At 32.4% G+C, this 57,671-nt stretch carries 55 protein-coding genes and 5 pseudogenes (1 of these 60 running past the window's edge); 35 read left to right on the top strand and 25 right to left on the bottom strand.

The features are described from left to right. A protein-coding gene (locus tag HW275_RS10480; protein ID WP_178936505.1) for a M13 family metallopeptidase crosses the window boundary here: on the top strand, positions 1 to 616 show its end. 1,526 nt of this gene lie to the left of the window's left edge; only the last 616 of its 2,142 coding nucleotides appear in the window; its start codon lies beyond the left edge, outside the window; it ends in the stop codon at positions 614 to 616. Positions 617 to 693: 77 nt separating this feature from the next. On the opposite strand, the gene HW275_RS10475 is transcribed toward HW275_RS10480, so the two are convergent. Then, positions 694 to 1,284 (bottom strand): type III toxin-antitoxin system ToxN/AbiQ family toxin, encoded by a 591-nt coding sequence (locus HW275_RS10475; protein ID WP_178936504.1) that lies wholly within the window; start codon positions 1,282 to 1,284, stop codon positions 694 to 696. A 653-nt stretch (positions 1,285 to 1,937) separates the two neighbouring features. On the opposite strand from HW275_RS10475, the gene lpxC reads away from it, so the two are divergent. The 12 genes from lpxC (at position 1,938) to metA (ending at position 12,816) form a co-directional block, all read left to right on the top strand. Beyond that, positions 1,938 to 2,786, top strand: coding sequence for a UDP-3-O-acyl-N-acetylglucosamine deacetylase (lpxC, locus tag HW275_RS10470; protein ID WP_178936503.1), 849 nt, complete (start codon positions 1,938 to 1,940; stop codon positions 2,784 to 2,786). A gap of 109 nt (positions 2,787 to 2,895) precedes the next feature. Beyond that, on the top strand, positions 2,896 to 3,330 hold the full coding sequence (gene fabZ, locus HW275_RS10465; RefSeq protein ID WP_178936502.1) for a 3-hydroxyacyl-ACP dehydratase FabZ: 435 nt from the start codon (positions 2,896 to 2,898) through the stop codon (positions 3,328 to 3,330). A 157-nt stretch (positions 3,331 to 3,487) separates the two neighbouring features. Next, positions 3,488 to 4,264, top strand: coding sequence for an acyl-ACP--UDP-N-acetylglucosamine O-acyltransferase (gene lpxA, locus HW275_RS10460; RefSeq protein WP_178936501.1), 777 nt, complete (start codon positions 3,488 to 3,490; stop codon positions 4,262 to 4,264). Between the two features lie 167 nt (positions 4,265 to 4,431). Further along, complete coding sequence (locus HW275_RS10455; protein WP_178936500.1) at positions 4,432 to 5,235, top strand: LpxI family protein; 804 nt, start codon at positions 4,432 to 4,434, stop codon at positions 5,233 to 5,235. Positions 5,236 to 5,493: 258 nt separating this feature from the next. Continuing rightward, complete coding sequence (lpxB, locus tag HW275_RS10450) at positions 5,494 to 6,642, top strand: lipid-A-disaccharide synthase (protein WP_178936818.1); 1,149 nt, start codon at positions 5,494 to 5,496, stop codon at positions 6,640 to 6,642. Between the two features lie 36 nt (positions 6,643 to 6,678). Beyond that, positions 6,679 to 7,407, top strand: a complete 729-nt coding sequence (locus HW275_RS12475; RefSeq protein ID WP_255460094.1) for an MATE family efflux transporter — start codon at positions 6,679 to 6,681, stop codon at positions 7,405 to 7,407. Beyond that, the gene (locus HW275_RS12470) at positions 7,404 to 8,138 is read left to right on the top strand and encodes an MATE family efflux transporter (RefSeq protein WP_255460093.1); all 735 of its coding nucleotides are present in this window, start codon (positions 7,404 to 7,406) and stop codon (positions 8,136 to 8,138) included. Before HW275_RS12475 ends, HW275_RS12470 begins: the two co-directional genes overlap by 4 nt. 27 nt (positions 8,139 to 8,165) lie before the next feature. Then, on the top strand, positions 8,166 to 8,801 hold the full coding sequence (gene plsY, locus HW275_RS10440) for a glycerol-3-phosphate 1-O-acyltransferase PlsY (RefSeq protein ID WP_178936499.1): 636 nt from the start codon (positions 8,166 to 8,168) through the stop codon (positions 8,799 to 8,801). A 17-nt stretch (positions 8,802 to 8,818) separates the two neighbouring features. Next, positions 8,819 to 9,841, top strand: a complete 1,023-nt coding sequence (locus HW275_RS10435) for an NAD(P)H-dependent glycerol-3-phosphate dehydrogenase (protein ID WP_178936498.1) — start codon at positions 8,819 to 8,821, stop codon at positions 9,839 to 9,841. Between the two features lie 33 nt (positions 9,842 to 9,874). Continuing rightward, positions 9,875 to 10,696, top strand: coding sequence for an RNA polymerase sigma factor RpoD/SigA (locus HW275_RS10430; RefSeq protein WP_178936497.1), 822 nt, complete (start codon positions 9,875 to 9,877; stop codon positions 10,694 to 10,696). Positions 10,697 to 10,711: 15 nt separating this feature from the next. Beyond that, positions 10,712 to 11,839, top strand: coding sequence for a DNA polymerase III subunit beta (gene dnaN, locus HW275_RS10425; RefSeq protein WP_178936496.1), 1,128 nt, complete (start codon positions 10,712 to 10,714; stop codon positions 11,837 to 11,839). A 38-nt stretch (positions 11,840 to 11,877) separates the two neighbouring features. Beyond that, positions 11,878 to 12,816, top strand: coding sequence for a homoserine O-succinyltransferase (gene metA / locus HW275_RS10420; protein ID WP_178936495.1), 939 nt, complete (start codon positions 11,878 to 11,880; stop codon positions 12,814 to 12,816). A 128-nt stretch (positions 12,817 to 12,944) separates the two neighbouring features. Here metA and HW275_RS10415 read toward each other — a convergent pair whose 3' ends face one another. After that, on the bottom strand, positions 12,945 to 13,520 hold the full coding sequence (locus HW275_RS10415) for a YiiX/YebB-like N1pC/P60 family cysteine hydrolase (RefSeq protein WP_178936494.1): 576 nt from the start codon (positions 13,518 to 13,520) through the stop codon (positions 12,945 to 12,947). A gap of 320 nt (positions 13,521 to 13,840) precedes the next feature. On the opposite strand from HW275_RS10415, the gene HW275_RS10410 reads away from it, so the two are divergent. The 4 genes from HW275_RS10410 to HW275_RS10395 all read left to right on the top strand — a co-directional run bounded on the left by HW275_RS10410 (position 13,841) and on the right by HW275_RS10395 (position 16,603). Next, positions 13,841 to 14,656 carry an Mrp/NBP35 family ATP-binding protein gene (locus tag HW275_RS10410; RefSeq protein ID WP_178936493.1) on the top strand — a complete coding sequence of 272 codons (816 nt, stop codon included), beginning with the start codon at positions 13,841 to 13,843 and terminating at the stop codon, positions 14,654 to 14,656. A 64-nt stretch (positions 14,657 to 14,720) separates the two neighbouring features. Next, a complete protein-coding gene (locus HW275_RS10405; protein WP_021769808.1) occupies positions 14,721 to 15,398 on the top strand; it encodes a response regulator transcription factor in 678 nt (225 codons plus the stop codon). A gap of 155 nt (positions 15,399 to 15,553) precedes the next feature. Continuing rightward, positions 15,554 to 16,189 carry a superoxide dismutase gene (locus HW275_RS10400; RefSeq protein WP_178936492.1) on the top strand — a complete coding sequence of 212 codons (636 nt, stop codon included), beginning with the start codon at positions 15,554 to 15,556 and terminating at the stop codon, positions 16,187 to 16,189. Positions 16,190 to 16,393: 204 nt separating this feature from the next. After that, positions 16,394 to 16,603: a DUF1858 domain-containing protein gene (locus HW275_RS10395; protein ID WP_178936491.1), complete on the top strand. Its 210-nt coding sequence runs from the start codon at positions 16,394 to 16,396 to the stop codon at positions 16,601 to 16,603. A gap of 578 nt (positions 16,604 to 17,181) precedes the next feature. Here HW275_RS10395 and htpX read toward each other — a convergent pair. Then, complete coding sequence (htpX, locus tag HW275_RS10390) at positions 17,182 to 18,051, bottom strand: zinc metalloprotease HtpX (RefSeq protein WP_178936490.1); 870 nt, start codon at positions 18,049 to 18,051, stop codon at positions 17,182 to 17,184. A 366-nt stretch (positions 18,052 to 18,417) separates the two neighbouring features. Here htpX and HW275_RS10385 point away from each other — a divergent pair, with 366 nt between their 5' ends. The 3 genes from HW275_RS10385 (at position 18,418) to HW275_RS10375 (ending at position 21,623) form a co-directional block, all read left to right on the top strand. Beyond that, complete coding sequence (locus HW275_RS10385) at positions 18,418 to 19,164, top strand: ThiF family adenylyltransferase (RefSeq protein ID WP_370464358.1); 747 nt, start codon at positions 18,418 to 18,420, stop codon at positions 19,162 to 19,164. A 154-nt stretch (positions 19,165 to 19,318) separates the two neighbouring features. After that, the gene (locus HW275_RS10380; protein ID WP_178936488.1) at positions 19,319 to 20,275 is read left to right on the top strand and encodes a hypothetical protein; all 957 of its coding nucleotides are present in this window, start codon (positions 19,319 to 19,321) and stop codon (positions 20,273 to 20,275) included. 442 nt (positions 20,276 to 20,717) lie between these two features. Then, positions 20,718 to 21,623, top strand: a complete 906-nt coding sequence (locus HW275_RS10375; protein ID WP_255460092.1) for a cell division protein FtsZ — start codon at positions 20,718 to 20,720, stop codon at positions 21,621 to 21,623. Positions 21,624 to 21,740: 117 nt separating this feature from the next. On the opposite strand, the gene HW275_RS10370 is transcribed toward HW275_RS10375, so the two are convergent. Continuing rightward, the gene (locus HW275_RS10370) at positions 21,741 to 22,325 is read right to left on the bottom strand and encodes a DUF5362 domain-containing protein (RefSeq protein WP_255460091.1); all 585 of its coding nucleotides are present in this window, start codon (positions 22,323 to 22,325) and stop codon (positions 21,741 to 21,743) included. 247 nt (positions 22,326 to 22,572) lie between these two features. Here HW275_RS10370 and HW275_RS10365 point away from each other — a divergent pair, with 247 nt between their 5' ends. The 4 genes from HW275_RS10365 (at position 22,573) to HW275_RS10350 (ending at position 28,316) form a co-directional block, all read left to right on the top strand. After that, positions 22,573 to 23,778 carry an acetyl-CoA carboxylase biotin carboxylase subunit family protein gene (locus HW275_RS10365; protein ID WP_178936486.1) on the top strand — a complete coding sequence of 402 codons (1,206 nt, stop codon included), beginning with the start codon at positions 22,573 to 22,575 and terminating at the stop codon, positions 23,776 to 23,778. 24 nt (positions 23,779 to 23,802) lie between these two features. Next, positions 23,803 to 24,540: an esterase family protein gene (locus HW275_RS10360; RefSeq protein ID WP_178936485.1), complete on the top strand. Its 738-nt coding sequence runs from the start codon at positions 23,803 to 23,805 to the stop codon at positions 24,538 to 24,540. A gap of 141 nt (positions 24,541 to 24,681) precedes the next feature. Beyond that, positions 24,682 to 26,421: an ABC transporter ATP-binding protein gene (locus HW275_RS10355; RefSeq protein WP_178936484.1), complete on the top strand. Its 1,740-nt coding sequence runs from the start codon at positions 24,682 to 24,684 to the stop codon at positions 26,419 to 26,421. Next, positions 26,421 to 28,316, top strand: coding sequence for an ABC transporter ATP-binding protein (locus HW275_RS10350; RefSeq protein WP_178936483.1), 1,896 nt, complete (start codon positions 26,421 to 26,423; stop codon positions 28,314 to 28,316). Before HW275_RS10355 ends, HW275_RS10350 begins: the two co-directional genes overlap by 1 nt. 277 nt (positions 28,317 to 28,593) lie before the next feature. Here HW275_RS10350 and HW275_RS10345 read toward each other — a convergent pair. Both HW275_RS10345 and HW275_RS10340 read right to left on the bottom strand, forming a co-directional pair. Next, positions 28,594 to 28,725, bottom strand: a pseudogene (locus tag HW275_RS10345) (type II toxin-antitoxin system YoeB family toxin); the annotation flags it as partial. 6 nt (positions 28,726 to 28,731) lie between these two features. Beyond that, positions 28,732 to 28,986: a type II toxin-antitoxin system Phd/YefM family antitoxin gene (locus tag HW275_RS10340; RefSeq protein ID WP_178936481.1), complete on the bottom strand. Its 255-nt coding sequence runs from the start codon at positions 28,984 to 28,986 to the stop codon at positions 28,732 to 28,734. A 146-nt stretch (positions 28,987 to 29,132) separates the two neighbouring features. Here HW275_RS10340 and HW275_RS10335 point away from each other — a divergent pair, with 146 nt between their 5' ends. From HW275_RS10335 to HW275_RS10295, 9 genes are all read left to right on the top strand, one after another. Next, positions 29,133 to 29,417 (top strand): virulence associated protein VapD, encoded by a 285-nt coding sequence (locus HW275_RS10335; protein WP_178936480.1) that lies wholly within the window; start codon positions 29,133 to 29,135, stop codon positions 29,415 to 29,417. Positions 29,418 to 29,439: 22 nt separating this feature from the next. Further along, positions 29,440 to 30,351, top strand: a complete 912-nt coding sequence (locus HW275_RS10330) for a hypothetical protein (protein ID WP_178936479.1) — start codon at positions 29,440 to 29,442, stop codon at positions 30,349 to 30,351. Continuing rightward, complete coding sequence (locus HW275_RS10325; RefSeq protein WP_178936478.1) at positions 30,351 to 30,641, top strand: hypothetical protein; 291 nt, start codon at positions 30,351 to 30,353, stop codon at positions 30,639 to 30,641. The genes HW275_RS10330 and HW275_RS10325 overlap by 1 nt, the downstream gene beginning before the upstream one ends. Continuing rightward, a complete protein-coding gene (locus HW275_RS10320) occupies positions 30,581 to 30,889 on the top strand; it encodes a hypothetical protein (RefSeq protein WP_178936477.1) in 309 nt (102 codons plus the stop codon). The genes HW275_RS10325 and HW275_RS10320 overlap by 61 nt, the downstream gene beginning before the upstream one ends. Positions 30,890 to 30,905: 16 nt before the next feature. After that, complete coding sequence (locus HW275_RS10315) at positions 30,906 to 31,571, top strand: YdcF family protein (protein ID WP_178936476.1); 666 nt, start codon at positions 30,906 to 30,908, stop codon at positions 31,569 to 31,571. A 342-nt stretch (positions 31,572 to 31,913) separates the two neighbouring features. Continuing rightward, a complete protein-coding gene (gene lepA, locus HW275_RS10310) occupies positions 31,914 to 33,710 on the top strand; it encodes a translation elongation factor 4 (RefSeq protein ID WP_178936475.1) in 1,797 nt (598 codons plus the stop codon). A gap of 42 nt (positions 33,711 to 33,752) precedes the next feature. Next, positions 33,753 to 34,391, top strand: coding sequence for a 3'-5' exonuclease (locus tag HW275_RS10305; protein WP_178936474.1), 639 nt, complete (start codon positions 33,753 to 33,755; stop codon positions 34,389 to 34,391). 47 nt (positions 34,392 to 34,438) lie between these two features. Further along, positions 34,439 to 37,705, top strand: a complete 3,267-nt coding sequence (locus HW275_RS10300) for a DUF3427 domain-containing protein (RefSeq protein ID WP_178936473.1) — start codon at positions 34,439 to 34,441, stop codon at positions 37,703 to 37,705. A gap of 133 nt (positions 37,706 to 37,838) precedes the next feature. Beyond that, positions 37,839 to 38,303: a hypothetical protein gene (locus HW275_RS10295; protein WP_026747360.1), complete on the top strand. Its 465-nt coding sequence runs from the start codon at positions 37,839 to 37,841 to the stop codon at positions 38,301 to 38,303. Positions 38,304 to 38,743: 440 nt separating this feature from the next. Here the strand turns inward: HW275_RS10295 and HW275_RS10290 are convergent, their stop codons facing one another. The 3 genes from HW275_RS10290 to HW275_RS10280 form a co-directional block, all read right to left on the bottom strand. After that, positions 38,744 to 39,685: a hypothetical protein gene (locus HW275_RS10290; protein ID WP_255460090.1), complete on the bottom strand. Its 942-nt coding sequence runs from the start codon at positions 39,683 to 39,685 to the stop codon at positions 38,744 to 38,746. Between the two features lie 294 nt (positions 39,686 to 39,979). Beyond that, positions 39,980 to 41,197 carry a tyrosine-type recombinase/integrase gene (locus HW275_RS10285; protein ID WP_001291561.1) on the bottom strand — a complete coding sequence of 406 codons (1,218 nt, stop codon included), beginning with the start codon at positions 41,195 to 41,197 and terminating at the stop codon, positions 39,980 to 39,982. An 81-nt stretch (positions 41,198 to 41,278) separates the two neighbouring features. After that, positions 41,279 to 41,482, bottom strand: coding sequence for an excisionase (locus HW275_RS10280; RefSeq protein WP_000814511.1), 204 nt, complete (start codon positions 41,480 to 41,482; stop codon positions 41,279 to 41,281). Here HW275_RS10280 and HW275_RS12525 point away from each other — a divergent pair. Continuing rightward, positions 41,466 to 41,717 (top strand): hypothetical protein, encoded by a 252-nt coding sequence (locus HW275_RS12525; protein ID WP_001845478.1) that lies wholly within the window; start codon positions 41,466 to 41,468, stop codon positions 41,715 to 41,717. The two genes, HW275_RS10280 and HW275_RS12525, sit on opposite strands and share 17 nt — an antisense overlap. 225 nt (positions 41,718 to 41,942) lie before the next feature. Here the strand turns inward: HW275_RS12525 and HW275_RS10275 are convergent, their stop codons facing one another. Together HW275_RS10275 and HW275_RS10270 are read right to left on the bottom strand one after the other, a co-directional pair. Then, positions 41,943 to 42,173, bottom strand: coding sequence for a helix-turn-helix domain-containing protein (locus tag HW275_RS10275; protein ID WP_000857133.1), 231 nt, complete (start codon positions 42,171 to 42,173; stop codon positions 41,943 to 41,945). Continuing rightward, positions 42,170 to 42,592: a sigma-70 family RNA polymerase sigma factor gene (locus HW275_RS10270; RefSeq protein ID WP_000804885.1), complete on the bottom strand. Its 423-nt coding sequence runs from the start codon at positions 42,590 to 42,592 to the stop codon at positions 42,170 to 42,172. The genes HW275_RS10275 and HW275_RS10270 overlap by 4 nt, the downstream gene beginning before the upstream one ends. 504 nt (positions 42,593 to 43,096) lie before the next feature. On the opposite strand from HW275_RS10270, the gene HW275_RS10265 reads away from it, so the two are divergent. After that, positions 43,097 to 43,450: a helix-turn-helix transcriptional regulator gene (locus HW275_RS10265; protein WP_001227347.1), complete on the top strand. Its 354-nt coding sequence runs from the start codon at positions 43,097 to 43,099 to the stop codon at positions 43,448 to 43,450. 59 nt (positions 43,451 to 43,509) lie between these two features. On the opposite strand, the gene HW275_RS10260 is transcribed toward HW275_RS10265, so the two are convergent. The 14 genes and pseudogenes from HW275_RS10260 to HW275_RS10190 all read right to left on the bottom strand — a co-directional run bounded on the left by HW275_RS10260 (position 43,510) and on the right by HW275_RS10190 (position 57,340). Next, positions 43,510 to 43,677 carry a cysteine-rich KTR domain-containing protein gene (locus HW275_RS10260; protein WP_000336323.1) on the bottom strand — a complete coding sequence of 56 codons (168 nt, stop codon included), beginning with the start codon at positions 43,675 to 43,677 and terminating at the stop codon, positions 43,510 to 43,512. A 118-nt stretch (positions 43,678 to 43,795) separates the two neighbouring features. Then, positions 43,796 to 45,732 (bottom strand): annotated as a pseudogene (gene tet(M) / locus HW275_RS10255) (tetracycline resistance ribosomal protection protein Tet(M)). A 202-nt stretch (positions 45,733 to 45,934) separates the two neighbouring features. Continuing rightward, positions 45,935 to 46,867 (bottom strand): annotated as a pseudogene (locus HW275_RS10250) (conjugal transfer protein). Next, complete coding sequence (locus HW275_RS10245; protein ID WP_000769868.1) at positions 46,864 to 47,865, bottom strand: lysozyme family protein; 1,002 nt, start codon at positions 47,863 to 47,865, stop codon at positions 46,864 to 46,866. Before HW275_RS10245 ends, HW275_RS10250 begins: the two are co-directional and overlap by 4 nt. Then, positions 47,862 to 50,029: pseudogene (locus HW275_RS10240) on the bottom strand (CD3337/EF1877 family mobilome membrane protein). The gene HW275_RS10245 and the pseudogene HW275_RS10240 overlap by 4 nt, the downstream one beginning before the upstream one ends. 2 nt (positions 50,030 to 50,031) lie before the next feature. Beyond that, positions 50,032 to 52,474 (bottom strand): annotated as a pseudogene (locus HW275_RS10230) (ATP-binding protein). Next, on the bottom strand, positions 52,458 to 52,850 hold the full coding sequence (locus tag HW275_RS10225; RefSeq protein WP_000723888.1) for a conjugal transfer protein: 393 nt from the start codon (positions 52,848 to 52,850) through the stop codon (positions 52,458 to 52,460). The pseudogene HW275_RS10230 and the gene HW275_RS10225 overlap by 17 nt, the downstream one beginning before the upstream one ends. Before the next feature lie 88 nt (positions 52,851 to 52,938). Next, entirely contained in the window at positions 52,939 to 53,436 is a 498-nt protein-coding gene (locus HW275_RS10220; protein WP_000342539.1) for an antirestriction protein ArdA, read from the bottom strand. Between the two features lie 116 nt (positions 53,437 to 53,552). Further along, the gene (locus HW275_RS10215) at positions 53,553 to 53,774 is read right to left on the bottom strand and encodes a hypothetical protein (protein WP_001009056.1); all 222 of its coding nucleotides are present in this window, start codon (positions 53,772 to 53,774) and stop codon (positions 53,553 to 53,555) included. A gap of 42 nt (positions 53,775 to 53,816) precedes the next feature. Further along, the gene (gene mobT, locus HW275_RS10210) at positions 53,817 to 55,022 is read right to left on the bottom strand and encodes a MobT family relaxase (protein ID WP_000398284.1); all 1,206 of its coding nucleotides are present in this window, start codon (positions 55,020 to 55,022) and stop codon (positions 53,817 to 53,819) included. 22 nt (positions 55,023 to 55,044) lie between these two features. Further along, positions 55,045 to 55,197 carry a conjugal transfer protein gene (locus HW275_RS10205; protein ID WP_178936452.1) on the bottom strand — a complete coding sequence of 51 codons (153 nt, stop codon included), beginning with the start codon at positions 55,195 to 55,197 and terminating at the stop codon, positions 55,045 to 55,047. Positions 55,198 to 55,216: 19 nt separating this feature from the next. Next, positions 55,217 to 56,593, bottom strand: a complete 1,377-nt coding sequence (locus tag HW275_RS10200; RefSeq protein WP_178936371.1) for an FtsK/SpoIIIE domain-containing protein — start codon at positions 56,591 to 56,593, stop codon at positions 55,217 to 55,219. 35 nt (positions 56,594 to 56,628) lie between these two features. After that, a complete protein-coding gene (locus HW275_RS10195; RefSeq protein WP_178936372.1) occupies positions 56,629 to 57,009 on the bottom strand; it encodes a YdcP family protein in 381 nt (126 codons plus the stop codon). A gap of 16 nt (positions 57,010 to 57,025) precedes the next feature. Continuing rightward, on the bottom strand, positions 57,026 to 57,340 hold the full coding sequence (locus HW275_RS10190) for a YdcP family protein (RefSeq protein WP_050219866.1): 315 nt from the start codon (positions 57,338 to 57,340) through the stop codon (positions 57,026 to 57,028). Positions 57,341 to 57,671: the final 331 nt, after the last annotated feature.

The raw sequence follows: 57,671 nt of genomic DNA, 5'->3' as shown, positions 1-57,671 counted from the left end.
TTATTCTCCAACAGGAAATGAAATAGTGTTCCCGGCTGGAATTTTACAGTTTCCATTTTATGACTATAATAAACTGGAAATGGCTAGTAACTTTGGGGCAATAGGAAGCATCATTGGACACGAACTTACACATGCATTCGATGTGTCAGGGGCTGAATATGATGGGGATGGAAACGTAAAAAACTGGTGGACAGCAGAAGACAAGTTAAAATTTGATGCAGCAACTAAAAGATTGGAAAATCAATTTTCAGCGTATTCAGTTGGTGATGGAGTAAATGTAAACGGAAAATTTACATTAACAGAAAATATTGCTGACTTAGGCGGACTAAACGTTGCCTATGATGCCTTGCAGCTGTATTTAAAAGATCACCCGACGTCTGCAAAAGTTTATTCTGATACAACAAATAAATTATTCTTTTTGAGCTTTGCAAGAATGTGGCGACAAAAATCGACACCGGAATACCTAAGAAATCTGGCAAAAACTGATTCACATTCACCAAACATCTTCCGTGTAAACGGGACAGTGGTAAATGTAGATGCATTCCATAAGGTATTTGAAATAAAACCAGGAGATAAAATGTATAAAGCTCCTCAAGACAGAATAAAAATCTGGTAAAATAATTTGGTAAAATAATTGAATAAAAAAATAAAAAACTATCTTGACTAATATTGAGATAGTTTTTTTATAAAGTGTTAAAAAGAATTTTTGGTTGTTTTTTTGAACTTGGTAAATTTATTATGTAAATACAGTTTTGCTTTTTCTTCCAGTAATTCAAAATTAACAGTATTTTTTATATAACCCATAGACATATTTGAATTTTTTTGTCTATAAAGTTTATTAGCATTTCTTAAAATCAGTTCTTTATTCTTCAAAATAAAGGTTAGCTGCTTTTGAACCATTTTTTTGTATTTTATATCCGATTCTAATGTCAAATCGTAGTATCTCATAAGTGAATTATTAAAAACAGGAATCATGGATCCGAGTTTTATAGTTCCTAAAAAATCCTGTTTTCCAGTATTTGTTATTCTAACCATTCTTATTAGTGGAATAATTGACTTTCTTAAATTTCCATTTAAATCATAATCAAATTTTTTGCTTGGAGATGATAATGGAGCAAAATAATTACAGTCGTTTATTTTTAGTAAAATACCTAAATATTTTCGTGAAGTTTTATATTTTTTTCCAGAAAAATTTAGAATATGTTTGTCAAATTTCTGCAAATAATTTATATAATTATCATTAATTTCAAATAAGTGTAACTCCTCATAATTTTTATATTTCATTTTTCCCCCTATAAAAAAGCTACCAAAACAAAATGGTAGCTTACTGTATTTTTAGATCCTTCACTTAAAGGTGGCGGAACACCTGTATTTTTAGATCCTTCACTTAAAGGTGGCGGAACACCTGTATTTTTAGATCCTTCACTTAAAGGTGGTGGAACACCTGTATTTTTGATTCTTCAAAAGAAGAAAATCTATCTATCTAATTTAATTATACATTATTTTTTGAAAATGTCAAGTTTTTTGTTTTTAATTATTAATTAAAGAAGAAAATATGAATAAATATGAATAAATATGAATTTTCTTAACATACTAATATATTATCGGACATTATATTTTTTTTATTTTTCATTAACCAACTATCAACATAAATACAATAAACTTGTCGATAATTTAATATTCTTTATTTTTAACAATGGGTCTTGCCCCTTGCGAGTAATATTTATTTTATTGTATTTTTGAACTTATATAGTTATCGAACAGATCTAATATAATAATTCTTTTATTTATGTATTTTATAATTTATTGATAAATTTATAAATAATAAAAGGAAAAATATTTAATTTTATGATATAATATTTATGAGAAAAGAAAAATAATTTATAAACAAAAATTAGATATGAACTGAAATTTTAGAAAATGGAGGAAATTCGGAAGTGAAAAGAAAAACTATTAGAAATACTATTGAAATATCTGGAATTGGGCTTCATAAAGGGGAAGAAATAAAATTAACTTTGAAGCCCAGCGGAAATGATGATGAGCGAGGGATAATCTTTAAAAGAATTGATGTGAGTGGCAAAAATAATGTTATAAAAGTTGATTATAGAAATTTATTTGATTTGGAGAGAGGGACGAATATTAGGAATGAGGATGATGTAAAAGTTCATACGGTTGAGCATTTTTTATCGTCACTTTCGATTACAGGGATAACTGATATTTTAGTTGAGATTTCAGGGAATGAACTGCCTATTTTGGATGGAAGTTCGGCGGGATTTGTTGAAAAATTGCTAGAAGCTGGAATTGTGGAACTGGATGAAAAAATAGAGCCCGTTGTGATTATGGAGCCTGTTATATTTTCGGATGAGAAGGCTGGGAAATATGTGATGGCATTGCCTTATGACGGGTTTAAAATATCTTATACGATTGACTTTAACCATAGCTTTTTAAAATCACAATATTATGAGCTTGAAGTAAATTTGGAAAATTATATGGAAAATATTGCAAAATGTAGAACTTTTGCATTTGATTATGAAATAGATTTTCTTAAAAAGAATAATTTGGCATTGGGAGGAAGTCTGGAAAATGCTGTGGTAATCGGGGCAGATGGACCATTGAATCCAGAAGGGTTAAGATATTCTGATGAATTTGTAAGACATAAAATTCTTGATATAATTGGAGACTTGTATGTTTTGGGAACGCCTGTAAAAGCTCATATTATTGCGATAAAGGCTGGACATTATGTAAATTCGAGATTAACTGAAATGATTGCTAAAAAATATTTGTAAAAAATATAAAAATCGCTTGTAATTTGGATGAAAATCAAATATAATGTAAATATAAAATTTGAAAAAAGTTGAAATAAATAAAAATATAGATTCAGGAGGAATAAAAAATATGGCAGCAAATGAAACAATTATGAACATAGAGGATATTATGAAAATATTGCCGCATAGATATCCATTTTTGCTAGTAGACAGAGTTGTTGAAAAAAATGGAACTGACTCTCTGGTAGCGATAAAAAATATTACAATGAATGAGGAGTTTTTTCAAGGACATTTTCCAGGAAAACCTGTAATGCCTGGAGTTTTGCAAATAGAAGCACTGGCACAGGCTGTAGGATTGCTAATGCTGGAACCAGGGAAAATACCTTTATTTATGTCAATTGACAAATGTAAATTTAGAAGAGCTGTTGTTCCAGGAGATCAGTTAAGACTGGAAGTAGAAAAAATAAAAGTTAAAAGTAATGTAATAGTTGCACGTGGAAGATGTGTTGTCGACGGTACAGTTGTGAGTGAAGCTGACTTGAAATTTTCAGTACAGGATTTATAATTAAATAATACTTAAACTATTTTAGAGTAAAACTTTCTAAAATTGAATAAATTTTTTATTTAAGTAAAATAGAAATTTTAAATTTTAGCAGTTTTATACAGTTTTGAAACAAAAGTTTTAAATAATTCAAAAAATAAAAATAAGAGGTATAATAATTATGAGTTTAAATATACATCCAACGGCAATTGTTGATCCAAATGCTAAACTTGGAGAAAATGTAAAGATAGGTCCTTACTCGATTATAGGGTCAGAAGTGACAATTGGAAATGGAACTATTGTAGAATCGCATGTTGTAATTGAAGGGGAAACGATTATTGGCGAGAATAATTATATTTTTTCTTTTGCCTCAATAGGGAAAGATCCGCAGGATTTAAAGTTTGCTGGAGAAAAAACGAGAGTTGTTATTGGAAATAACAATAAAATTCGTGAATTTGTTACAATTCACCGTGGAACTACTGATAAATATGAAACAAGAATTGGAAACAATACACTTGTAATGGCTTACGTTCACATTGCTCACGATTGTATAATTGGAGACAACTGTGTTTTGGCAAATGCTGCTACTTTTGCTGGGCATGTGGAAGTGGAAGATTATGCGGTGGTAGGCGGACTTACTGCTGTGCATCAGTTTACAAGGGTTGGACGGCACGCAATGATAGGCGGATGTTCAGCTGTAAATCAGGATGTTGTTCCTTACATGCTGTCTGAAGGTAATAAGGCGAGAGCTGTTTATATTAATATTGTAGGGCTTCAACGTAGAGGTTTTTCAGAAGAGCAGATAAAGAGGTTAAGAGAGCTGTATAAAATTATATTTAAGAAAAAATTGAAACTGGAAGAGGCGCTTCAAACTGTGGAGCGTGATTATGGACAATATGAGGAAGCGAAAAATTTAGTTAATTTTATACGGAAAAGTAAAAGAGGTATTACAAGATAAAAAAATTTTAGATAAAGTAATACAAATATAAATTTGAACTAAAAATATTTTAAAAGTTCAAGAAAATAAAAATAAGAAACTTAAAATGTAAAATTTCTCAAAATAATCTATATTTTATTTTGAGTTAATTTTTTATATAGATATTTTTTTAAGAGGAAAAAGTGATAATGGAAAAAGTAGGTCTGATTGCTGGAAATGGGAAATTGCCTGAATTATTTATAAATCAATGTATTTTGAAAGGAATTGAGCCGTTTTCGGTTTATCTGTTTGAAAGTGTGGAGGAAAGTGTAAAGGAGCATAAAAATTCTGTAAAATATAGCGTTGCTCAAGTTGGGAAAATAATCTCTTATTTTAAGAAAAATGGGGTAAGTCAGTTAATAATGCTTGGAAAAGTGGAAAAAAACCTGATTTTTTCAAATTTGAAATTTGATTTGACGGCAACTAAAATATTATTATCTACAAAAAATAAAAAAGATAAAAATATTTTAAAGGCAATAATTAATTACATTGAATCGGAAAACATTAAAGTCCTGCCACAGAATTATCTGTTGGACGAGTATATTGCTGGAAATGAAGTATATACAAAGGCTTCACCAAGCGTGAATGAGGAAAAAACAATAGAAATTGGGGTAGAAGCTGCACGAATGCTTACGGATATTGATGCAGGGCAGACTGTTGTTGTAAAGGATGAATCTGTTATTGCGTTGGAAGGTGTGGAAGGCACAGATAAGGCAATTTTACGTGGTGGGGAACTGGCCGGAAAAAACTGCATTGTGGTAAAAATGGCAAGGCGTAATCAGGATTATCGGATAGACATTCCAACGATTGGGCTGGAAACAATAAAAAAAGTTGTGGAAATCAATGGACGTGGGATTGTGATTGAAGCCGATAAAATGCTCTTTATTGAGAAAGAGGAAGTTATAAAATTTGCAAATAAAAATAAAATTTTTATAAAAGGAATCAAGGTTTAAAAGTTTTTTAGTAAAACTATTTTTTAAAATTAAACTCAAAAAATATTACAAATAAGGACAAATAAGGATATTTTGTTTAATTTTTATTTTTAAAACATCTTCAAATATTTCTGTTTTGCCTACGAAATATAAAAAATAGATATTTGAATAATTTTTAAAGTAGTTTTAAGTAAATAAATTAAAGAATATAAAAAAGGCTAAAAAATGAGAAATAATAATGAAAATAATGTAATAAAAGAAAAAAATAATGATTTGTCAATGGCAAACTCTAAAAAAAAGAAAAAAATCTTCATTTCCTGTGGTGAAATGTCGGGAGATTTACACGCTTCATACATTGTGGAGGAAATGCGGAAAAAAGATGAAAATGCTGAATTTTTTGGTGTAGTTGGGGATAGATCGATAAAGGCTGGGGTTAAGGTTGTAAATCACATTAAAAATAATGATGTTATGGGATTTGTGGAGGCTTTGAAAAAGTACAGCTATTTTACGGAAAAGGCTTGTGAATATTTAAAGTTTATCAAGGAAAATAGGATAGAAACTGTTATTTTTGTTGATTTTGGAGGATTTAATCTGAAATTTTTTGAATTATTGAAAAAGAAGATTTCAGAAAAAAAACTGCAAAATTTGAGAATGGTTTATTATATTCCACCTAAAGTTTGGGCTTGGGGGAAAAAGCGGATTGAAAAATTAAAGAAATTTGACGATGTTATCGTAATTTTTCCATTTGAAAAGGCATATTACGATGATACTTTGAAAAAAGATGAGTCAAAAGGGCTGAAAGTGGAATATTTTGGAAATCCGTTTGTTGACAAATATGAATTTTCTGACAAGTTGGGAGAAAAAATATTGTTACTTCCTGGAAGCAGACGACAGGAAATTGAAAAATTTTTGCCAGTAGTTATGGAACTGGTTAGAAATGAAAAAGTTAAAAATGAGAAATTTTTAATGAAGCTGGCGAGTGAGGACCATAGAAAATATATACGTGATTTTGAGAAAAAATATAAAATTGATGTTCATAAAATTCCAAATTTGGAAATAACTTTTGATGAAATAAAAAACATTCGGAAAGACTGCAAATATGCAATAGCGACTTCAGGAACAGTAACTTTTGAAATATCGCTGATGGGGCTGCCTGTGATTGTAGTTTATAAAACATCTAAAATCAATGCTTTTATTGCAAGAAAGATAGTCAAAATAAAATATATAACGCTTACTAATTTAAATGCGAATAGAGAGATTTTTAAGGAGCTGCTGCAGGAAAATTTTTCGGTGGAAAAATTGCTTGAAGAAATGGAAATTATGGAAAAAAATAAAGAAAATGTTGTTTTAGAATTAAAAAAAGAGAGAGAAAAATTAGGTGATTCTGGAGTTTTGGAAAAAATTGCCGATTATTTGTTAAAAAAATAGAGATTAACTTTAAAAACTTTACAAAAAGGATAAAATATGGAAAAAAAACGTGAGGAACTGTTAAAAGGTTCTATTTTGAAATTATTTGTGAAATATTTCATACCAACGCTTATTGGATCTGCGGCAGTTGTTCTGTACAATATTGTTGACAGGTTCTTTGTTGGGAAAATTAGCGAAAAGGCGCTTGCTGGAGCAGGAATTGCTTTTTATATCGTTATGCTGATTATTGCCTTTTCAATGTTTATCGGAGTTGGAGCCGGAACTATCATTTCGATTAGGCTTGGACAGGGAAAAAAGGGAGAAGCCAAGAAAATATTGGGAAATGCTGTAACATTATTTACTGTTTTAGGACTTACATTGTATGTGCTTTTAATGTTGAATATTAACACGGTTTTACGATATTCAGGTGCTAATAACGAAACATTGCCGTATGCGAGGGCTTATATGGAAATAATATTGCTGGCGATCTTACCGTTGTTTTATTCATTTGGACTGACAAATGTGTTAAATGCGGCTGGAGCACCACGAGTTGCGATGTTTTCAATGCTAATTGGAGCAGTTGTAAATATTGTTCTGGATTATGTGGCTGTAATGATTATGCACACTGGAATTGAGGGAACTGCTTATGCGACATTAATTGGGAATGTGCTGTCTGCAATATTTGTATTGTGGTTTCTAATAGTGGGAAAATTGCCCTTTAAAATAGATATGTTTGGGTTTAAGCTGGAAGAGGAAAGTGTTATCACTATAAGATTTTCAAAATGAAATTGGATTCAAAAATAGTAAGAGATATTTTTTCAATAGGAATGTCACCATTTCTATTACAAGCCGCAAGTTCAGGAGTAGGACTTGTAACAAATAAAATTGTGGATACTTATGGCGGAACTTATGGTGTGGCGGTTATGACAATCATAAATTCATATTTGCCAATTATGACAATGAGTGTTTATGCGGTTTCTCAAGCTGTTCAGCCGATAATTGGGTTTAATTATGGGGCAAAAAATTTCAGGAGAGTGAAAAAATCTCTAATGACTGCTATAAATGCTGGAGTTGCCTTATCTTTTACATTCTGGATAATCGTAATGCTTTTACCAAAAGAACTGATTTTATTTTTTAATGAAAAAAGTACACCTGAGGCTCTGAGAGAAGGAGTAAAGGCAATTAGAGTATATTTTTCGCTTGTTATAATTTCATCTTTTGGAATAATTGTTCCAAATTATTTTCAGGCGACAGGGCGTTCAAAATATTCAGTTACATTGAATTTATTGCGGCAAGTTGTTATATTTCTATTAGTTGTTATAATTTTTTCAAATATTTGGAAACTGGATGGTGTATGGCTTGCACAGCCATTTACTGATTTACTGTTTTTTGTAATACTTTTAGGATTTTTATATAAGGAAAAAAGATTTTTTGATAAAATGATTGAAAATGAAAATAACAGGCTGGAATATAATGGAAAATTAAATGAAGAGGAAAAAGTAAAGAACGATAAATAAAAAATAAAACTTTAAAGAGGAATAAAAATGATTACAATTTTATTAATGGCTATTTCCTATATTCTGGGAAGTATACCAAATGCACTTTGGATAGGAAAAGTATTTAAAGGAATAGATATTCGTGAGCATGGAAGCAGAAATACAGGCTCTACAAATGCTGCACGTGTTTTAGGGGCAAAATTAGGTATTTTAACGTTAATATTGGATATTTCAAAAGGATTGGTTCCGACATTAATGGTAATTTTGCTAAAAGCTGATTTTTTTGAAAATTTGACGAAAATTTCAGATTTGGATTATGTATTGGTTGGGATCTGTGCAATTTTAGGGCATGTGTTTTCCATTTTTATGAATTTTAAAGGTGGAAAGGCTGTTGCGACAACGCTTGGAGTATTTTTAATTCTAGTTCCGAAAGCTATATTGTTTGCTGCAATTGTGTTTTTTGCAGTTTTTGCTGTTTCAAGATATGTTTCGCTGTCTTCAATTTTTGCAGCTATATCGCTTCCGATTTTTATATATTTTTTGTATCAGCAGATAATATATGTTATTTTAGGAATTTTAATAGCAATTTTGATTACAGTAAAACATAAAAGCAATATCGAAAGATTAAAAAATGGAACAGAATCTAAATTTAGCTTAAAAAATAAGAAAGGAAATAAAAAATAAGAAAGGAAGGGATGATGATGAAAAATATATTGGTTATTGGCGGCGGAAGCTGGGGCACTTGTCTTTCGAAGCTATTAATAGAAAATGGGCATAAAGTGTATTTGTGGGAGCATAATGAAGAAGTGAGGAAAGTTATTCGCAACACAAAGGAAAATCCGCAATTTTTGCCAAATATAAAATTGCCTGAAAGCCTTAATGTTGTGGATGATTACGGAGAAGTGCTTGAAAATCCTGAAAAATATGGTAAAATTGATATTCTGCTACTGGCGACTCCAACACAATTTTTAAGAAAAATTTTAAAAAGATTGAAAAATTTCTTAAATTATAATATAATACTGGTAAATGTTGCAAAAGGGCTAGAAATTGCTACGAAAAAAAGAATCTCTGAAATAGTGGCTGAAGAATTTGAAAACAAGCAATATAGCTATGTCCTGCTGGCAGGACCGACACACGCTGAAGAAGTCGCTCAAAAACTGCCATCTGCAATACTTTCTGTATCTGAAGATGAAAAAGCTGCAAAAACTGTACAGACAGCATTCAGTAACCTTTATTTTAGAGTTTATACGGGAACGGATCTGATGGGCGCCGAACTTGCGGGAGCATTGAAGAACTGCCTTGCAATTGCAGCGGGAATTGCCGATGGGATGGGTTATGGAGATAACACGAAGGCTGCTCTTATAACTCGTGGAATTAACGAAATGTTTGAAATTGCAAAATATTACAATGCTAATCCTAAAACATTTATGGGATTATCAGGGCTTGGAGATATTATTGTAACTTGTACAAGTAAGCATAGCAGAAACAGGTTTGTAGGAGAAAAGCTGGGACAAGGTGAAAAAATTGAAGACATAGTTTCACATATGAACATGGTGTCAGAAGGTGCAGAAACAATAAAGGCCCTTTATAAAATCATAAAGGAAAATAATCTAAAAGCACCTATTTTCACAGCGCTTTATGAAGTAATCTACAATGGAAAGCCAGTTTCAGAATTGGAATCTACATTTATGAGCAGGGATTTAAAATCAGAATTTTTAAGTTAAGATATTATAAAAAAATAAAATTGGAGTGAGGTAATGGAAGATAACAACTTAAACTTGATGTCGTTATATTTAAGTGATATTCAAAAATTTGATTTACTCTCAAAGGAAGAAGAATACGAACTGTTAAAACGGATTAGGGAAGATGATGACGAACAGGCAAGGCAATTATTAATTTTATCAAATTTAAGATTGGTAATAAGTACAGCTAAAAAGTCACTTGGAAATGGGCTTCCTCTGATTGATCTGATTAGCGAGGGTAATATTGGATTGATAAAAGCTATAAATAAATTTGATTATGAAAAAGGACATAGGTTTAGTACATATGCAGTATGGTGGATAAAACAGTCGATAAAAAAAGCAATTATTAATATAGGGCGTGATATAAGAATACCATCTTATAAATATGAACAATTATCAAAAGTGAATAAGGTTATAAAGGATTATACTGCCGTTCATGGTGAAGCTCCATCAACAGAATACATTGCAAAGAAAGTTGATCTGAAGGAAAGTAAGGTTATTTTGCTTTTAGGTGAATTTCAAGATATAATGTCGCTGAATGAAACAATTGGAGATAATATTTACTTGGAAGACATCATTGGGAAAAATGATGATGTGGAAGATAAAATAATAAAAGAAGATCAGTTAATTGAAATGAAAGACTTGCTTGAAAGAGTTCTGAATGAACGTGAAAGAGCTATTCTTGAGTATCGTTATGGACTGTATGACAATAAGATTCATACATTAAAGGAAATCGGCGAGCAGATGGGCATTACACGTGAAAGAGTAAGACAGATAGAAAAAAAAGCTATAACCAAATTAAAGGAACACTTGGAAGAATATAAGGATATATTATAAAAGAGAGGTGAACATATGTTACATATAATCGTTGATAGAAAATCATTGTTAAAAGCTATAACTATAGTTGAAAATGCAGTAACTGAAAATAAAATAAGAGAAGTCCTTTCTGGAATCTATATTGAAACAAACGAAGGAAAGGCAATTTTACGAGGAACAGATTTGGAACTGTCTATAAATACAAAAATAGAGGCACAAGTTGAAGAAGATGGAAAAATTGTCATAAAACATAAATTAATTGAAGAATTTTTAAAACAAATTTCTGATGAAAAAATTACACTAATTGAAGAAAATGGTAAACTAATAATTCAGGCAAGTTCTACAAATACTGAATTTTCATTATACGATGCAGAAAATTTCCCAGTTCAGTCAAAACTGGAAAATGGAGTTGAATATGTATTTGAAAAGGAAAAATTATTAAATAATATTGAAAATGTAAAAATTTCAGCTTCGCCAAATCCAGAAAATCTAGCTGTAAACTGTATCAGAGTGGAAATTGAGGAAGACAAATTAAAACTGGTTTCATCTGACACATATAGATTGACATACATTGAAGAAGATTTGGATGACACTCAAAAAGGGAAGGAAAATCTTAGTCTGAGCATTCCGTTAAAGACAATTGACGGATTAATAAAAATTATGAAACTTATTGATGAAGAAAATATTACCGTAAAATCAGATGGCTCAAAAGTGTTTTTCCAATTTTCAAATGTAGAAATATTAACTCGTACAATTGATCTGCAATTTCCAGATTACAAGTCAATTTTAAATAATTCGCAGCATAATAAAAAAATATTGTTAAATACAAAGGATTTTTTATCGGTATTAAGAAGAACAGCTATATTTGTTAGGGATAACAAAGAAGCTAAAAATGGCGGAATATTTAATTTTGCCAATAACAGGCTGCTGCTTACTGGAACGAGTGAAAATGCGCAGATAAAAGAGGAAATTGCAACAATTCAGGAAGGTGATGATTTAAAAATTTCATTGAATGTAAGGTTTTTACTTGACTACATTTCTACAATTAAAGGAAAAGTAACCGTGCTGGAATTGCTAAATAACAAAAGTTCGGTAATTGTAAGAGATGAAGATAATGATAAATCACTATATTTCACAATGCCATTGGCGCTTAGGGAAAGTTAAAAAATTTAAAATAAATTTTTACGAAAGGAGAATACACAATGCCTATAAAAATACCAAATAACTTACCGGCTGTAGATATTTTAGCAAAGGAGAACATCTTTGTAATGGATGAAAATAGGGCATTGTCGCAAGATATTCGTCCTTTAAAATTTATAATAATAAATCTTATGCCTACAAAAATTGAAACGGAAACTCAGCTATTAAGATTGCTTAGTAATACTCCGCTTCAAATGGAAGTTACCTTTTTGAAAATGGCTTCCTACGTATCAAAAAATATTTCAGAAGAGCATATGTCTAATTTTTATAAAACTTTTAACGATATAAGGAATGACTATTTTGATGGTTTAATTATAACAGGAGCTCCGGTGGAGAATTTGCCTTTTGAAGAAGTTGCCTACTGGCAGGAACTGACAAAAGTTATGGAATGGAGCAAAACTCACGTTTATTCGACAATGTGCATTTGCTGGGGGGCGCAGGCGTCACTTTACTATCATTATGGAATAAAGAAATATCCGTTAAAAGAAAAGCTTTTTGGAATTTATCCTTTAAAAATTGATATTTTCCATACGATGCTGCTGCGTGGGTTTGATGAAGTGTTTAATATGCCGCAGTCAAGACATACGGAAGTACGTGTAGAAGATATTGAAAAAGTACCAGAATTGGAAATTATCGCAAATTCTAAGGAAGCGGGAGTCAGCATTGTCCGTACTAAGGATAAAAGAAATATCTTTATTATGGGACATTTGGAATATGATAGAATGACGCTTGCAAAAGAATATGAACGAGATGTGAAATTAGGAAAAGATATAAAAGTTCCGTTTAATTATTATCCAAATGATGATGTAAGCAAAGAACCGCTTTTTATATGGCGGGCTCACGCAAATTTACTATTTTCCAACTGGGTAAATCACCACGTTTATCAGGGTACACCGTATGATTTGACGAAATTGTCAGAAATTTCTAATTTTCAGATTTAGATTTAATTATAGTTTTAATTGTTTTTTATTATTTAAATGGGAAATAATATTAACAACAACTTGGTTTGGGAAAATATTAGAACAAATTGAAAAAGCTCTCATATGGGAGCTTTTTATAGTAAAATTTATTAATTATAAATAGAAATGTTTTCCAGCAATGGAGAATCCATTATATCAAATGGCATAACCCAGCCGCCGCCATTGGAGTCAAGATTTACTTCACGTCCGACTTTTTCTCCCGCCTTTTTAAACACTATATAAATGAACTGTGAACAATAAAGTCTTTTATCAAAGTTTTTGTGAAATGTCAGTCCATATGGCTTTGTTGTTGTTTCATCAATTTCTTTGAATAATGCTGCCTTAAATTTATTATCAATCCCTTTTAGCCTAAAAATAGCTACTTTTCTATTGATATTTTGCCAGGCATATAGCGGGCTTTCGCTGTAACCAGCAGAATATGAGGGAAATTCAACTACTTTTTTATTTTCATTAAGAACGGCGGCGTGTCCCCACATTGAACGTAAAGTTGGCCTTTTTGATAAAATAAGAATATCTCCTGGCTGCAATTTATCCACATTTGCAATAACTTCCCTCGGGGAATACCAGAAATATTTGTCTTCTGTCTTTGTCTTGCATATAAGGGACAATGACAATATTAAAAATAACAGTAATCTTCGCAGACTGGCTTTTAAATAAATATTCATATAAAATTTCCTTTCCTAATTAAACTTATAATAAAACTACTTGAAAATCGAATTTAAAAATCTATTAGTGTAAAAACATATGTATAAAAATTTCTATATTTTAAAAGTAGTTTAAATATATTATATAAAAAAGAGAGCAATTAGTCCAGTTTATTTTTTAATAAAAAAAATTTTTATTTATAATTTATTTATATTAACAAATGAATTAATTTTTTTTCAAAAAATTTTAAAAAATAACTTGTATTTTTTCTAAGTTTATGTTTTAATTAAAGTAGGGAAGTTAAATAAAATTAAAATATTTTTAGAGTAAGGAGGAATGAATGCAGACTAATCCAGCTTTAGCTGAACGAAAACAAAGAATTGATTCCAATATGTCCAATATTAAGCATAAAATTGTAATTATGAGCGGTAAAGGCGGTGTTGGAAAAACAACAGTATCTGTTAATTTAGCTTATGGATTATCATTGCGAGGCTATAAGGTTGGTATTCTTGATGCTGATTTGCATGGACCCAATGTCCCGCTTATGTTTGGAAAAGAAGGCGTAAAACTTTCAAAAATCGCTGAACCGCTGGAAATAACCCAAAATTTGCATATATCATCATTAAGTTTTTTTATTCCAGATAATTCACCAGTTGTGTGGAAAGGCCCGCAAAAAATTACAGCAATAATGGAAATGCTGGAAGGAATTAAATGGGGAGAAATTGACTTTTTAATAGTTGATTTGCCGCCAGGAACAGGTGATGAAACATTAGGTATTACACAAAATATAGGCACAGATTCAAAAGCGATAATTGTTACAACACCACAAAAAGTTTCTTTGCTGGATTCCACAAGAGCAATAAATTTTGCTAGACTGATAAATCTAAATCTGCTTGGTATAATTGAAAATATGAGTGGTTTTATTTGCCCTGACTGTCAAAAGGAAATGAATATTTTTAAAAAAGGCGGTGTTAAAAAGTTGGCCCAAGAGAAAAAAATAGATTTTCTAGGCTCAATACCATTAGATGGGAATATCGTAGAATCTAGTGATAGCGGGTTACCATTTATTTCAAACGATTCTGTGGCATCAAGACGGATGAATGACGTAATTAATAAAGTAATAGAAAATTTAGAAAACAAAAACGAAAGTAAATAAATGCGAAAGGAGAAGTATTTTAAATATATTATAAGCATTAATATATTTATCATACGACAAAAAAATGAAAGTATTAGTATTTAATAAAAATGAAAAAACCAGAATGGTAGTGGGTCAGCTGTTAAAAGAATTAAGTTTTAATGTAATATTGGCAGAAAACGAGGAACAAATGCTGGATGCATTAAAGACAGAATCCCTTGATATCTCTTTTCTAGACATCAGTTCAATTGAAGATTTCCCATTGGCAATTGAAAGAATAATAAGATATAAAAGACAAAGCTATATCTTGATGGCGATTGAACAGGATGACAGATATGCTAAGACAGAGGCGTTATTAAAGGGAATCGATGACTACATATATAATGACTTTAGACTGGAAGAACTTTCTGCTAAATTCAGAGCGATCGTAAGAATTTTAAACAAACGTTTGACAGAAGACGAAATGGGAATTTTGACGGCTTACGATTTAACATTAAATCCTGCAAACAGAGAAGTTAAACGTGATGGAAAAGAAATTGAGCTGACAAATAAAGAATTTTTGCTGCTTGAATATTTTTTAAGAAACAAGAACAGAGTGCTTACAAGAACTATGATTTCTGAAAAAATCTGGGATATAGACTTTGTTTCAGAAAGTAATATTGTAGATGTGTATGTTAATTTCTTAAGATCTAAGATAGATAAGGGATTTGATCAAAAAATTATAAAAACTGTAAGAAGTGTCGGATATATTATAAAGGAGTAGCATAAATTTCTGACAGACAGGTGATAGTGAATATTTTATTTAACTCATTCATAATTGTAATAATAACAAATTCATAAAAAATATAAATTTTTATTGATTTTATAAAATTAATGTGCTAAAATGTATCATGATAATAAATTTGGGAGTGATAAAAAATGTTTAGACAAATAGAATTACCGTATAACTTTGATGCATTGGAGCCAAGCATTGATGCAAAAACTATGGAAATCCATTATGGAAAGCATCATGCAGCTTATACAAACAATTTAAATGAAGCGCTAAAAAATAATGCACCACAATTTTTGGAAAAACCAATAGAAGAAATTTTAGCAAATTTGGATATATTGCCAGAAAATATACGTGGAGCTGTTAGAAACAATGGTGGAGGTTTTTACAACCATAATCTGTATTTTGAAATAATGGGACCTAACGCAGGAGGAGAGCCTACAGGAGAGCTAGCCGAAAAAATAAACGAAGCATTTGGAAGCTTTGACGCATTTAAGGAAGAATTTTCAAAAGCCGCAGCAACTAGATTTGGTTCAGGATGGGCTTGGCTTGTTGTAAATAAAGATGGGAAATTAAAAGTAACTTCGACTGCAAACCAGGATAACCCGTTAATGCCAGGAGCAACACCTTGCGGATGTTCACAAGGGACTCCAATTTTAGGAATAGACGTATGGGAACACGCATATTACCTAAATTATCAAAATAGACGTCCAGATTATATTTCAGCATTTTTCAATGTTATAAATTGGGATGAAGTATCTAAAAAGTATGAAGCTGCAAAATAAGGTAAAATAAATTAAAATAGATTTATAGATTGAGTTGGAAGCATTGATTATAATAATTCCAGTTCAATCTTTTTTTGTTTAAAAATTTTAAATATTATTTGAGATAAAAAATATTTGTTTATAAAAGTTGACTGAGATGATTTAATTTGTTATACTTACTTTAGATAGATGAAAAATAAAAATTTTAAACAGGAGGAAATGATTATGGAAAAAGTGACAAAAGATATGAATATAATGGAAGCAGTTGAAAAATATCCGATTATAGCGCAGGTGCTTATGAGATATGGGCTTGGATGTGTTGGCTGCATTATTTCGAGTGCTGAAACGCTGGGAGAGGGGATTGCAGTTCATGGATTAAATCCAGATATAATTCTTGAAGAGGTAAATATGATTCTTGAAAAACAGGAAGGTTAGATTATTTGAAATAAAAATAAAAAAAGTGTACCATTTAGATAAATTCTATTTAGTGCACTTTTTATTTATTTTAGACTATTAATAAGAATCCATAAATAATATTTGTCAAGAAAATTATCCCAACCAAAAATCTATTTATAAATTTGAAGATTCTTTGGCTTCCGAATGTAAAGCTTAACACCAGATTTAAAAGGGAATAAATTAGACATACTACTGAAAAATTATTAAAAATTAAAAACTTTGAAGTTTTTAATAGCATTAAAACTGGCGGCAGTAAATAACGGAACGAAGCAAAGAAAGAATATAAAAATATAATCAGAACTTCGAATAATAATATTAGCACAGTTATTCTTTCTGCAAACTGTACCTGTTTGCCGCTTAAAAATAAAAGTGAAACAAATGAATAAATTCGTACAAAAAGTAACAATAATGTCAAAAATGTAAAAGTGTTAATCATATCAATTCTCCATATTTCGTAAATTTTATACATTTTATCATATTTAGAGTAAATTCTCAAGAAAAATAAAAAATAATTATTTTATTAAAATATTTTCTTAAAGTAAACGTAAACGTAAAAATTACAATAAATGCTTTTCTCTTGCCATTTTTTCAAGTTCTCTTATTCTGTCATCAGTAGAAGGGTGCGTACTGAATAAATTTTTTACGTTAAAGTTACCGAGGCTTGAAAATGGATTTATAATAAACATATGCGCCGTTGCAGGATCTTGTCTGTTCATTGCAATATGATGGCTGTAACTTTCCAGTTTTTGTAATGCGTTACGCAAATACAAAGGATTTCCTGAATATTCTGCTCCAGCTCTGTCTGCCATATATTCCCGTTTTCTTGAAATGGACATCTGAATTATTGAAGCCGCTATTGGAGCTAGAAATGAAAGCAGTATCGCAGTTCCAATATTAGTTCTTCTATCTTCATCTCTATTATTTCCACTTGATATATAAGGTAAAAATCTTGCTATATTAACAATTGCTCCAGCGAAAGTGGCAGCAACCGTACTTATTAAGATATCGCGATGCTTTATATGCCCCAGCTCGTGAGCCATAACTCCAGCCAGTTCATTATCATCCATTAGTTCAAGCAATCCTGCAGTACAGGCAACCGCTGCATTTTGAGGATTTCTCCCAGTTGCAAATGCGTTTGGCTGACGTTCTGGAATTATGTAAATTTTTGGCATTGGTAAACCAGCATTTCTTGCGAGCCTTTGTATTAACTGATATAATCTTGGATTATTTTGAGGAGTAACTTCCTGCCCATTATACGCTCTTATAACCATCTTATCGCTAAACCAGTAGCTGTAAAAACTCATTCCTCCGGCAATAAGAAGTCCGATTATCGCTCCTTTTTGACTTCCTAATGCGCCACCAATTGCTACAAAGAGAAAAACTAGCCCAAACATTAATAAACCTGTTTTCATAGTATTTATAAACATAGGTATCTTTTTTCCTTGTATAATATAGTTACATTATACAAGCTCCTTTCTTTAAATTTATGTTAATTATATTATAAATTGATGTTTTTTTCAATAACTATATTTATTTGTTATTTTATTCTTTATGGATTTAAATTAGCACCTATTTCTAAAAAATCACGGCGTTTTTGATTTAATGACAGCAATTATAACGATAAAGATAAGAAGCAAAATTTTATAAAAAAATTTATATTCCTGCTATTTACATTTTATATATTTATGATATAATATGAGCGAAATTTTAGATAAGGAATAGTAAAAATCTATATTGAAAGGGGAGATGAGCTAAAATTGGGTGCTAAAAATCAGACGTTTGCCAGATTTTCTATGATGGTGGGAGAAGACGGAATTGAGAAGTTGAGAAACGCAAGGGTAATTGTGTTTGGAGTTGGCGGGGTTGGCTCTTATACTGTGGAGGCTTTGGCAAGATCTGGAGTTGGACATATTGCTATGGTTGATTTCGATGAGATTTCGGAGTCGAATATTAATAGACAGCTGCATTCGCTTAGGAGTACGATTGGAAAGCCTAAGATTGATGTTATGAAAGACAGGATATTAGATATTAACCCGGATTGTAAGGTTGAGCTTGTGAAAAGGCTGGTTTATGATGATGTTGATGAAATTCTAGAAAATTCTAAAAATGATTCTTTAAATAATAATAAATATGATTTTGTTGTGGATGCGATTGATGTTATTAGGAGCAAGGTTAATCTGATTGAATATTGTGTGAAAAATAAAATAAATATTATTTCTTCAATGGGATTTGGTAACAAGATGCACCCTGAAATGGTGGAAATTGCAAAAATAAAAAATACTTCCGTTTGTCCGATGGCAAGAGCTGTTAGAAGTATTTTGAAAAAGAAGGGGATTACAAATGTTCCGGCAGTATTTTCAAGGGAAATACCTGTGCGGCCAAATAAATCTGAATTATTTAAGGAAGAAATACCGACTGAATTTAGGGAAAATAATAAAATTCCGAGAAAAACTACGCCTGGAAGCAATTCATTTGTACCAGGGACGGCGGGGCTTGTACTGGCTTCTTATGTAGTGAGAAAGTTATTGGAGTGGGATTAAATAAAGATAATGTTAAATATCTTAATTATTAAAATTATTTGACAACTTAATTTTAATGTTATAATTTCTAAAATAAATTATCAAACAAGTTTGTCATTATTAATAAATGTTTGAAAATAATTGAAATAACAAAAGGAAAAAGGAGTGAGATTAATTGGCAGAAAAAAATGAGGCTGTGATGACAGCGGATGAGGGAAAAAATTTGGAAAAAAATCAGAAAAATGATTTTCAAAAGTGGGATTCGGATAAAAAGAACCTTTTGGTTAAAATATTAATTGTAATTGGATTGATTTTATGTATTTTTGGAATAATGGATAAAATTTTTGAACATACAATTTTTAATTTTTTTAAACATTTGACAATGCCGTATTTGGAAAAAACTTATGAAGAATCTAAAAAAATGTTTTTAACATTGTCGCTTTTGAAAGGGACTACGGATATTATTGAAGGAAGTACGGTTAATGTCAGTATGATCGTTGGAATGGAAATTGAAATTGGGGATATTGTTCAGCCTATTTATGATATGATAAACATTTTGTGGAAAGTGTCGCTTGCGAGCGTTGTTATACTGAAGCTGGAAACGATTTATTATGAAATTTTTAAGGTGAAATTGGCTACAATCTTGACATTTATTTCATTAATTACAATTTTTCCATATACTATTTATAAAAATAAAGTTACAAAAATTTTTAGAAAGATTTCTAAATATTCATTTTTCATATTGCTTTATATTTACATAGTTTTACCAAGTGCAATATTTGTAAATTCGACAATATCAAGCTATTTTGAAAAGGAATACAAGGAACCTGCAATTGTTGAACTAAATCAGGATTTGGGAAGGCTAAATAAAGTGAAGGATGAGATGCTTTCGCTGGATCAATCCAAAAGCATTTTTAACATTCCAGGACAAATTGACAGTGCAAAAGCCAAAATTGATAATTTCTCAAAGGAAATAAATATTATCTCAAAAGACTTGGTTGAAGATACGCCAGTTATTATTGGAATAATTTTATTGACATCAATTGTATTACCTTTGTTAATAGCGATTTTGCTTTATGTAGCAACAAAGTCGATTGTTTTTGAGAAGATTGGTGGAAAAGGAAGTAAATAATGTATGAGAGGAGTATCTTTTAGGTATTCCTTTTTTGTTTTATTCAAATTATTTATGGTTTAAATTTTTATTCTGTCTTAAGTATTATAAAATTTGAAAAATTGAATTTTTGAGGTATACTTTTAAAAGTAAGAATATAAAATTTATAAATTGTGAAAGGTAAAAATAATGTAATGTTATGCAGTTTGCTTTTAACTATTTTAGTATAAAGAATTTTATCAAAGAAAAATAAAAGTAGTAATGAAATAACGAAACAATTAAATAAATTATAAAATTAATATTTTTTTACTTCATAATTAGATTCTCTCCCTTGAAATACCCCCTCTAATCTGCTAAAATATACCTATAAACAAAAAATTAATTTCAAAGTTAAATATTTTCAATAGAAGGGAGATTTGCAATAATTTGTATTTGCAAGAGCGGGATTGGCATGAAGGATAAAATGAGTATGAAAGTTATTGGAATTGGCGGGATGGGGATAAATTTTGTTAATTTTATGATAGCTTCAAATGTGCGGAAAATAGAATATATAACGATTGATACGGATAACAGGAACTCTAATTTTAGCAGAGCAGAAAAAAAGATCTTTTTGGATACTGGAGTTAAGGAATGCACTAGGGAACAGGCTGAAAGAGTGGCATTTCAGTGTGAAAATCAATTTCGGGAATTGATTAAAGGTACAGATATTTTATTTTTAGTTTCAGGAATTGGCGGGGCTACTGGAAGCGGAATACTGCCTATTATTCTTGAAGTTGCAAAAAAATTGGGCATTTTTACTATTAGTATTGTTGCACGTCCATTTTATCTGGAAGGGTTTGAAACGTTGAAAATTGCCAATACTGGGATGAAAAAAATTGAGAAAATTACGGATAGCCTGATTGTTATTCCTAACGAAAAATTGTATAATCACATAGATAGGAAAGAACCGCTTGAAGTGGCCTATGCTAAAGTCAACGAGATTATAAAGGAAGGCATTGAAAGTATTGTAAATATTCTGACGGAAGTTGGATTTATGAATATTGATTTATTAGATGTGAAAGCTGTTTTGCATAATTCAAAGGATACGACTATTCGGGTTGGAGAAGGCAAGGGGGATAATGCAGTTGACAAGATAATGGAGCAGCTTATGAAAAATAATCTGTTTGAGGGAAAATTGGAAAATGCAAAAAAAGTTTTGATAAATTTTACTACGGGGAGAAATGTATCACTTGCGGATATTGGACAGATAACAGAGAGAATTTCAGATGTTATAAAAGATAAGCATGTTAATCTTATATGGGGAGTTATGATTAATGAAGGCTATGAGGTAATAAAAAAAATAAAAACTGTAGTAATTTCTAGTGTTTAGAGATATTTTCAAATTAAATTTTAAAACGAATTTCTAGAAAATAATTTTAATAAAAAATCCCTATTTTTATTTTTAGGGATTCTTTTTTAGTTATATCAAATTTTATAAATTTAAGATTTAATATGAATTATAATAATAGTTAGAGTTAGAATGACCCAAAATACCTGTTAAAGCAAGTGAAAAAATAAAAATGAAAAAGATAACAGTAAGAACAATGCTGACAATTATGAAAATAACGTATAGTTTTAAAGCTTTGGACTGCTCGTTAAAATACAGCTTTAATTTATTTTCATCATTCGTAAGAACAGCCTCTTCCAAAAAACTGGCTGACTTAAAAAATTTTAATGCGATTAAAATAGAAAAAATACCAGTAGCAAGAGGAACTATAAAGAAGAACATTAATAATTGAAGTACGCCGGAAATTATTCCCAAAACTGAAAAAATTTTCAATATAAGTGCAATAAATTTCATATTTTTTATTGTTAAAGGATCCAGCGTTAAAGTGAGAGATTCTGTTCTATTATTACTGGCAGTTTGAAAACTGTTAGAATCATCTGTTTTATCATTAGAATTATTTGTTACTCCATTTCTGATTTCGTTTAATTTTTCCAAGTTGTTAAAATGATGTTTACTTTGATTGCTTTCGGTATTCTTTTCTTCGTTTAAAAAATCCATTTCATCTTTATTATTATCAAAATCCATAATAACCTCCATTTGTATGTTTAAATTATATTAATTCATTATAGCATAAATTAATGATTTTTCAAAATTTAAAATAAAAATTAATATTAACTTTTTTAAATAAAAAAACTTAAATAATAAATAATGAAAAAATATAATATTTACATTTTTTAAAAAATTATGCTATAATAATATATAATTACTAAAAAAATAAATTACAAAAATAATAATAGTAGATCAATTTAATGGTAGAAGGAGATGAGATATTATGAATTTTGTTTATATTTCGCCACAATTTCCAAAAACTAACTGTGAATTTTGCGATAGATTGAAACAAAATGGAATAAATGTATTAGGAATTGCTGATATAGAATACGATCAATTGAATCAAAAATTAAAGGATAGCCTGACGGAGTATTATAAAGTTTCCAGTCTTGAAAATTATGATGAAGTATTAAAGGCAGTGGCTTTTTTTACACATAAATATGGGAAAATCGACTGGCTTGAGTCAAATAATGAATACTGGCTTATGCAGGATGCGAGACTTCGTTCGGATTTTAATATTACAACTGGAATAAAAGCTGACAAAATTGCAAATATAAAAGAAAAATCTAAAATGAAAAAAGCATATAAAAAAGCAGAAATACCATTTATTGACTTTTCATTGGTAACAACGCTTTCAAAGGCGAAAAAATTTATTGATAAAGTTGGGTACCCAGTAGTCGCTAAGCCTGATAACGGAGTTGGAGCGAGCGATACTCATAAAATCAAGAATGAAGAAGAATTGAAGGAATTTTTTAAAACTTGTAATGAAAATGTGAAATATATTATGGAAGAATATGTTGACGGGAACTTGGTTTCTTATGACGCAATTATTGATTCCAGCGGGAATCCTATTTTTGAAACAGGGATAGTTGAACCTGCTGTCATGGATATTGTAAATAAGGGGCTGGATGTATTTTATTATGTAGAAAAAGAAATGCCTGAAAAATTACTGGATGCGGGAAGACGGGCTGTGAAAGGCTTTGGAGTAAAAAGCAGATTTATACATCTTGAATTTTTTAAACTGAATAAAAATAAAAAAGGACTAGGCAAAAAAGAGGATTATGTAGGACTGGAAGCAAATATGCGTCCTGCAGGCGGATATACTCCTGATATGTATAATTATGCCAACAATACTGACGTTTATCAAATCTGGGCTGACATGGTTGCCTTTGACAAAATCGAAAAAGCTAAATTAAATGAAAATATAGAAAAAAACTACTGTGTTTATGCCAGCCGTCGTGACAACAAAAATTATGTTCATTCACACGATGAAATTAAGCAGAAATATGGAAATGCAATTGTGATGGACGAGAGAATGCCGGATATTTTTTCAGAAGCTATGGGGAATTATATGTATACAGCGAAGTTTGCCACAAAAGAAGAAATGGATGAATTTATAAGCTTTGTACATGAGAAAACTGAAGAATAAAAATAAGAAAATCAAGGAGAAAGAATGCAAATAGAATACAGAAAAGAATACAGCCATAATTTGGGAAGAGAGATGGAATTCATAAGATACGGACATTCAGGAAAGCCTGTTTTAGTTTTTCCTTCACAGGATGGAACTTGTAACCAGTATGAAGAATTTGGAATGGTGGATGTTCTGTCAGACTACATTGAACAAGGAAGGCTGCAGTTATTTTGCGTAGGAAGTGTTGACAGGGAAAGCTGGTCAGATTTTAATGGAAACCCAAGATACAGAATAGAAATGCAGGAAAAATACTTTAATTATATTACAAATGAATTTGTGCCAAGAATACAGGACATTTCCTGGAGAAGCGACATTATTGCTACAGGATGCAGTATGGGTGGAGCACATGCAGGGATAGCATTTTTCAGAAGGCCCGACTTATTTGACACATTGATTTCCTTAAGTGGAATGTTTGATGCTTCGATGTTCTTTGGAGATTACAAAGATGATTTAGTTTATAATAATTCTGTTGTTGATTTTTTAAGAAATATGCCATGGGATCATCCTTATCTGGATATTTACAGACAAAAAAATATCATAGTGTGTATTGGACAGGGAGCCTGGGAAGGTGAACTTCTTCCTAGCAACAGAGAACTTGCACATATCCTTTATGAAAAACAGGTTCCGGCATGGACTGATTTTTGGGGCTATGATGTGGCTCACGACTGGGACTGGTGGAGATTACAGATAAGGTATTTTATGGAATATTTGGATATCTAGGTAATTTTATTTAAGTAATTTATTTAAGTTTAATAACAAATAAAAAGCACTGAAATTTATTAATGGAAATGAATTTTGTTTCTTCGATAAGTTTCGTGCTTTTAAATTTATACAATTAAAAAAAGAGAGGTGTTTATTTATATGTTAAAAAAATTATTTTCCCGTCTTGGGGAATATAAAAAAAGCGCATTAATTTCACCGCTGTTTATTGGAACAGAAGTTATTTTTGAAATGCTTATTCCGACACTTATGGCTGTGATTATAGATGATGGGCTTAATGGAAATAACGGAAAGGGGGATATGAAATTTATTGTTGTAATGGGGCTTGCAACATTTGGCGTGGCGATGTTGTCGTTGTTATGTGGAATACAGGCCAGTAAATATGCTTCTTATGCTTCAGCTGGATTTGCTAAAAATTTGAGAAAAGATTTATTTTCTAAGATACAGTCCTTTTCGTTCACTAATATCGATAAATTTTCTACAGCTGGACTGATTACAAGATTTACGACAGATGTAAACAATATTCAGAATTCATTTCAGATGTTGATAAGAGGATTTGTAAGGGCTCCGCTTATGATGTGCGTGGCAATATTTATGTCGTTTATGATAAGTCCCAAATTGTCGATGATATTCATTGTTGCAGTTTTGTTTTTAGGAAGCTTTTTAGCCTTTATTATTTTTAAGGTACATCCAATTTTTACAGCTGCAATAAGAAAGTATGATGACATAAATTCCAGCCTTCAGGAAAATATAAACGGGATCCGTGTTGTAAAAGCGTATATTCGTGAAAAATATGAAACTAGTAAATTCAAGAAGGCTACTGAAAGTTTGAGAAGCATGCTGTTAAAAGGAGAAAATATTATAATATTCGTATCTCCTGTAATGCAGATAACAGTATTTGGATGTATTATGCTGCTTTCATGGTTTGGAGCAAAGATGATTGTTGTAAATGAGCTCACAACTGGACAGCTTACAAGCCTTTTTGCTTATACAACAAATATTCTTATGAGTCTTCTTATGCTTGCGATGATGCTTGTAAATATTGTGTTTTCAAGAGCGTCTGGAGATAGGATTGTAATGGTGCTGGATGAGGAGCCTAGTATTAAAAATCCTGAAAATGGGATAATAGATGTAAAAGATGGTTCAATTGTATTTAAAAATGTAAACTTCAGTTACAGTAATAATCCTGATGTGCTAAATTTGACAAAAATCAATCTGGAAATAAAGTCTGGAGAAACTATTGGAATTATTGGGGGAACAGGAAGTGCGAAATCAGCTCTTGTTCAGTTGATTCCAAGATTATATGATGTTTTGGATGGGGAACTTCTAGTTGGTGGAGTAAATGTAAAAAATTATGATATAAAGACGCTTCGAGATAATGTTGCGATGGTTCTTCAAAAAAATGTGCTGTTTTCAGGAACTATAAAGGATAATTTACGTTGGGGAAATGAGAATGCAACCGATGAGGAAATGGAACATGCCTGCAAATTGGCACAAGCTGATGAATTCATTCAAAAATTTCCTAAAAAATATGACACTCGCATTGAACGTGGCGGAGCAAATGTTTCTGGAGGGCAAAGACAAAGGCTGTGTATTGCCAGAGCTTTGCTGAAATCTCCAAAAATATTAATCTTAGACGATTCAACAAGCGCAGTTGACACAAAGACAGATAAATTAATAAGAGAAGCCTTCAAAAATGAATTGTCACACATTACAAAAATTATTATCGGTCAAAGAGTATCATCAATAAAAGATTCTGATAAAATATTAGTTCTGGAAGATGGAATCATCATAGCGTCAGGAACACACGATGAACTGCTTAAAACAAGCAAGATATATCGTGAAGTCTATGAATCCCAGACAGAAGGGAGTGATAAGTAATGAGTAAAAATAAAAAAACTGAAAATTCTCAATCTCAAAATCAGATAAAAGGATTAATACGATTATTAGGATACATGTTTAGACATTATAAAATACAGACGTTGTTTGTTGTTATATTTATTTGTCTAAGTTCGTTTGGGATGGTTGTTGGTACGATGTACTCAAAAGAATTGATTGACGGAATCATTATGCCTAATATTGGAAAAAATAACCCCAATTTTATTAATGAGCTTGTCAGTTTAATTTTAAAAATGGCGGCTGTATATGGGGGAGCTGTTATTTGTACATATATTTATGAAATATTTATGATTTATGTTGCACAGGGAACATTGAAAAAGTTGAGAGATGACGTGTTTATACACATGGAATCGCTTCCTATAAAGTATTTTGATACAAATGCACACGGAGATATAATGAGCGTCTATTCAAGTGATATTGACGCTTTAAGAAATATGCTGGTAGAAAGCTTGTCACAGGTAATATCTTCGATTATTACAATTATAAGTGTTCTTATTTCAATGTTCATCTTAAATATCCCGCTAACAATTTTTGTAGTAATAATGATTATAATTATGATTATCACAACAAAGACTATTTCTTCCAAAAGCTCAAAGAACTATACTGCACAGCAAAGAAATATCGGGATTGTAAACGGATATGTGGAAGAAATGATAGAAGGGCTGAAAGTTGTAAAAGTATTTTCGTATGAGAAAAAGGCTGATGAGCGTTTTAATAAGCTGAATACGGCATTATTTAACAGGGCGAATAATGCGATGAAATTTGCAAATATTCTAGGTCCTGCTGTTGGAAATCTTGGGAATATAAACTTTGTACTTACAGCAGTTCTTGGATCAATAATTGTGTTTAATAATATTGCAGGCTTTACAATCGGTGGACTCGTATCATTTTTGCAGTTTATAAAAGTAATAAATCAGCCTGTTTCACAAATTGCACAGCAATTAACATCAGTAATACTGGCATCGGCTGGAGCTCAAAGAGTATTTAACCTGCTAGATCAGCCACCTGAACAAGATAACGGCTATGTAACTCTTGTAAACGCAAATATTGATGAAAATGGAAACATTACAGAAACTGAAAAGCACACAGGTGCATGGGCTTGGAAATATCCACATTCTGACGGAACAATTTCTTATGAAAGACTAATGGGAGATGTTGTTTTTGAAGATGTAACATTTGGCTACAATGATGAAAAGACAATACTTCACAATATTAATCTTTATGCAAAGCCAGGAGAAAAAATCGCCTTCGTTGGTGCAACAGGAGCTGGAAAAACTACAATTACAAACTTAATTAACAGATTTTACGATATTAACTCTGGAAAAATCCGATATGATGGCATTAACATTGAAAAAATAAAAAAACAGGATTTAAGAGAATCGCTTGGAATTGTATTACAGGACACACACTTGTTCTCTGGAACAGTTGCTGACAACATTAGATATGGAAAACTTGATGCTACAGATGAAGAAGTATATGCAGCCGCAAAACTTGCCAACGCTGATCATTTTATAAAACACTTGCCACAAGGCTACGACACTTACTTAAGCGGTGACGGTTCCAGCCTTTCACAAGGACAACGGCAATTATTATCAATAGCAAGAGCGGCAATCGCCGATCCACCAGTCTTAATTCTGGATGAAGCAACTTCAAGCATCGATACAAGAACAGAAAAAATCGTGCAGGAAGGAATGGATAAGTTAATGGTGGGAAGAACAGTCTTTGTAATCGCCCACAGGCTTTCAACTATCAAAAATTCCGATGTAATAATGGTACTTGATCAAGGAAAAATTATCGAACGTGGAAATCACGATGAACTGATTGCACAAAAAGGAACTTATTATCAGCTTTATACAGGCGGATTTGAAAATCAGTAAATTAAATGATTTAATTTTAATTGTGATAGCAGAGTAATATTTATGTGAAAACCAGAGTATTTGTTAAAATACTTAAAATAGTGATATAATATAAAAAATAAAAGGGGCTGTCTCATAAAGTAAATAAAATTACTAAATCATAAATTTTATATATTTTTCTATATTTATAAAATCAATAAAAATAATATCTGTTGATTTTTAAAAATATATAACATTTATGTTAGTAAAATTATTTTTGATTTATGAGACACCCTCTTTTAATCAACAAAAAACAATTTTAATAATGCCCTCTACAAGAAATTATCCATAAAACTCCATTTTCATCAATGGCATAGACAAGCCTGTTAGTTTCGTCAATTCTTCGACTAAATCCTTTTCTATATTTCAAAGCTTCAGGTTTGCCTAAGCCCATAATTTATTCATCGTCGACCTCGATTAAATCATGAACTTGCCCTTTTCCACTTTTCATCTGAGAAAATCCTCTATCTATTTTTGCAAGATATTCAGCATTTTGGACTGCTTTCAAAAATTGATTATATTTTTCAAGATTTATTAAAACTACATTTTCTTCATTTTTTCTTGTTACAATTACATCTTCATTTTCTTTCACTGCTTTATCACAATAACTTTTTAAATTATTTCTCATAGTTGAAAAACTTACAGCTAACATATCTATCACTCCTTTATAGTTTTTGTACAATTTATTATAATTCTTTTTGTACAAAATGTCAATTAAAAAATAAAATAAGAAATTGACAATTATGATAAAATATACTAAAATATTGTTGTAAAATATTTAAAAGAGGAGGGATACAGATGTATGCAATTGCATTTGATTTAAAAATTGATGATTTGAAAAAAAATTATGGGGATTCATATAACAGGGCTTACGATGAAATTCGACAGGAATTGGAGATACTGGGTTCTGAATGGACACAAGGTAGTTTATATGTGAATAGTACTGAAAAAAATACTTTAGCTGAAGTTTATAAAGCCATAACAAAACTAAAATCTATCGAATGGTTTAAAAATTCTGTAAGAGATATTAAAGCTTTTAAAGTTGAAGACTGGAGCGATTTTACAGCTATCGTGAAAGAATGATATAATAAAAATGGAGAAAAATGTGAAAGATAAATTTAAAAATAGGATTTATATTGCATATTTACTGTTTCTTTTTCGAAATATAATTATATTTTCAAGTGGTCATTCAGGATATACAACCAGAATAATGATATTATCAAATTTAGTAATTTGTGTTGCTTTATCATTAATTATCGCTTTAAAGACAAAAAAAATTAATATTTATTGGGTAACGATGATAATTGGTATTTCTATTTTTGGAATGAAATATTCTGGATTTAATGATATGAATAAATTTTGGAATATAGTTATTATGTATGTGTATATTATTTTTTCAGCATTTCAATTAATTTTGCTTTCAATTACAAGATATTTGAAACAAAAAAATTTAAAAAGATTAATAAAAGTGATACTATGTTTTTTTAGTTGTTACTTTTTTTCCGAATTTTATAATCAGCATTACTGTGAACCTAAATCGATAGTTTACAGTACAGAAATATCAAATATAAAAAATGAGAAGGAAATGCTTGAAATAATTCATAAAATGCCAATGGTTAAAAGAATTTATTATAAAGAGAATAAAAAGGAAATAATTTATCCAAAGTCTGATTATTTTCCCTTCAATTTTGGTTTTATTCCTGATAATGAAAATAAAAATATAATAATGATTTCTTTAAGCACATATATAAATTATGAAAGTATGGATAGATTAGCGGAAAAAGTAAATGGATATTTGATATTAATGAATAAAAGTAATGAAAAGATCTATTTGTATATGGTAACTGATAAAAGTACAGATTTTATATTAAGTGAATATGAGCTTGGAAATAAAAATATTAAGAAAATACACAAATTGAAAGATTTAAGAGAAACAGATAATATGTTAGAATTGTTTTTATACTTACCAGCGAGTCTGATAAAAGGAGAAAGTGATGCTGATGGGAAAGATGAGTAATGGAAAAAATTGAATATAAATTTAATGGATTAACCTTTATAATTGAGATAGAAATTGAATTAGAAAGAAATAGAATAAGAATTAATATGGATTCTAGATATATGTTGACACTATGTTTTTATTTTTCATTAGGAGTTTTGGAAGATATTTCTAAAAAATTAAAAATTTTATATGAAATGAAACGAAAAGAACAAAAAAAAGAAAAGAGTTTAAGCAAATACCAAGAGATATGGCTAAAGAAATATATGTTCATATGTATGTTTTTATTGAAACAAATAGTACATTGTTAAAAAAGATTTCTTTTTTTAATAAATGGAATAAAAGTTCTAAAATAGCAGATATAGGAGCTGATTTTACTATAGATCATAATAGTGTTTGGACACATAACGCTTATTATCTTCTTAAAACTGATGATTTTATTAAAAATACATCTGTAATTAGTAATGCAATAAGAAATAGCAGAATAACTAATATTCCAGATAATAAAAACATAAAATATCGAATGAATAATGGTTCAGATAAAATAGAAATATTATAATTTAAGGAAATAAAATATGAAAGATATAATTATAAAATTAATAAAAATCTCTATCATCATATTTATTTTTTTATTTTGCTTTGTCCAATATTTTATAATAAAAGAATATATAACTGATAGAAAAGCCGTAAATGAAAATAAAAAAGTGGATTATGTAATAATACTGGGAGCAAGAGTAAAAGGAGAAAATCCGACTAAATCACTTATGGAAAGGATAAAGGCTGCAACTGAGTATTTAAAGAAAAAGCCAGAAGTTAAGGTTATTGCAACTGGTGGACAAGGGAAAAATGAAAATGTGGCAGAAGGATTGGCGATAAAAAAGGAACTTTTGAAAAATGGAATTAGTGAGGATAGAATTATTTTGGAGGATAAATCTAAGAATACTGTTGAGAATTTTAAATTCAGTCTTGAGAAGATAAAAAATATTGAAAATGGTAAAAATATTTTAAATAATAATGAAAAAAATCAAAAAATAAAAGTATTGATTGTAACGAATGATTATCATATTTTCCGTTCTAAAAATATTGCTAGAAAAGTTGGATTTGACAATGAAAATTATGAAATTTACGGACTTCCAGCGAAAACACCGCTTATTTCCATACCAAAATCATATTTTAGGGAATTTTTATCGAATGTAAATTATTTTATTTTTCAATCTGGGAATCAGTTAAAAGTTAAATAAATTTATAATTTAAGTGATGCAAATGTAATTTTTATTTCTAATTTTAAAGTATACTCGAACCTATTTAAAATTAAACTATTAAAAATTATACAAACTCAGGGTTTGAATAAAATAGTTATGGTCTTTAAGTTCAGTTTTAAAGTAGTTTTACTATAATTTTGCGAGAAATTGGAATATAATATAAAAAATAACTGAATTTTGATAAAATATTTTTGTTAAAGACTATGAAAAAATGTAAAATTATTATATAATATGAATAATGTTGAGTAACTAGGTTCGGATGGAATAGTTACTCATTTTATAAAATATACTAAAAGATGATAGACGGAGGAAACAATATAAATGTTGGATCAAAAGAATAAAAGAAATTTTTCGATAATAGCACATATTGATCACGGAAAATCTACTATTGCGGACAGGCTTTTGGAACAGACAGGGACTGTAACACAAAGGGAAATGGTGGATCAGCTGTTGGATAGTATGGATTTAGAAAGAGAAAAAGGGATAACGATTAAGGCACAGGCGGTTACGTTGAAATATAAGGCTCGAAATGGGGAAACTTATGAGTTAAATTTAATTGATACTCCAGGACACGTTGACTTTATTTACGAAGTGTCAAGATCGCTTGCAGCTTGTGACGGAGCCTTGCTTGTAGTTGACGCTGCACAGGGAATTGAAGCACAGACATTGGCAAACGTGTATTTGGCTTTGGAAAATGATTTGGAAATATTGCCTGTAATAAATAAAATTGACTTGCCATCTGCGGATCCTGACAAGGTTAAACTGGAAATAGAGGAAGTTATTGGGCTTCCATCAGACGACGCTGTTCTTGTTTCTGGAAAAACTGGATTTGGAATCGAGGACTTATTGGAGGCAATTATTGAGCATATTCCCGCACCTAAAGGAGAAATTGACAGTCCGTTGAAGGCGTTAATTTTTGACTCGCATTATGATGATTTTAGAGGAGTTATAACGTACATTAGAATAATTGAAGGGAAAATTGCAAAAGGAGACAGAATTAAGATTATGTCTACCGAAAAGGAATTTGACGTATTGGAAGTTGGGATTTTCTCGCCTAAAATGAAGGAAGTTGATGAATTGACAGTTGGCTCGGTTGGGTATATTATTACTGGAATTAAGTCAATTAAGGATACACAAGTTGGGGATACAATTACGCATGTGAACAATCCAACAGACATAGCTCTTGAAGGTTATCGTCCTGCATTAAGTATGGTTTTTGCGGGAATTTATCCAGTTTCGACAGACGATTATGAAGATTTAAGGGAAGCATTGGAAAAATTACAGTTAAATGATGCATCATTATCTTATGCTCCAGAAACTTCACTTGCGTTGGGATTTGGATTCAGATGCGGATTCTTAGGACTTTTGCATATGGAAATAGTTGTAGAAAGATTGCGTCGTGAATTTAACATTGATTTGATTTCAACAGCACCATCTGTTAAATATCATGTAACGCCTGAACAAGGAGAAATGGTAGTAATTGACAATCCAGCAGAATTTCCAGAAGGGAAAAAGTATATTGAGGAACCTTATGTAAAGGGTACAATCATTGTTCCAAAGGATTATGTCGGAAACGTAATGGAGCTTTGTCAGGAAAAAAGAGGCAACTTCCTTAATATGAATTACCTTGATGAAACTCGTACAATGATAAGTTACGATTTGCCACTTGCAGAAATAGTAATTGATTTTTATGACAAATTAAAATCACGTACAAAAGGTTACGCTTCGTTTGAATATGAGATGATTGGATACAAGGAATCGGATTTGGTAAAAGTTGATATTTTGGTAAGTGGAAATCCAGTAGATGACTTTTCATTCATTGCCCATAAAGAAAATGCTTATTACAGAGGGCGTGCAATCGTTGAAAAATTAAAAGATGTAATCCCAAGACAGCAGTTTGAAATACCATTGCAGGCTGCATTAGGTACAAAAATAATTGCAAGGGAAACAATTAAGGCACTTAGAAAGAACGTACTTGCAAAATGTTATGGTGGAGATATTACACGTAAGAAAAAATTATTAGAAAAACAAAAAGAAGGTAAAAAACGTATGAAGGCAATCGGAAATGTAGAAATACCACAAGAAGCGTTTTTATCAGTATTAAAACTAAATGATTAATTTTTTATATCTTGTGTAAAAATATAAGGAAAAGAGAAAAAAGTGAACAAAGAAAAAAAACTAAATAAGAATATAATATTTTTTGATGTGGAAACAAATGGATTTCAGGGAAGTTCAGTTTTGTCAATGTCTGCAATAAAAGTGAATTATAATTCTGAAAATACTGGAGAAGAAAGAAATAAATGGAAAAAAGTGTCTGAATTTAACAGATTTTATTTTAGAAATGAAGGTGAAGAGTTAAATGAAGGTGCAGTTAGTGTAAACGGATTGACAGATGATGTGATTTTAAGCGAAAGAAAGAGCATCATTAAAAATACAGGAATTGAATATCCTTTGACTTTTAAGGAAGATATGGATAATTTCTTTTTATTTTGTCAGGATACCAACCATTTTGTAGCCCATAACATAAAATTTGACAGAAGTTTCGTAGATTTTCCTCTGCAAAATCAATTTGATACAATGCTAACAAATATAGACATCGTCAAAGTAAACGGTTCTTCCTACGGAAATTACAAATGGCCAAAACTTATGGAATGTGCCAATTATTATAATATTCCATTTGAAGAAAGCCAGCTGCACGGCAGTTATTATGATGTTTTAATAATGTTTAGAATTTTCTTCAAGATGATGAAGCATAAGACTGGAAATAAACGGATTTTAGAATTTTTGAAAAAGGAATAATTTATATAAAATCAGGAAATAGAAAAAATAGAACAAACGGAGTGAAAATGAGTATTTTAGTAAAAAAATCTGAGCCAAATAATTTGATAAATACAGAAGAAAAAAATGATAATTTTTTAGAAATAACCGAATACAAGGAAAATCTGGAATTTGAAGTTCTGGAAACTTTTTCAGAAAAAATTTCTGATTTTATTGAGAAAAATGATTATCAAAAAGTTATTGAATTTACTGAAAAACAATTGTATTTGTTAAATCAGGCATTTACAGATGAATCAGAAAAAATAAAAATTCAAAATACTGATTTTCACTTTGAATTACCATTAAAACGAAAGAATAAAGATATAATCGGCAATATAAATGAATTAATTATAAACGAAAAAGTAAAGTTTCATAATTTTTTTATTTATTTAAAACAGGAATTATCAAACTGTAAAAAATTCTATTTTATAGTAAGTTTTATAAAATATTCAGGAATCCAGCTATTGATAAGCACTTTGGACGAACTTGAAAAACAAGGTATTCAAGGTGAAATTATAACTTCTGTTTATTTGAATATTACGGATTCAAAGGCGTTGCGAAAACTTTTATCATACAAAAACATAAAAGTAAAAATTTACAATAATTCAAGTGAGAGTTTCCACACAAAAGCATATTTGTTTGAAAAAGAAAAATATCATAGTGTTATAATCGGATCGTCTAATATTAGTCAAAGTGCCTTGTATTCGGCAGAAGAGTGGAATGTGAAACTGACAGATAGCAGTTTTTTTAATATTTATGAAAAATCATTAAATCAATTTGGGAAATTATGGCACAGCAATGAAGCAATAGAATTGACAGAAGATTTTATTGATGAATATGAAAAATATAAAAACTCTATAAGCACACAAAATACATTTGATTATAGAAAAACAAAAATAAAACAAAAAGATGAATTTATTCCAAACAGCATGCAAAAAAGAGTTTTGGAAAAGTTGAAGGAAACAAGAGAAAATAGAAATAAAAAGGGTCTTGTAATTTCTGCAACTGGTACAGGAAAAACTTACCTTGCCGCAATGGATGTAAAACAATTTTTTGAAGTTGATTTTAATACTGAAAATAAATTATTTAAAATAAATGATAAAAAGCCCAAAATTTCAAATATAAAATTTTTATTCATTGCTCATCGTGAAGAGTTGCTGGAAAATGCAATGAATGTTTTTTCGAGAATTCTTAAAATTGATAAAAATGAATTCGGAAGAATTTATGGTGGATTAAAAGAAATTAATAAAAACATGATTTTTGCCTCAATTCAATCATTAAGAAATTGTTACAATGAATTTAAACTTGATTTTTTTGATTATATCATAGTTGACGAATTTCATCATTCAATGTCAGACACTTATTTAAAGACGCTATCATATTTTCAGAGTAAATTTTTGCTAGGCTTGACAGCGACTCCAAAACGTATGGATGGTAAGGATATTCTTTCACTTTGTGATTACAATGTTGTTGATGAAATTGGGATAAAGGAGGCTTTGGAAGAGGATTTGATTGTGCCTTTTCATTATTTTGGAGTAAATGATTATACAATTAATTATGATAATATTCCTTATAAAAATGGGAAATACAATGAAAAAGTATTATTAGAAAATTTATTACTGAATGCACGTACCGATTATATTGTTGAAAAAATCAATAAGTTTGGTTTTGATGGCGATAAATTAAGTGCTGTCGCATTTTGCCAAAATATAGAGCATGCTTTTTTCATAAAAGAAGAATTTACAAACAAGGGCTACAAATCCGCTGTAATCACAGCAAATACAAGCTCAAATGATAGAGCAGAAATTTTAGAAAAATTTAAAAATAAAAAAATTGAAATCTTATGTGTAGTAGATATTTTAAATGAAGGAATTGACATTCCAACAATTAATTTGTTACTATTCTTACGTCCCACAATGTCCTCAACAATTTTTATACAGCAAATTGGAAGAGGATTAAGAAAGGCTGAAAATAAAGATTTTGTTACAATTATTGATTTTATTGGAAATCATAAGAAAGATTATTTGTTAATAAATTATTTTTCAAACGAAGTTGATAATAAGGATACTTTATTTACTAAAAAAGAAAAAATAATAAACGAAATAAAAAATCAATTTTCAAATATCCCAAAATCCTGTTATGTGGAACTGGATAGAGTATGTCAAAACCGTATTATTGAAAAAATCGAAAAAATTAACTTTAGTTCTAAAAATATTTTAAAAGAATTGTATTTGAATTATAAACAGGAAATTGGCAAATCTGAAAATGAAATTTTAAAAGTAAGTGATTTTGATACAAATATCGAATTATTTCAAGAATTATCCTTAAAATTAGACTCATTTTATAATGCACAGTTACAATTTGAAAAGCCTCAAATTTTAAAACAAAATAAAATATCTTTAAATTCAAAAGAAATTGAATTTTTGGCATATTTAGAAAAAAAATTGACGCTTGTAGAGCCATTTACATATTTAATTATAAATTATTTGATAAACAATGATTTTATAACTTCAGAAATCATTATTAATGAATATAAAAATTATTTTAATATTAAAAATAATTTTGAAAAAGAGTACGTAATAAACCGTATTTTTAAAGAATTAGTTGAAGATAAAATTTTAGAACAAGATTTAAATAATCCTGATTCTTTTAAGTTTTATAAAAAATATAACAATTTATTCAAAGTTAAAAATGATAATAAAAAGGAAATAAATCAGAAACTTATAAATTTAGATAATTCTCAAAATTTAAATTACAATTTCAAGATTCGTCTAAAAGATTTACTATATTTAGGATTGGCAGAATTTAATAAAAATAATGATTTATCGATCTTTAATGAAAATATTTTAATTCCATACAAAAAATATAAAAGAGTAGAGCTCCAAATTTTACTGGATTCCAAAGTGCCAAAAGGCAGCTGGAGAGCAGGTTATGCTAATACAGACAAGGATATTTGCCTTTTTGCAACAATTGACAAAACCCATATTTTACAAGAAAATTTAAAATACGATAATTCATTATTTGCCGACAACCTAATTCAATGGATAAGCCAACCTAAAACAGCCCATAACTCAAATGTTGGGAAAATGTTTACTAATCATAGTGAATTAGGGTATAATGTCCACATATTTATAAGAAAATATGCGTTCATGAATAACAATAAAACAAATCCATTTATTTATCTAGGAAAAGCCAATTATTATAAAAGCTATGGAGATAAACCAATGAGGATTTTATGGAAGTTAGACGAGAAAATACCACAAGAGTTGATATACGAATTGTATAATTTAGACTAAATGAAGAGATATAATGTATAATGTTACTTTCTTTTGACAATAAAAATATAAGTAATGAATTAAATATAAAGTTATTAGTTTATGATTAAAATTTATAAAAATAAAAAATATTAAAATAGGGAGAAATATAACAATGAAACTTAAAGATTTAGTAAAAAAAGCGTTTTTAGGAGCTACTGATGAGGAAAATGAAAAAAACAAAGCAAGAATGAGAGAAATATTTAATGGCTGTGTTGCTAATGGTAATGATTACAAATTAATTTATTGTCATATGGAAAAACTTACTAATGCCGTTATTGTTAAGATTACAAAACACAGTAATTTTATTGTGGGATATAAAGAAGGAGAAGTTGTAGTCATTCCTGTTGATTCAGAATTAAAAGAATATGGTGAGGCTTATATATTTAATAAAAGAAATGAAAGCGAGACTAAAGCTACATTGGGGTATTGTATGGTGTCTAATCCTGAAATTTCATTTCAATTTATACCTATGACGTATCAACCAGGTATAGTTAAAGGAGCATCATATTCAGTATCTATTACTCAATCTGCTGCAGAAGTTTCAGAATTTAAGAATTTCTTTAAGAAGGGATTATAAAACTGGAAGAATTAATATGTACTTAAACAGTTATAATAAATATCCAGACAACATTCAACGTTAAAAACAAATAGGAGTTCAAAAATTTAAAACATAACATAATAATTAATATAAAGTATTTTATCGGACGTAATAAAAATATATTATATTATTATGTTAAATTTTAATTTTTAGTCCGATAATGTATGTTATGTATATTTTTAGTGAAATTGATGTGCTATTATAGTATAATGCTATATGTTGTTGATGTGTTGTCGTTTTTTTCTTTTGTAAGCTTATACGAAACACTTCTGCTCTTCTCATTCATATTTCATATTTTACTTTGATTATGTTAGCTGATTACCGATAACACTTCTTGTTGTAGAAACTAGGGCTTTTTTGAAAAAATTTTCAATATTCTTACTTACAAAAACTTTTTCTTTCGTTCCATCCTTAATTTATCATAAAATCTGTAATACTGATATATACTGATATAATTTTTTTCGTATCATTTCAAACTCAGTTTTATTTAACTCGTTTAAATCTTCAATTTCAAAAAGATATAATTGATTTAAAAGTTCCATACAAAATAATGCTCTATATTTAGCTAAATCTTGGGAATAATTTTCTAAAATTTTTATTACCAGTTCTATAATCCAAATATTCTTGCTTTGGTATGAAAATGTTTTGCTATTTCCAATAAAATTAATGATTTTGTTTTTAATAATGTTTGTATCTTCTTCTTCGGATTCGTTGTCTATGTTATAAATTATTTGATTTAGTATGTTTTCAAGTTCTGCAATTTCTTCTTTTTCATATTCGTTTTTATGTCTTGAAATTTCAAAATTTATAAATTCTTGTATTTTTTTATTATTTACTTCTTCTAGATATTCATCAGAAAATTTGTACAGTTTCTTTTTTAATCTTTGTTCTTCTAAAAGGGCTTTTTCGTATAATTCATCAGAAATATTTTCGATATAGTTAAATTTATCTGCATAAACTTTATCAGGAAAAGTTACTCCGAAATAATAAAAATTACTTAAAATTGCTTTACAACATATTTTTCTTCTAGATCTCTTATTTTCTTCTGTATATTCATAAATTGTTGCAAGCAAATCTATAAACCAGATATTTTCATAGTAATATGTTCCAGTGCAGTCATGTCCCACCAAATCATATTCAAAAGGACCTGGTTTTATGTTTTCGTTTAAAATATCTTCTAACTCATTTTTTATTTTCAGAATTTGTTTAAGATTTCTATGTGCCAAAACTTCATTTTCAACAATTTTTGCTATTTCTTCATCTTCAGGATAAATAAAATTTATTTTTAATTGCTCATCATCAATTACATTTTGAGATGTTTTCTGTTTTTTAGAATCCTTAAATATTTCTAGTAATTTCATTGTTACACTCGCTTTCTTTTTAGCGTTAGCTTTAAATTAATTATACCATAATAAATAAAAAAATCAAAATATAACTGATTATTTTAACGACAAACAGATGAAACTTACTGTTTTTAAGTAAAACAAAGTATAAATTTCTAATTATCTTTTTATATTTTCTTAAATGCTCGTAAAGCCTTATTCTATGTGCTTTCGAGTATTTTTACTGTAGGAAGATACTTCACGTTTCTTTGCATATTTCCTCATGTCTTAGCTGTCAGAAGTGGTAAATAAGTAGTAAATTCATTTGTACTACTAAGCAACAAGACGCTCCTGTTGCTTCTCTTTATTCAAGCGTTTCATTTCTGCCATTGCAGAATCGAATGTTGCATGTGCGTAATAGTTCAGCGTCATGGCTATATTAGCATGTCCCATAATGTACTGTAATGCCTTTGGATTCATTCCTGCATTTGCATAGTTGGTACAGAATGTATGTCGCAAACTATGTGGAGTGATGTGTGGCAATTTATCCTCGTTATACTTATTGTATTTCTTAACAAGACCTTTCATCATGCCGTTGTAATCACTTGCCACTTTTGGATAGTTCTTTCTATTAAGAAAGAGGAAATCACTATATCCATCAATCTCAACACGCTTATCATTCTTTCGATTCGCTAACACTCGCTTAAATGCTTGATAGGCTTCTTCAACCATAGGAACTTGACGTTCGCCACTTTTGGTCTTTGGTGTTTCAATGTAGTACCCAATTTCAGTATCTCTCAATAGCTGATGGTCTATATTGACAAGACGATTCTCAAAATCTAAATCTGGAAGTGTCAAACCACCAAACTCTGAAATACGAAGACCTGTTTTTAAGAGTATCAGAATTTCATCATAATTTTTGCTGTAGGTTTTATCAGCTTTTGCAAAGGCTAACAGTTTTTCTTCCTGTTCTTCTGTTAGTACGGTCTTAGGGACAGTATCATCATCAAGAACTGCTTTCAGTTGAAAGTCAAATGGATTCTTCCGAACACAATCATCTTGTATAGCAATATAGAATGAAGCCTTTAAAGAACGTTTGTAGTTATTGATGGTTTGATAAGCATAACCATTTTCACTCATTCTAATAGCCCATTCTTTAGCGTCTGATGGCTTAATACTGTCAATACTTCTTACACCTAACTTGTCTTTCTTCAAAATATCCATAAGATATTTGCGTCCAGTTTCAGTGTTTTTTCTAACCTTTGGTCTTTGAGCGTTCTGTTTTGCGTAAAGCTGGCAGAGTGTCATTTTCTTTCCTACAACATCAATACCATCATGAATGTCTTTCTGTAACTCTGCGATTTTCTCTCTAAGTGAGATACAATCACGCTTTCCTGCTGGTACTCGGTCTGTAGCCACAAGTTTCCACGAGTAAACAAATTGCGGTTCTCCAAATGAATCTATATATTTGTATAAGTATCTTCCGTCTTTTCGTTGGCTCTCTCCAGTCTTTAAGATTCGACCTTTATTGTCACGTCTTTTTTCTGACATGGCATTTGCTCCTTTCCTTTATGGAAAGAGCCTTGATACGACTTAATACTATTTTATCATATACAAGACCCTTTGGCGACGCTAGATTGCGTCCAATGTATCTATAATTTTTTCAAATTGTTTTCGTTTAATCTGAATACGATTGCCATTCATAATCAGCCAATTTGCATTTTTATTTTCCTCTGCCAAGCGTCGTAGCTTGTTTTCGCCAATACGAAAATATTTTGACGCTTCTTCAATGGTTAGGGTATAACGTTCCCAAATAGGAATGTCAGTCTGCTTCATAAAATCCTCCTTTCCAAATCACTTATTTGGATTTCATAAAAGTTGTTTTACCAGCAATCGAACAGCTTTAGCAAAGCTCACGGGAGTTCCACCCCTGCATGGTTCTCATGTAGCCATACTCATTGCCTGCGACGGTTTTATCACGCTCGGACTATTGACTGTATGGGAGTATCATTATCACGATAAGAATGTCGTTGCAGGCAATCCTGCTAAAGATTGCTTCTCGGATCACTAACATGAATCGCTCGCTATCTTTATAAGATAGGTCATGGCGGTTAGTTCCGTTGGCTCTTTTCTTATCGAAACGTATTCGATTACTTTTATTCAGTTTTCAAAGAACAATGGCTCGTTAGCCTATCAAAACACATTGAAAGCTCAATATGCTTTGGTGGAATAACAAACCTCCCTGTTCGGGAAGCGTGGAATGGTTTAGCACGCTTCCACGAAAGGAGAGAGGATATTACTTAATTTCAAATGACAAAATCTTTGTAATCAGTCTGGTTTCCATTCTTCCACGTAAGACTTCATCAACGACCATACTTTGATTGCCATATTCATCTTTCATAAGTCGTAGGGAACGCTTCGTTATGTACCCTCTGTAATGATGTAGAATCTGGTTAATCGCTTCGGTATCGCCATCTGTTGCCTTTACAATGAGAGGAAAGGGAATCATAGGATATTGTGTTTTCATTCTTCAAATTCCTCCATAAACTTTTTAATTAAGGCTAGTCCACTGGTTCTATGCCGATAGACAGTAGAACGGTTCAATTTCAACAGGTCTGCAATTTCTGAATCGCTCATGTCCATAAAGTAAAACAGCAGTAGAATTTCACGTTTCTTGTCTGGCAACTCACGTAATGCTTCACTCAACAAATCATTTTCAACGCCTACTGATAACCCATTGAGTGTAAAAATCTGAAAGTCAGTTGAATAGTTATCTGTTGTCGCAAACTGGCTAACAAGATAATCGCCAACATCCGAAAAGGACACCTCACGCTTTGCAATCCTTGAAAGATAAAGCATATAATTCTTTCGCTCGTCTTCCATAGCACGTTTACAGATATAGTCAAACTGATTTTCTATTGTGGTCTGAAAAGAAGATGGTTTCATGTTTCTCACCCCCTTTCTGTCTAGGAAAGGAAGTGAGCCTTGCTCGTTTATCTCCTTTCACTCTTAGTCCCAATGTGAAAGGGGGATTTGTTGCATTACTGATAAATAAACTTTGTAAAAAAGTTCTGAATAGCCAAAAAAGCATATAAACAGATTTATTTCTCTGTTTACATGCTTCTGTTATTCTATCTATATGATTTATAAAACCACATTGGTGGACGTACTTATCTATTGCAGATAGACGACTTTTTTTGACAAGAACCCAATGTAAGGAAATTTATTGTATATGATGTACTTCATGGCGACGTTGACCTCCAACAAACCGCCATTTGGAAGTAATATACAATATTTTAACAGCGTAAATAGCACTACCATATAACGGTTTTTTTTATTGGCGTTTAGTAGTGCTTTTTATTAAATATAAACCTATAAACCATATAACACGTTTTTCTATACCTGTTTTTAATTCAGTAGGAACAATAAAATGTATAGAGGTGGTCTACTATGCGTAAAAAAGAAGATAAATATGATTTTAGAGCCTTTGGTTTAGCCATTAAAGAAGCTCGATTGAAACGAGGTTTAACTCGTGAACAAGTGGGAGCATTGATTGAAATTGACCCACGGTACTTAACTAATATTGAAAATAAAGGGCAACACCCCAGCATACAAGTTCTTTATGACCTTGTATCGTTACTTCATGTTTCCGTTGATGAATTTTTCTTACCTGCTAATAACTTGGTAAAAAGCACCCGACGATTACAGATAGAGAAATACATGGATAGCTTTACAGACAAAGAACTATCCTTAATGGAATCTTTAGCCAGCGGTATCAACGAAGCAAGAAACATCGAAGACTAATTAAAAGAATCCATACATAACGGAAAGAGCCGATAAAATGAGATTGTATTAATCTCATTTTATCGGCTCTGCGTCTTTGCGTCTGGCTCTGTAATCACAGTTACTTTGAACTGCTTTATTTCAATTAAATTTTCTTGTCTGCATTTCGGACAATAGAGGGGGAATTTTTTTAATTCAGTATCTTCCCTTATCTTTAATCGTGTTTTATTTCCACATACAGGACACAATATCCACTTGTAGTTTATAATAACTATCTCCTCCTTTACACTTTAATTCAAATCTTTATTAAAAAATATTTCATCTTATTTAACAAGAAACCATATTTATATAACAACATAAAATACACTAAGTTATTTTATTGAACATATATCGTACTTTATCTATCCGACTATTTGGACGACGGGGCTGGCAAACAGGTTCACCGGTAGTAACATGGTACCCTTTTAACTCTGTTAAACAAACACTACGTCCATTTGTAAAGAAAGTTAAATCACTACGATATTCTTGAATACACCGAGCAGGGATTTCTCCACTAAGAATGACCTCATTATTTTTCAATTGAGTGTCTACGATGTTCGCACAATATTTAGGAGCATCGTTGTATGCTCGTGAAAGATATTCCTGTGGCGCATAAATTTTAAAACTAAGATATGGCTCTAACAATTCTGTTCCAGCTTTTTTTAAGACTTGTTCCAATACAATAGGAGCAAGCATCCGAAAATCTGCTGGGGTACTAACAGGGCTATAGTATAAGCCATACTTAAAACAGATTTTACAGTCCGTCACATTCCAACCATACAATCCTTGTTCACAGCCATAGCGTATCCCCTCCATAACTGCATTTTGAAACGATTGATTTAAGTATCCAAGAGAAACCGAGCTCTCATACTGTACTCCGCTCCCTAATGGAAGCTGTGCTACAGATAGACCAATGGAAGCCCAGAAAGGATTCGGTGGAACTTCGATGTGAATGGTATACTCTGCTTTTTTTAACGGTCTTTCCATATAAATGACTGTAGGCTCTTTTATTTCTATCTCCACATGATACTTTTCTTGCAGCAGAGCACAAGTCACTTCCATTTGTACTTTCCCTAAGAAAGAAAGTATGATTTCATGTGTCGCAGAATCCACATAATATCGCAGAAGCGGGTCACTGTCGGAGATTTCTAAAAGTGCATCAAGTAACATTTCCCTTTGTTGAGGTTTGCTCGGTTCAACAGTCGTTTGCAGCAGAGGGAGGGGATTTTCAATTCTCTCTCTCTGTGGCAATAGCTTTGTATCTCCAAGAACACTATTTAACTTCAAAACTCATTCTGCAAAATAACAATTTCCCCGGAATAAGCCTTATCGATTTTACATAATTCACCATTTATTGAAGTATACATTTCTTTAATTTTTATTTTTTCCTTTTCCGATATTCTAACCGAATCTCGCAAATGCAGTACGCCACTATAAAGACGTATATATGCAAGACGCTGTCTTTTTTCCGAATACTCAATTTTGAAAACTTTTCCGCAAAGTTCAGACTGACCTCGATGTGTTGATGAATAAAATTTATTCGTAATCACTTCTATAAGGTTATCAATCCCTATATTGTTTTTTGCACTTCCGTGATAAACAGGGAACAGGGAACAATTCTGAAATCTTATGCTTTCCTCTTGTTCGAGTTCCAATGCTTCTAATGATTTACCGGACATATATTTCTCTAAAAGGTCATCGTTTCCCTCTATTACCGTATCCCATTGTTCAGATTCGGTAAAGTTCGTCACACACATATTAGGATACAGTTCTACCTTCTGTTTGATTACAATTTCGGCAGAAAGTTTCTCTTTAATATCCTGATAAACCGTTGATAAATCAATTCCATTTTGGTCAATCTTATTGATAAAAAAGATTGTGGGAATCCCCATTTTCCTAAGTGCATGAAATAATATACGAGTTTGTGCTTGTACGCCATCTTTTGCAGAAATCAGTAGAATTGCCCCATCTAAAACTGATAATGAACGATATACTTCTGCTAAGAAATCCATATGTCCTGGCGTGTCTATGATGTTCACCTTCGTATTTTCCCACTGAAAAGAGGTTATTCCTGTCTGAATTGTAATTCCTCTCTGACGTTCTAAAAGCGTATTATCCGTCCTCGTTGTACCTTTGTCCACGCTTCCTAATTCTGTAATCGCTCCACTGTTATATAATAAGCTTTCTGTTAAGGTAGTTTTTCCTGCATCAACATGAGCTAAAACTCCAATATTAATAATTTCATGTGATTTTCCTCCATTCAAAAGCCCAAAAGGGCATCCAATTATTTGTTCCCACTATCAAATTGACAGTTTATTTAAGAATACCTTGCCGCATATTTATTAACTCCTTTTAAATAGATACTTAAATAATAGCACGTAAGAGCATATTTGTAAAGGAATCTCCAATTTTTTATCAAAGAGAGTACGTGATTACAAAATAGCTGTAATAATGTACCAATATTTGTTATTCTATAATCTTCCAATTACTCCCGTTCTTTTCAAGTACCAAATCAAATTGAGATACCTGCGTTGCTTTGGTCTGCTGGTCGATATACTCCACTGTCAGCGATACCGTGACTTGATTATCCTTACGATTGTGAATAGGATTACCAGTTCTTGAAAGATGTACTCTTTTCCGATTGGTTTTAATATCCCGTCATTCACATAGTAGGAAAGTTCACTGGCTGTCGCTGTAGGATAGAGCTTGAAGAACGTCGTTAAAAACTCATTGATTTCATTGGTTGTAATGGAATCAACCGTCCCCTCACTTTCAATGGCTTTTGGTTTATAACTTGATTTCTTAGGTATGTTGGTAATGGTCGGATTCTTAACCAGTACCATATTTCCAGAACCATCTACATAGACACTCACTATATAAGCAGAGTGGACGGTCTTTGTATTTTCTCCCTCTGTAATGAGCTGGTCTACACTGTAGGTTACATTAAACTCATTGTCGCCAGTTGGCTCTACCGTCCATATCTGAAATCCTCTTACAGAAGACGATACAGGAATATCTTTGCGTACTGTATCAACATTGAGAGCTTGAAGTTCATCTGTCAGATAGCCTTTTAGACTTTCCATTCGATTATCAATGGACTTATCGGATTGCTCCCATGAATAGTAGACTTCGCAAAGTTCTCTACAAAATTTCTACATGATGAGTATCAACGTATTCCTTTTCTATGATAGTTGTTTCGTGAATAGTATGAGTATCTATAGCTGTAAAGTGCTTGAATATCGCAAAGCTGAAACTAAGCCCTAAAAGTACCCACAAGGCAATCACAACCTTTTTATGAGGATTGACCTTATAGTAGACACGAGGTTTCTTTTCCTTTGGTATCTGTTTTTCTTTATTCTGATTTTTTCTAAATTTCATCATTAAATCTTCCTTTCTCATTGTTTGATTCGTCCTGCTCCCACTAAATGCTGTTGCCAGTAGGGGCTTGTTAAGTCGGCATAACCGATTGGGTCGCCTGCATGAAACATACGGTTATTGCCAAGGTATATCCCAACATGAGTAATATAAGAGCCAGCGTTATAGGTAGAATGAAAGAAAACCAAATCGCCAGCTTGTGCTTCCGATAGTGGGATATGCTGGGTCACATCATATTGCTGTTGTGCGGTTCGTGGTAAGTTAATTCCAGCTTTTCCATACGTCCATTGTGTCAGTCCGCTACAATCAAAAGAAGTAGTCGGGGAAGCTCCACCGTAAACGTATCGCCAGCCCTCATATTTCAGTGCTTCGTCCATGATGGCTTGTACCGTATCATCATCAAACTCTGTTGTGACAAGATACTGCGTTACCAGTTGCACATAAAACATATTGCCATAGTTGTATCGCCAGCCCCCATTGATAGGTATGGCTATGGGATTGGGGTAAGACACTTTTTCGCCACCTGAATACTCTTTTGAGAAACTTTGAGCCAGTTCAAAGGTATATTTATTTCCACGATTAGCCACATACCCTAAGAAACCACCACCATAATTGTAGGACTGGATAACCGATTCTAAATCTACACTGAGCCTTTCGCTACTGGCTAATAATTCACTGAAATACTTCACACCTTGCTTAATGGATTCTTCTGTACTCAATGAATTAGGTGGAAGACCGAGGGATTCCGAGGACTGCATAACATCTTCCGCAGTACCGCCCGATTCCACCTGTATAATCGCAAGAAGTATGTTGACATATTCTTCAACGCCATATTCTTTGGCATATTTTTCTACCATAGGCTTATGAGCCAGCACTTCTGCGGAAACATTCACACCTCCATAATGAATATTGGAAATTCCGCTGTCCTGTTCATCTGAAAATAAAATGGCAACAAACAGAAGCAGTGAGAAGACCATCAAGAATAATCCAGAACCACCAATCACTAAAGTTTTCAACTTCATGGTTTCTTACCGACTTTCTTAATGGTGGCGGTTTTGATTGGTGGTCTACTTCTTGTATTTTGTAGTGGTACTCTTTGAACAGTAGACGGACGTTCTTTTGTGATTGGACGTTGTGAAGTTCTATCTGCTGTAGTGGTTGAAGTTGCTGGCTTTGAACGGTTTTTTCTTGAACGGTATTGCCTTGGCGTTCCACTTTTGGACTTGAAAAATCGGACTTAACTGCTGGACGCTCTTGTTTGGCTTGTTGAGATTCCTTATATGAAGTCTGAATATTAGACTGTTTTGAGGTCTGTTCATCATGATATTGTCTTGTCTTGTAGTCGGTCTTTCATGAACAGAAGAAGCAGGCTGTTTTTCTGTTTGACCTGTTCCATTTCAGAGCGACGCTTCGCAATGGTTTTTCGCCTTTGTTCCTGCTGTTCCTTGCGTCCACTGGCTCTGTCCGCTTTGGTTTGAGAAATACTACTGGTTAAATCACGGACATTCTCTTTTACTTTGGATTTTCCTTGATATACTGCATATCTTGCATTGGTCGGCAAATCTTTAACCTGTTCTTTCAAACCACTAGCAGTGTCTACCATTCTGTCTTTGGTATCAGCTACTGTACCGATGGTTTGACCGATACGTTTTCCAAGTGTTGATTTTTCCTTTCCGTCTGGTCGGGAGTGATCTGCTTGTGTCCTTGCAGAACTCCCCGAACCCGACTGTCCTTTTTACCTGTAACAATGGCAGACCCAGCCCCTAGAGTAGTCATGGAACGTCCAAGTTTCCGCTGTAGACGGTGCATGTGAGCGTGCATAAGCATACGAGGTTTTCTCATCACACGACTTCCCACACTTTGAGAATCGTTACTCTGTAGAGAAAACATACTCATTAAATCGCCCAGCTTGAAGTAGATTCCTGCAAAGGTCACAATCTGTAGAAAAGCAATCAAAAAGAACGGATAACCAGCCGATAAGGTATAGAGCATGGTTGAAATACTAAATGCTGTCGTAATAATCAATGTGATTCCAGCTCGTGTCAAAATGGTATTAAAGAGCTTTGTTATGGCTCGTTTTGACATACCATCAAATGATGGAATCATGCTTAAAATAAAGCTCACAGGCAGAAACATAGCATAGATGATAAAAAGTACCTGCGAGAAAATCATGATTCCTGTTAATAGGAATACAATATGGAAATCCCAATATTGAAGACAAATAGGAAGAAGACTGTACCTAAACGGTTAATGGTCTTTGTAATGGTTAGATTGGTATTGCTTCTGTCTTCAATTTCTTCCGCAACAATTTTTCTCTGTCTTCGCCATTGTTGGAATCTGGCTGGTGGAGAGCAGGCTTTCCACACGGTCAATACCGATACTTTCAATGTCTGAACTGTTGTATTGAAGCAGTAGCCACGGTTGCTGAACCTGTATGGAAAACAGGCTATCTCTGATTAAGTCCACGCTGTCCTTGCCTTGACTATCGGAATGGGGCATGACAATCTTCGTGCCAAGTGATAAACTGGCATTACTGATGTCTGATGAAAAGTCATTGATTTTTTAATGTAGTCGGGAGCGTAGGCAATAAAGGAAGCCGATAGGATAAACACCAGCACAAAATTCATAATGGCATGAATTGCCTTTGTGGTTTCTCTCTTTATCAGTCCCGTATAGGCAACATAAACCCCAAGAACCAAAATCAAGAGTAAGAGGAATCCAACATAGAAACCCTCTGTTGAAAATCCGTTGCACTCACACCAGCTAAGGTCTGCATATTCTTACCAATGGAATCTGCTGTAGCGGAAATGAAGTCTAAGGAATAGGCTTCCTGTACTAAGTAACCTGTCGCATTGGAAACATACAAACTGATTGTCCAAATAAAATTGGTAATGGCATATAGTCCATACATGACCTGTTTTCCAATCCCGTCCGACCAGTTCCACGGAAGCCAGCCCCAGCTATTATCCACATAAAATCCAGTTGATAGTTTTCAAGTGGGTATCGGCTGTATTCATTTGCCACATTGACCGTATCATCTACCAAGCCCGCAGCTTGAACCACCGTTCCCAGCATGGCTAAAAGAAAAATGGCAATCACAAGTGTGAAAGCCACTGTCATTGCCACTTTACCTAGACGTTTCAGCGTCCAGTTTGATTTTATTCTGTTTACTATTGATGGTTTCACATTTACACCTCTTTTCGCACAGGTGGTCTGGTATCAAAGGCATGGAGCAGTTCTTCAAATACAGGGTGGAACTGTATCACACCGACACGACCATATAAATCACTGATAAGGCATTGCCCGTTTTCCAAATCACGCAATCGCTTCTGATTGTTTTCGTCCTCTGGTCTACACCAAAAAAGGCTAAGGTCTTTTTAATCTCGTTAAGGTCAGTGGAACGAAATGCAAATTTTAAGCCGAGGTTATTTTCAGTTTTTCATCTAAGAGTCGTCTGTATTTTGGGTCACGAAATATACCCCAGCGTTCATAGCACGACCAGCCCGAACCAGCTTCATAGATAGTGTTTTTCCTTGTGCTACCTGTAAAAAGCTCCATGCTTCGTCTAAATCTACAATCTTGAAAATGCTTCGGTCTGTATGGATAAAGTCTAAAGCAAAGGTACTAATGACAATCAGCATAGCAACGGATAAAAGCTCCATAGTGGTATATTCCTCAAAGGAAGTTTCCTTGTCGGGAAGTACCAAGTCCGCAACCTGTATAATGTTCAGTTGTTTTTCTAAGCTGATAGACTGCTCCACATAACCATTACTGAATAATAAATGTGCAAAGTCATAGTCTGTAAAACTTTCGATATGGTCGGCTATACTGGTACTTAGTGGCGTATTCTCAACCCGTAATTCCTCAATCACTTTCATCAACCCTCGTACTTCACTATTGGTTACTGCACGAATGGCTTTTCTAAGGATTGGGAAGCGTTCCCCATCACGAGAGGAAATCCCCGTAAGGAATGTCAGAATATCAATAGCCAGTGATTCAGAATCTTTGGGATTTTTCATAATCACATAAGGGTCAAGTAAGCCTTTGTTTTTCTCATCAGAAGTCAGAGTGACGATATTGATTTCATGGGAAATCTCTGGCAAGGTTTCTTTCCATCTGCCACGTTCTGCTTTTGGGTCTACAATCACTGCTTGTGCCCCATAAAGCACCGCATAATAGACGATAAGGTTATTCGCAAAGGATTTACCACCACCCAGCGAACCAACAAAAGCCGACGCTAACGCATTGGTTACTGAACCCTTAACCCCTTGACTGGCAAGAGCAGGTTTCAGATAGACATTGCGTCCAGTATCTAAGCTGTAGCCAACATAAATCCCCTCATTTCCCCCAGCATTTGAGTAGCACCAAAACCTAAACCAGCGAGGAAATCAGAGGTCACGTATTGAATATAATCATTCATATAACGCTTGCTGGCAGGTAAAAATTCTTCATGTAAGCCGAGCATATCCCCAAATGGTCGTACCAGTTTTACGCTTAAATCGTCATAAAAATCTTTCACTTCATTACAACGACGTTTGAGTTCGTCAAGATCATTTGCTGATACCCTTACCACATAAGACAGCTTGTACATAGATTCCTTGCTTTGGTCTAAATTGGTTTCCAGCTCATTCACACTTTCCAGAGCTTCCGCCACATTGGAGCTGGTTTCATTATCACTTTGCCAAGCGTGGTTATCCAAGTCTTTCAGTTCTTTCTTTTTATTGCGGACAGTAGATAGGGCTTTACGATTCGCTACAATTTCCACATTCATTGACGTATCAATCGGAATGTAAATTGCTGTTGCTGGTAGTAGAAGATTTCAGAGGACGGGAAGTCCAGTTCTCCGACAATGCTGTTAATTGGTAAAGTAAGCTACATAGACGGTTTCATCTTCCTGCTGGATTTTCAAATATCGCTGTTTTTCTTCCACCAAACAGCGAGTAGGCTTAATCAAGTCATAGTATTTAATCAGCGTTTCATTATCCAGCTTTTTCTTTGATAGATGGTACTCATACTCTTCATAGGCAGTGCCTGTCTGTCCGTAAAGGTGTTCAATCAGATAGCGAAGTCGTCCTTATCTAACCTGCGGATTTTGAAACGACGAGAGATTTTATTTTCTAAGAGCTTTTCCATCTTCTGAAAACGCAGGATTTCATCATTACTCATACTAACAAAATCGCCCATCAGCTTATGGTTCACATCATAGACAAAATCAGACAAAGCATTTTTTGCTTCAACGGTAAGACTTTTCATAGAAAACTCCTGATCGTTGAGAAGCAACTTAAAGCCGATAAAGAAACGGTAGTTCACTTGATTTTCGCCAATCATGGATATTAAAGCGTCTGTCTGTTGGTCGATTTTGTCATAGGCAACCGCTTTGAGCTTGCCAGTGACTTCATTTTTGGAACGCTCTTGTGCAGAACGTATGCTGGATTCTGTACTGATTTGTAAAGCATGAATTTTGCCATCACGATTTTGTGCGATAAGCTGTCTGAAAGAATCATGCACTTGTATTTTCTGTTCTGGACTTAGAAATGAGTAATTGTAAGGAACAAGCTCATAGTAAGCATAACATTCCCCGTCTTTATTCCAGACGAGATTGTTTTCAATGTATTTAATTGGATATGCCATAAAATTCACTCCTAACTGCTGTAATGGCTTCTTGTGGCTGGTTTCTGCCAAGCGTTACTTTTTTTCCTGCATAGGTCAGCTTTGGTCGCAGTGCATAAGCAATGACAGACTTCAAAAATCCATAAGGCTTTTTACCATCAAAAGTTTTTGTAGACATAAACCATGTGAAAGCCACAGGAATCCCAAAGTATTTGAGAAATGCTCCCTCTATCATGGAAAGAGGGGGCAAGTTGCCAAGTATCATCACTGCAAAGAGTGACACGACAAACCATGTCATTTGCGTAAAGGTTATGGGAAACGGAAGTCTAAAATCATTGATAGAATACAGTACCTTTTCCACAGACCAGATACTGGTATAGCTTCGTATTTTCTTCATGTAATCAATCCTTTCATAAAAAATAGGGGTAGCTGATTGAGCCACCCCGTAAAATAGAAAATCTGCCAGTAGTAATGTACCGACAGATTTAATAGACGATTTCAAAAATCCCATGATTGGTTGAGATAAACGTTCCTGAAAGGTCTAAATCCCGACCATAGGCTTGATAATCAATATAGTTTTGAAGACTAGCTGGTACTTCGCCTAAAGCACCCGTTTCTTCAATGTAGTAGCGTGCCACGTCATACATATCATCACAATCGGAATGAATGATAATATCCTCTTGATGTTCGCTTAGTTCTTCAATGCTTGAAAAATGAGTGAGCAGAGCAGATAGCTCCGATTGTAATTCTTCGGGTAATTCCGATACCATTTCCCATAGTCGATTGAGTTCGCCAATGGAAGTGTATTCGTCAACCGTAAAGGGTAACTCGTAGTCATGAATGGCGTATTCCTCATATTCATCATTCAAGCCGATTTTCTCTTTGACTTCCTCAAAGTCAATGGGAAAGGTAAACCACGCACCGACCAATTCGCCCTCATTGTATTTGCCTAAATTCGCAATATAGACTTGCATATCGTCCATATATTCACGTCCTTTCTTTGTAGAGATTCAAAAATCCCTACCGCACTTCGTTTGGTGTACCATTCCTTTGCGGAACATAAGAAAACCACTTATATTCCACAAAAGAACGGTTTTATTTAAGCACCAATAATGCGATTGAATAGCTCTAGTAAAATGTCTTTTACTCCAGCAGCGTTGAAGACTAAGCCAACCGCAATAATCGCAATAATTAAAAAGCCAATCAGTTTGCTAAACTCACGCTTGAAGCCAAGATACAAGCCAATCACAACGATTGCTAAAAGCACCAGTGATTGAGCGTTTGATAGAAACCAGTTATAAAGGTTTTGTCCAAAATTCATAAAAATGTTCTCCTCTCTATATTCAATGAATTTGTATTTGAGTTATTTTTTTGTTGTTATCACGTCCTGTTCTTTTACTGACTGTTGCTTCAAAATCTGCTTGTGTCGGTCTGTCAGTTTCGCATGGTCGAGAATGTCTTTTACAACCTGCGTCTGGTTGATTTCATCAAGTTTAATCGCAACCTTTAAGGTCGGGGCAACTTGATGAGATAGCCAGTTCAGCGTCCTTTGGAAGGAGTAAGGCTCTGGTTTTGTGGTTAGTTTTAATCGTTCACGATTGTTCCCAATAAACCAAGCCCATTCTTCATTCAGTTTCCAATCAGAACGAGGTTTGGAATCGTCTTTATCTACAAAACGGATATACCGATTGATAATTTTAAAGGCGGTATGCTCTGGATTGTCATAGACGAGTAAATCACGGACTGCATAATAGGCACGCTCATTTTTCAATCGAATCTCAAAACGGTTTTTTACTTCTGCGTCTTCAATGGGAATATCATTTTTCTTGTACTGCTCGTAGTCCTTTTCATAGATACAGAAATAAACTTCACTTTGTAATGAACCGATATAGAGGGTGTTTCCCATACATTCCTTTTCCTCTTTGCGTACCAGTTCGCCACTGCGATAGCTTTTAAAACTGCGGAAGACGGAGATACATTCTTCCTGTTGGCACTTTTCAGTGAGTACAGGGATATTCAAAATCCCTGTCTTATCGTTAATGGCAAGGTCAAGGCGTTTCATCACACCGCCAGCCACCAAAACGTCCATAAAGAACTCATACCAGCTTCTTTGTTGTGCCAGAAGATAGCTTTCAAATTGTCTGCACCCACGACCTTTCAATTCCACCAGAACTCCTTTGTCCAGTTCATGGGAGCAAAGGACGAATATGTCGCCTAAAGCATAATGCTCTGAATAAGAATAGAAACCATAGTCCTCATGAAGAAAATAGGACAGTTTCAGTTGTAAGATGTTTTCGACCACCTGCTGTACGTCTGTTGTCGGAAAGCGAATCCTTACATAATCAAACAGCATTTCAAGGGGAGCGTCGGGATTGAAGCGTTCCAGAGCTTCCCAAAGGGACTGCTGTAAATCCTCTGATGGCTTGACTTTTCCTGTTTCAATATCGCTTAGATACTGCCTTGTAATACCAGTCGCAACAGCTAAACGGTTTTGAGATAGTCCATAAGCCAAGCGTTTTTCTTTTAAATGCTGTAACCAAGTTTGTTCATTCAGTAAAAATCCCTCCAATCAAAAAGGCGTATGTCAACTTTTAAAGCCCATTTGACATACGCTGAAATTTTGTAAATCCCTTGTAACCAAAGGATTTTCTAATGTTTTTTTGACTGTTTCCTGTCGATTTGTACCCCCCTGTTAGATACGGGGGGTTAAGTGCTGGCGTGGCTATTGCCACACCAATCGGCAGACAGTCCGCACGGCAAGGCTTACGCTTCGCACGCCTTTTGTGCGTCCTGCCTGCCGTCCACGAGTTTCTTTATCTCCCCTAAGAAATCATGTCCTTTCGGTACAAGGGGTGTGTAAAATTCAGATATGACACTTGTTCCTACATCAACATAGCCACGACCTTTGATTTGTTTTAAGAAAAAATCTTTTTGCACATCACTTCCAAACATCATACCATAGCCCATTTCAGACATACGACCTAAAGCCACTCTGAAATTAAATTGGTCACGGATACCGTCACCAAGATATTTTGCGTCTGGTCTTTGGCAGGCTAAGATTAAGAAAAAACCTGCCTGCCGACCTAACATGACTATCTGTTTTAACTTGTTTAAGACAGCGGTATTCTCCTTTGTTCCAAGCATTTCCATAAAAGCGACATATTCATCAAAAATCAGAAAATGAGCCGGAAGTCCCAAATAGGCATAGTTTTCTCCTGTTTTGTAGTTTTCCATTTCTTTCATTGAGATACTGCGTTCCAGCATTTCCTCATAGAATCTGTCAATGCAGGAAAGTATATCTTCCTTTTGGTAATAAACGTCTTTCATGACAGAACCTAAGTCTGCAAGGTCGGCGTTTTTTGGGTCAAAGATATACAGTTTTGCGTTTGTACAGAGCAGAGCTTCAATGAGTGTCAGGATAAAATAGGTTTTACCGCCACCTGTACCGCCTGCAATCAGCATGTGTGGGAGCTTGTCATATTCCCACCAGATATTTTTCATAAGGCGGAGCTTTCCATTTTTTGCCTGTACTTCATCAATGGATATGCGGTTTGCAATCATATCATAAAGCAAGGTGTATTCCATATAGGAATCTTTCAGCTCTTTTTCGGTCAGCTCACAATATAAGCCACTTTCTAACTTTTTCTCTAAATGCAGGAGCTGTTCCTGATACTTGCCCAGTGTGATTTCTACACGTATCCGTATCAGACCGTTTTTCATACGGTAATAGACTTTCGGGAAGTAGCTTATCTTTTCTCTTGTCCGACCGGAAGAATCTTCAAAAATGCCTTCTGATTTTACCTGTTTTGCTTCATACCATTTATTTTCCAGTATCATTCTGGCTAATTTCTGACGATGGTAGAGTTGTTTTACCCAGTCATAACGATAGCGTTTAATCACAAAAATCAGCGACAGACAAACAATACCGGAAATGATACAGCTTAAAGCAAGGTAGAGAGTATTGATTTCACTTGCCTTTGGTAAATGAAACTCCTGCCGGTTTATCTCTAAGATAGTTTTGGCATGAAACAGGGCGACTACAAGAATAAACACTGGCAGGAGTATAGATATGGCTGTATGAAATACCAAATCTTTATCACTTGGGCGAATCCGTTTACCGGAAAAAAGCCACCGTTTCATGTGCGTATTTCTCCTTTCGATTTTTTCTCTTTATCTTATTTTTCAATAACAGGCTCTTTTTTAGGAGCTTCTTTTTTAAAATTTCCCGTATTCTTTGCCGGTACAATATCATCTGCCTTGATATACCAGTCCACCTCTGCACCCTGAAAAGTTGCGGTTGCTACTGTATCGGCAACCGGATTGACAAGCTCTACATGTGCGTTATAGTCAAAGTTTTTTAGCGGAACACTTGCTGGAATGCTTACCTGAATCATTCGTCCCTGTCCTTTGGATTTAAGGTCATAGGTACGTTCCTTGATTTCTTCCGAAAGCGTGCCATCTTCCTTTTGAATGCGTACCTCACGACGGAGTGCGGAGAATTTCAGCTCTCCAAAGGTCGCTTCCTTTTCTAAAACAATACCGTTTGCTAATCTCATTTCTTTTCCTCACTTTCTATGCTTTTATCATGTCGTCTGCTTCCAAAATATAATTGGTAAAACCTCGTGTGCCGATTTTGTATCCCTCTGCTTTGATACGGGGATTGATGAGCTTTACTTTTTCCTCAAAGGCAAAGTTCTTTTCGCCTGCTTCTGCCGGAAGTGTTACCACAATATCGTCTGCTCTCTGCACATCGGAATAGAGGTTATAGCTTCTTGATAAAACGGTAAGCTGTCCGTTGATTCTTCTTTGTATGACCTTATCCTCACCGGCAAACTCCAAGTTTCCAAAAGTCTTTTCCATGTTGGGAATAACATATTTTAGTTCCATATTTTTCGTCCTTTCTGTGATATATTGATTTTTATATTTTCAGTGTGCCTGTCGTGGGAGAACGGCATTTCTTTTCATGAGGTTTTCTTGTCATCATTATCACGACCTTTCAAATTGAGTAAAAAAATAGACACCTCATATTTGAAGTGCCTACCTCTTTTGAATATTCAATTTGTATTGGAAGTGTCTTTTTAAATTTCACCTTTCAAGAAAAATCGTCGTACCAAAGCTCATTCATACGTAGTAAATCAGTAGTAATTTGATTGGTTTTATCCTTGATAGGGTGTAATGCTTCCAGTGTTTATGCGGATAATTGGGATTTTATGATGTT

Source organism: Leptotrichia sp. oral taxon 223 (assembly GCF_013394795.1).
Lineage (GTDB): Bacteria > Fusobacteriota > Fusobacteriia > Fusobacteriales > Leptotrichiaceae > Leptotrichia.
The sequence above is the reverse complement of the archived record's forward strand: the minus strand, read 5'-3'. Positions and strand labels throughout refer to the sequence as shown.

Excerpts from the sequence above, each read along its gene's own strand:
- HW275_RS10475 (WP_178936504.1), bottom strand. The coding sequence starts at position 1,284 with ATGAAATATAAAAATTATGAGGAGTTACACTTATTTGAAATTAATGAT.
- fabZ (WP_178936502.1), top strand. The coding sequence starts at position 2,896 with ATGGCAGCAAATGAAACAATTATGAACATAGAGGATATTATGAAAATA.
- lpxA (WP_178936501.1), top strand. The coding sequence starts at position 3,488 with ATGAGTTTAAATATACATCCAACGGCAATTGTTGATCCAAATGCTAAA.
- HW275_RS10455 (WP_178936500.1), top strand. The coding sequence starts at position 4,432 with ATGGAAAAAGTAGGTCTGATTGCTGGAAATGGGAAATTGCCTGAATTA.
- lpxB (WP_178936818.1), top strand. The coding sequence starts at position 5,494 with ATGGCAAACTCTAAAAAAAAGAAAAAAATCTTCATTTCCTGTGGTGAA.
- HW275_RS12475 (WP_255460094.1), top strand. The coding sequence starts at position 6,679 with ATGGAAAAAAAACGTGAGGAACTGTTAAAAGGTTCTATTTTGAAATTA.
- HW275_RS12470 (WP_255460093.1), top strand. The coding sequence starts at position 7,404 with ATGAAATTGGATTCAAAAATAGTAAGAGATATTTTTTCAATAGGAATG.
- plsY (WP_178936499.1), top strand. The coding sequence starts at position 8,166 with ATGATTACAATTTTATTAATGGCTATTTCCTATATTCTGGGAAGTATA.
- HW275_RS10435 (WP_178936498.1), top strand. The coding sequence starts at position 8,819 with ATGAAAAATATATTGGTTATTGGCGGCGGAAGCTGGGGCACTTGTCTT.
- HW275_RS10430 (WP_178936497.1), top strand. The coding sequence starts at position 9,875 with ATGGAAGATAACAACTTAAACTTGATGTCGTTATATTTAAGTGATATT.
- dnaN (WP_178936496.1), top strand. The coding sequence starts at position 10,712 with ATGTTACATATAATCGTTGATAGAAAATCATTGTTAAAAGCTATAACT.
- metA (WP_178936495.1), top strand. The coding sequence starts at position 11,878 with ATGCCTATAAAAATACCAAATAACTTACCGGCTGTAGATATTTTAGCA.
- HW275_RS10415 (WP_178936494.1), bottom strand. The coding sequence starts at position 13,520 with ATGAATATTTATTTAAAAGCCAGTCTGCGAAGATTACTGTTATTTTTA.
- HW275_RS10410 (WP_178936493.1), top strand. The coding sequence starts at position 13,841 with ATGCAGACTAATCCAGCTTTAGCTGAACGAAAACAAAGAATTGATTCC.
- HW275_RS10405 (WP_021769808.1), top strand. The coding sequence starts at position 14,721 with ATGAAAGTATTAGTATTTAATAAAAATGAAAAAACCAGAATGGTAGTG.
- HW275_RS10400 (WP_178936492.1), top strand. The coding sequence starts at position 15,554 with ATGTTTAGACAAATAGAATTACCGTATAACTTTGATGCATTGGAGCCA.
- HW275_RS10395 (WP_178936491.1), top strand. The coding sequence starts at position 16,394 with ATGGAAAAAGTGACAAAAGATATGAATATAATGGAAGCAGTTGAAAAA.
- htpX (WP_178936490.1), bottom strand. The coding sequence starts at position 18,051 with ATGTTTATAAATACTATGAAAACAGGTTTATTAATGTTTGGGCTAGTT.
- HW275_RS10385 (WP_370464358.1), top strand. The coding sequence starts at position 18,418 with ATGATGGTGGGAGAAGACGGAATTGAGAAGTTGAGAAACGCAAGGGTA.
- HW275_RS10375 (WP_255460092.1), top strand. The coding sequence starts at position 20,718 with ATGAGTATGAAAGTTATTGGAATTGGCGGGATGGGGATAAATTTTGTT.
- HW275_RS10370 (WP_255460091.1), bottom strand. The coding sequence starts at position 22,325 with ATGGATTTTGATAATAATAAAGATGAAATGGATTTTTTAAACGAAGAA.
- HW275_RS10365 (WP_178936486.1), top strand. The coding sequence starts at position 22,573 with ATGAATTTTGTTTATATTTCGCCACAATTTCCAAAAACTAACTGTGAA.
- HW275_RS10360 (WP_178936485.1), top strand. The coding sequence starts at position 23,803 with ATGCAAATAGAATACAGAAAAGAATACAGCCATAATTTGGGAAGAGAG.
- HW275_RS10355 (WP_178936484.1), top strand. The coding sequence starts at position 24,682 with ATGTTAAAAAAATTATTTTCCCGTCTTGGGGAATATAAAAAAAGCGCA.
- HW275_RS10350 (WP_178936483.1), top strand. The coding sequence starts at position 26,421 with ATGAGTAAAAATAAAAAAACTGAAAATTCTCAATCTCAAAATCAGATA.
- HW275_RS10340 (WP_178936481.1), bottom strand. The coding sequence starts at position 28,986 with ATGTTAGCTGTAAGTTTTTCAACTATGAGAAATAATTTAAAAAGTTAT.
- HW275_RS10335 (WP_178936480.1), top strand. The coding sequence starts at position 29,133 with ATGTATGCAATTGCATTTGATTTAAAAATTGATGATTTGAAAAAAAAT.
- HW275_RS10325 (WP_178936478.1), top strand. The coding sequence starts at position 30,351 with ATGGAAAAAATTGAATATAAATTTAATGGATTAACCTTTATAATTGAG.
- HW275_RS10320 (WP_178936477.1), top strand. The coding sequence starts at position 30,581 with ATGGCTAAAGAAATATATGTTCATATGTATGTTTTTATTGAAACAAAT.
- HW275_RS10315 (WP_178936476.1), top strand. The coding sequence starts at position 30,906 with ATGAAAGATATAATTATAAAATTAATAAAAATCTCTATCATCATATTT.
- lepA (WP_178936475.1), top strand. The coding sequence starts at position 31,914 with ATGTTGGATCAAAAGAATAAAAGAAATTTTTCGATAATAGCACATATT.
- HW275_RS10300 (WP_178936473.1), top strand. The coding sequence starts at position 34,439 with ATGAGTATTTTAGTAAAAAAATCTGAGCCAAATAATTTGATAAATACA.
- HW275_RS10295 (WP_026747360.1), top strand. The coding sequence starts at position 37,839 with ATGAAACTTAAAGATTTAGTAAAAAAAGCGTTTTTAGGAGCTACTGAT.
- HW275_RS10290 (WP_255460090.1), bottom strand. The coding sequence starts at position 39,685 with ATGAAATTACTAGAAATATTTAAGGATTCTAAAAAACAGAAAACATCT.
- HW275_RS10285 (WP_001291561.1), bottom strand. The coding sequence starts at position 41,197 with ATGTCAGAAAAAAGACGTGACAATAAAGGTCGAATCTTAAAGACTGGA.
- HW275_RS12525 (WP_001845478.1), top strand. The coding sequence starts at position 41,466 with ATGTCAGTCTGCTTCATAAAATCCTCCTTTCCAAATCACTTATTTGGA.
- HW275_RS10280 (WP_000814511.1), bottom strand. The coding sequence starts at position 41,482 with ATGAAGCAGACTGACATTCCTATTTGGGAACGTTATACCCTAACCATT.
- HW275_RS10275 (WP_000857133.1), bottom strand. The coding sequence starts at position 42,173 with ATGAAAACACAATATCCTATGATTCCCTTTCCTCTCATTGTAAAGGCA.
- HW275_RS10270 (WP_000804885.1), bottom strand. The coding sequence starts at position 42,592 with ATGAAACCATCTTCTTTTCAGACCACAATAGAAAATCAGTTTGACTAT.
- HW275_RS10265 (WP_001227347.1), top strand. The coding sequence starts at position 43,097 with ATGCGTAAAAAAGAAGATAAATATGATTTTAGAGCCTTTGGTTTAGCC.
- HW275_RS10245 (WP_000769868.1), bottom strand. The coding sequence starts at position 47,865 with ATGAAGTTGAAAACTTTAGTGATTGGTGGTTCTGGATTATTCTTGATG.
- HW275_RS10225 (WP_000723888.1), bottom strand. The coding sequence starts at position 52,850 with ATGAAGAAAATACGAAGCTATACCAGTATCTGGTCTGTGGAAAAGGTA.
- HW275_RS10220 (WP_000342539.1), bottom strand. The coding sequence starts at position 53,436 with ATGGACGATATGCAAGTCTATATTGCGAATTTAGGCAAATACAATGAG.
- HW275_RS10215 (WP_001009056.1), bottom strand. The coding sequence starts at position 53,774 with ATGAATTTTGGACAAAACCTTTATAACTGGTTTCTATCAAACGCTCAA.
- HW275_RS10200 (WP_178936371.1), bottom strand. The coding sequence starts at position 56,593 with ATGAAACGGTGGCTTTTTTCCGGTAAACGGATTCGCCCAAGTGATAAA.
- HW275_RS10195 (WP_178936372.1), bottom strand. The coding sequence starts at position 57,009 with ATGAGATTAGCAAACGGTATTGTTTTAGAAAAGGAAGCGACCTTTGGA.
- HW275_RS10190 (WP_050219866.1), bottom strand. The coding sequence starts at position 57,340 with ATGGAACTAAAATATGTTATTCCCAACATGGAAAAGACTTTTGGAAAC.